Origin of the sequence: Pseudomonas sp. PDM31 (assembly GCF_019218965.1) — a bacterium.
Lineage (GTDB): Bacteria > Pseudomonadota > Gammaproteobacteria > Pseudomonadales > Pseudomonadaceae > Aquipseudomonas.
Genome location: NZ_JAHUWS010000008.1, coordinates 230,686 through 288,356, shown reverse-complemented (window position 1 = coordinate 288,356; position 57,671 = coordinate 230,686). Strand labels below are relative to the sequence as shown.

Genomic DNA, 57,671 nt, shown 5'->3' with positions numbered 1-57,671 from the left:
ACCCACCCTGCAAGTCACCAGCAAGGATGTGTTCTATTGCTGCCTGCCGCTGTACCACGGCGCCGCGGCCACCTCGGTGACGTCTACTGCGCTGCGCGCCGGTGCCGCCATCGTGGTGCGCCGCAAGTTCAGCGTACGGGAGTTCTGGAACGATGTGGCGCGACACCAGATCAGCATCTTCCAGTACATCGGCGAGATCTGCCGCTACCTGCTCAATCAGCCAGTTCGAGCGGGCGAGCGCGAGCACAGTCTGCGCTGCATGCTCGGCGCCGGGCTGTCGCCGGACTCCTGGCAACGCTGGCTGGAGCGCTTCGGCCCGATCAGGGTGTTCGAGGGCTGGGGCGCCACCGAAGCCAATTCGGCACTGATCAACGTCGACAACTATTTTGGTTCCTGCGGACGCGTGCCGGACTGGAACAAGACCAACCTGAGGTTAGTGCGTTACGACATCGAAAACGATTGCCATCCACGGGACGAAAACGGTTTCTATCAAGTCTGCAAAGTAGGTGAGGTTGGCGAGGCCATGGGCTTTATCGTCAATAACCCTGAGATCGGTGGCGGACGCTTCGAGGGTTACACCTCTGCCGAGGCGACCGAGAGCAAAATCCGCCGTAATGTGTTTCGCGAGGGCGATGCCTATTGGAGCTCCGGCGACTTGCTGCGCGAGGATGCCGACGGTTACTGCTATTTCGTCGACCGCATCGGCGATACCTATCGCTGGAAGAGCGAGAACGTTTCGACCCTGGAAGTGGCGCACGCCCTGGGCGATCTGGTGGGCCTGGAACTGATCAATATCTATGGCGTCCAGGTGCCCGGCCAAGAAGGCCGGGCCGGCATGGCCGCGGTATTGATGCAGGCCGACCAGCCGTTTGATCCGGCCGCCCTGTACGCCTTGACCGAAGCGCGCCTGCCACGCTATGCCGCGCCGGTGTTCGTGCGGGTTACCCAGTCGGCAGACCTGACCGCCAGCTACAAGCTGCGCAAGGTCGACCTGCAGCGTCAGGGCTACTGCCCGACTCGTTGCAGCGATCCACTGTTCATCCGCGACGAACAGGCCCGCAGCTATGTGCCTTATTCGCCGGAGGCATTGACGCGGGCCGGCCTGACGCCATTTGCGGTGGCCGAGCATGGCTGATCTGGACGCCAACGGTCACCAATTGCGCGACGGCCTGCGGTACCCGTGGCCGCAGGCGCCCGATTCCGGACAGGTGCGCGAAGTGGCACCGGGGGTGTGGTGGCTGCGCATGCCGCTGCCATTTCGCCTGGACCACATCAACCTCTATCTGCTGCGCCACACCGATGGCTGGGTCGTTGTGGACACCGGCATGAACACCGAGCAGACCCGCGAAGTCTGGGACCGTGTGCTGAGTGAAGTGTGCGACGGGCTGCCGCTGCTGGCGGTGGTCTGCACCCACTTTCATTCCGACCATGCCGGGGTCGCCGCGTGGCTTTCGCAGCGTTTTCATTGCCCGGTGTACATGACCGTCAGCGAGTTCCAGTCGTTGCACGTCAGGTTTCCCGCCGATCAGCCACCGGGCTGGGACTTTCTCGATTTCTACCGCAAGGCCGGGGTCAGCGACGAGCAGAGTACCGAGATGTTCGCGGTGATGAGCAACGCCCACTTCCTGCCAGCGCCACTGCACCATTTCCGGCGTTTGCACGAAGGCAGCTGCCTGCACATCGGTGGCCGCACCTGGCAGGTGGTGATCGGTCGCGGCCACTCGCCGGAGCATGCCTGTCTGTACGCCGCCGATAACGGCTTGCTGATCTCCGGCGACCAGGTGCTGCCGCGCATCACTTCCACCGTCGGAGTGCATGCCACGGAGCCGTTGGCAAACCCGCTGCGTGACTGGCTCGATTCTATCGAGCACTTGCGCAGCTTGCCCGACAGCGTGCTGGTGTTGCCGGCACATGAGCGGCCGTTCTTCAATTTGCATCAGCGCCTGGACCAGCTGGAGGCCCACCACAAAGGGCATCTGGCTTTAATGCTGGCCAACTGTGACGAGCCGCGCACCGTGCTCGAGCTCATGGCCCTGTTGTTTCCCAAACTGTCGGGTCGTTTCGACGAACTGATGGCGCTGGGCGAAACGTTGGCCCATGCCAACTACCTGGTGGCCGAAGGGTCGCTGGAGCGGGAAGAGGACCGGGGGCGATATCGCTACCGGCGTGCTGTAAGGGGAGCGTGCGGTGTAACGCCGCTCAAGGTGTTTTGAGCGAATGGCACGGCAGCAGTGTTGAACATTCCAGGCAGCCAACCGGTTGTCATTGAGGAGAATCAGTGTGATCAACAAAAACAACAATAACTTTACGGTCATCGGTTCGGGCGCATTTCAGCTCACCAGCCTGGCGGCAGCCATTGCGCTGGTGTCCACACCCGTTTGGGCAGGTGAGACGTTCGAGTTCGACAACGGCGCGACCATCGACTGGTCGGTGACCACCAGCTACGGCATCGGTGTACGCACTGGCAGTCAAAGCGATCGCTTGCTGACTATCAACGCCGACGATGCCAACCGCAACTTCGACAGTGGCAGCCTGACCACCAATCGCGTGGGCGCGCTGGCGGAAATGATCCTGCGCAAGGACAACTACGGCGCCGTGGTGCGCGGCAGTACCTTCTACGATGACGTCTATCACAGAGAAAACGATAACGATTCGCCCGCTACCGTGAACAAAAGCGGCAGCAACGACGAGTTCACCAGTGACACCCGCTACTACAGCGGCGGTCGCAGCAAAATGCTGGATGCCTATGTGTTCAGCGGCTGGCGCTTTGACAACGACACCATGCTCGACGTCAAGGCCGGGCGACACATCGAATCCTGGGGCGAGAGTCTGTTCTACCCGGGTGTGAACGGCGTACAAAACCCGTCTGACGCGGTAAAAGCGTCCCAGCCGGGTGTCGAGGTCAAGGAAATCCTTTTGCCGGTGGGCCAGTTCTCCGGCTCGTTCCGACTGAACCCCCAGCTGACCTTTGGTGCATACGTGCAATACGAATGGAAGGGCACTGAACTGCCGCCGGTGGGCAGCTACCTGTCAGGCAGCGACGTGGTCGGGCCAGGTCGCGAGTTTATCTACGCCAACGGCCAGAAGATCCTCTACCGCGGCACCGACGAACCGAGCGATGGTGGCCAGTGGGGCGTGCAGGTGCGATTCCGTCCGGTACCGGCCCTCGAGCTGTCGCTGTTTCACGTCAACTACCACGACAAGAACCCGGCCACCGCGCTGGTCGGCTACAACGCTTTGCCAGTAGGCGGTGGCCGCAACGCCTTCGTCAGCAATGGTTACGAGATCAAGTACTTTGAAGACATAAAACTGACCGGTATCAGCGCCTCGACCAAGATCGGCGATACCCAGGTCGGAGCCGAATGGTCGTACCGCGACGGTGCGCCGGTGATGGTCAATACCGGCCTTGGCGCGGTGCCGGCCAAGGGCAAGGGGCAGCAAATGCAACTGTCGGCGATTCGTATCCTGGGGGACCGTCCATGGGCCAGCCAGACCAGCCTGACTGCCGAAATCATCCGCGTGCAGGTTGACAGCGTCGAGTCCACTTCGGCGGCGCCCAACCTGCAAGGCGTAAACCTGCTGCCTTCTCTGGCACCTCTAGTGGCCTCTTCCGATGACTACACCTACAGCACAGCCGCGGGTTACCGCACCAAGTCTTCCAGCGCCTACACCGTGGGCGCATCGTTCAGTTATCCGGGAGTTTTCCAAGGCTGGGATCTGGAAGTCCCCTTCAGCTTCTCCAACGTCTTCAGCGGCTCCACGCCCATGTCAGGAAGCATCTCCGGCGTCGCCGGTGACAGACGCCTGAGCATGGGCACGACCTTCAAGTACCTGGGCAACCTGGAACTCGGGTTGAAATACATCTCCTACCTGGGTGAAGCCGACCCGATCGATCGTCCGTTCGCCGACCGCGACTACGCCACGTTTTCGATGAAATACACCTTCTGATCGACCACTCAAGTTCCGGGTCGCTCTGCTGCGCCCGGACCTTCAACACAACCTTGAAAACGCCGCAGCGTAATGCTTCGGCATGGAGGCACTATGGGGCTCAAAGGGCATGCGGCCATTGTTGGCACCGCACAATACAAACCGGAGAAGTATTCGACCGCACCCAGGATGTTTCACCTTGAACAAGTTGCCGACCTCGCGGCCCAGGCGCTGCGCGATGCCGGGCTCAAGGCCTCGGACCTCGACGGGCTGGTGATCAACGGCCCGCATTTTCATGAAGCGTCGGTGTTCGTACCGGCGATGGCCGCCGAGTACCTGGGCCTGCGCCTGAACTTCGCCGAAGTCGTGGACTTGGGCGGCTGTACCTCGGTCGGCATGGTCTGGCGCGCCGCCGCCGCGATCGAACTGGGGCTGTGCCAGGCGGTCCTGTGCGTGATCCCTGCGCGAATGGCGCCGTTGGGACCTGACGAGGACGCCGGCTGGATGGCCCGCTCCATGCGATTCGGTGGACACAGCACGGCATTCGGCGCACCCGAGGCCGAGTTCGACCTGCCTTACGGGCACATGGGCCAGAACACCGGCTACGCAATGATCGCCCAGCGTTATGCCGCTCAGTACGACTACGACCAGCGGGCGATGGCCAAGATTGCCGTTGACCAGCGCACCAACGCCCTGGCCAACCCGCAAGCGATGTTCCATGGCCAACCGTTGACCATCGAACAGGTGCTGGCCAGCAGAATGGTTGCCGATCCGTTGCACGTCCTGGAAATCGTCATGCCGGTGGCCGGTGGCGCCGCGTTGATCATCGCCAACAAGGAGGTGGCGGCGCGGGCCCGCAAACGTCCGGCGTTCATTACCGGGTTTGGTGAACACCTGGCGTTCAAGTCGCCGTCCTATGCCGAGGACATGCTGCAAACACCCATTGGTCCGGCTTCCCAGCGAGCCTTTGCGATGGCCGGGCTCAAGCCCAAAGACGTCGATGCCGCGCAGATCTACGACTGCTACACCATCACCACCTTGTTGACCCTGGAGGATGCCGGTTTCTGCGGCAAGGGCGAGGGCATGGCCTTCGTTCGCGAACACGACCTGACCTGGCGTGGCGACTTCCCTATGAACACCCATGGCGGGCAATTGAGTTTCGGTCAGTCGGCCTCGGCCGGTGGCATGAGCCAGGTGATCGAGGCGGTGACGCAGATCGCCGGTACCGCCGGTGAACGCCAACTGGGCCGTTGCGACAGCGTCTACGTCTCCGGCACCGGCGGCGTGATGAGCGAGCAGGGCGCATTGATTCTTCAGGGAGCATAAGCACATGTCCAACAACAAACCGATGCCGGTCGCGACGCAAATTTCCGCACCCTTCTGGGAGGGCCTGAAGGCTCGCCGTCTGTTGATCCAGCAATGCAACGCCTGTGCACACTGGAATTTCTACCCACGCCGACATTGCACGGTGTGCCTGGAACATGACCTGGCCTGGCGCGAAGTCGACGGCGCCGCGAGGCTTTACAGCTACACCGTGACGCGTATTGCAACCTTGCCCGACTTCATTGATGAGATGCCGCAGAAACTGGCGGTGGTGGAGTTGGCCGAAGGGGTGCGCATCAACACCAACCTGGTAGGCCTTGAGGAAAACGAAATCCAGATCGGTATGTCCTTGCAGCCGGTGTTTGCCGAAGTCGACGCCAAGGGCAACCGCCTGCTGCGTTTCACCGGGATGGACAAGGATGCGCAGGGCCTTGAACCGCTGCCCGCGCAAGATAGCGAGCCGGCGCCGGCGGCATCGGAGCAACCGCCCGCGCACCAGATCGACCTTAACGATGGGCCGGCCTTGCAGGCACTGGTCAGTGAGCAGTTCAGCGACTGGAGCAACGTGGTGGTAGTCGACCAGGCCCTGATCGACGACTTCGCCCGGTTGTCGGGTGACGATTACTGGATCCATACCGATCCGGAGCGGGCACGCCTGCAGAGTCCGTTCGGCGGCACCATCGCACACGGTGCGCTGGTGCAGGTGCTGCAGTCGCGGATGAAACTGGCGCTGGGCTACGAGATCAGTGGTTTTACCACCCAAATCAACTACGGCTCCGATCGCCTGCGCTTCCCGGCTCCGGTGCCGGCCGGCTCGCGCATCCATTCGCGGGCGCGGGTGAAAAAAGTCGAAATCCTGGCCCGTGGCACCCAACTGACCCTGGAGCTCAACATTCATGTGGTGGGGCAGGATCGGCCGTCGGTGATCAACGACCTGGTGATCCTTTACATGGCCTGATCCCCGTTGAAGATCCCCCTGTAGGAGCCGGCTTGCTGGCGATGGCGTCCGTTCGGTCGACGCATCGGTGTCTGACCTGACGCCATCGCTGGCAAGCCAGCTCCTACAGGGAGGGCGAAGGCAGCCAGTTCGGTTTGCACATGAATACCCCCCATTCCCGCCCCACGTCATTTGCGCCATTGCATAAGCCATTTGGACGATGTGCCCCCCATCCCTTGCGCCGACTATTGCTCCAGAGGCAACGCCCATCTCGATTGCCTCGCATGTTTGGTGCGTGACAAAAACAAGAGGATTGGCCCTATGACTTGCCCTATCCACGTCAACCCCGAACAGGAGCGTTGCTCATGCGTTCGGTGATCGGCTACGCGGTTTGCCTGGTGGTCGCCTTGACCATTGGCTACACTTTTTCCCCCAAATCCCCACCGCAAGCGCAACTGTTGGCCACTCGCCCGGACCGGGTGCAGATCAACGGCCTGCTCAATCTTGGGGCGCGGGTGGTTGCGGTGGGCGAGCGTGGCAGTATCTTGCTCAGTGACGATCAGGGCGTCAGCTGGCAGCCGGCCAATGTCGCCGCGCAACGCAATGCGACCCTGACAGCCGTGGTGGCACTGGACGACAAGCGCTTGCTGGCCGTCGGGCATGACGGCTGGATCCTGCGTTCCCAGGACGCCGGCAGCAGTTGGCAGGAAATTCGTTACGACAGCGATCTGGGCGAACCGCTGCTGGGCATCTGGACCGGCGGTGGCGACAGCGTCATAGCGTTTGGCAGCTTCGGCAAGTTCTATCAATCCCTGGATGGCGGGCAGACCTGGACCCCGCAGTCCCTGGAGATCGACAACGCGCACCTCAACAGCATGGCCGGTGGCAACGATGGCCGCCGCATGCTGGTGGGCGAACAGGGGCTGGTGTTGCGTACCACCGACAGCGGCCGGCACTGGCAGACTTTGCCGGCGTTCTACAGCGGCTCGCTGTTCGGCATCGTGCGCCTGAGCGCAGATAACTGGGTGACCTACGGTATGCGCGGGCATGTGTTCGTCAGTCACGACTTCGGCGACAGCTGGACTCAGATAAAAGTAGGCAGCCAGTTACCGTTGTACGGCCATGTGGTGCTCCCCGATCACTCGGGCCTGGTGATCGTCGGTGCGGGTAGCTCGGTAGTACGCCTGGATGTGAAAGGTGAGTTGGTCGGTGTCGGACGTCTCGCCGGGCTTGGCACATTGACCTCGGCGACGATCGTTGGCTCACGACTTCTGGTGGGTGGCGAGCGCGGGGTATTGCAGGGATCAGGTGGCAGCGTCGCTGCCCTAATGGCCACACAGGCCACCCAGTGAATGAGAGGCGGGCAATGAATCAAGGTAAACACTGGGTGACGCGTTGCGTCGAAACGTGCGCGGACCATCTGATGTCCTGGCGCAAGGGACTGCTGGCACTGTTTGTCCTGGTGACGCTGGGCCTGGGCTACAGCGCCACCCACACGCAACTGGATCCGGGTTTCAACAAACAGATCCCGGTGCGTCATGAATACATGATCAACTTTCTCAAGTTCAGTCGCTACTTCACCGGCGCCAACCGCTTCCTGGTCAGCGTGCGCTGGAAAGGCGAGGGTGACATCTATAACGCCGAGTACCTGGAGACCTTGCGCAAGGTCACCGACGACGTGTTTTTCATTTCCGGGGTAAGCCGCCCCAGCGTGACGTCGCTGTTCACCGCCAATGTGCGCTACATCGAAATTACCGAGGAAGGATTCTTTGGCGACGTGGTGGTGCCACCGCGCTTCAGCGGTACCACCGAAGACCTGGCGCAGGTGCGCAGCAACACGGCGGCCTCCGGTCAGGTCGGTCGCCTGGTGGCCAACGACCTGAAGTCGGCCATGGTCCGCGCCGACCTGCAGGATACTGACCCCAAGACCGGCCAGCCGGTGTCCTATGTCGAGATCGCCAAGCGCCTGGAAGAGATCCGCGGCAAGTACAACAGCCCCAATATCGAAATCAACATTGTCGGCTTCGCCAAGCTGGTCGGCGATGTGGTTGAAGGGTTGAATACTGTGATCGGTTTCTTTGTGGTGGCCTTCGTCATTACAGGGGTGCTGCTGTGGCTGTATTCGCGCTCCCTGCGCTTGACAGTGGTGGCGCTGGTGGTTGCGTTGCTGCCGGTGGTCTGGTTGCTCGGCCTGTTGCCGCTGCTGGGCCTGGGCATCGATCCGATGTCGATCCTGGTACCGTTCCTGATTTTCTCCATCGGCGTGTCCCATGCGGTGCAGATGACCAACGCCTGGAAGCAAGACGTGCTGGCCGGTAGTACCTCGAAGGAAGCGGCACGCTCGGCGTTCTGCAAGATCTTCATCCCCGGTTCCCTGGCCTTGCTGATGAATGCCTTGGGGTTTGCGGTGATCATGCTTATCGACATTCCCATCGTTCACGAACTGGGGGTGACGGCCTGCATCGGCGTGATGTTGATGATCATCACCAACAAGCTGATGCTGCCGGTGATCATTTCCTATCTACGCCTGGAGCCTGCACTCTTGCTTGGGGCGCAATCGCGACCGACGGGCAAGCACCGCCTGTGGTGGCGTCTGTCGGCACTGGCCGAGCCGGGGCCTGCGCTCGGGGTGTTTGTTGTCAGCCTGTTGCTGCTGGCGGCCGGGGCCTACAAGGCTCGTGATCTGGCGGTGGGCGATATCGGCGCAGGCGCGCCGGAGCTGCGGGCCGATTCGCGCTATAACCAGGACAATGGCAAGATCATTGGCAGCTACTCCATCGGGCTCGATGTGATGTCGGTGTTCGTCCAGGTCAAGGGTGTCGAAGAGGGCTGCCTTTCGCCTGCGGTGATGCGTGCGGTGGAAGCCTTCGATTTCCGCATGCGCACGGTCACCGGTGTGCAGTCGATCCAGAGTGTTGCGGACATGGGCAAGCGGGTGATTGCCGGCAACAACGAAGGCAATCCGCGCTGGGCGGCGATACCGGGATCACCCCGTGGCTTGAGCCAGGGCGCGCGGGCCTATATGCCGGATGATGGCTTGGTCACCGACGGCTGCCAGCAGATGCAGATCCTGGTGTTCCTGACAGACCATGAAGGCAGCACTGTCAGCCATGCGATCGCCGAAGCCAGGCGGATCATCGCTGAAGTCAGCTCGCCGCAAGTCGAATTCCTTCTGGCCGGTGGCAACGTCGGCGTGATGGCGGCCTCCAACGAGGCGGTCAAGCGCGCCGAAGTGATCATGCTCGGGGCACTATTCGGATCGGTGGCATTGTTTTGCTGGCTGACTTTCTTGTCGATCCGCGCGGTGCTGTGCATTCTGGTACCGCTGGCAATTGTCGCGATCCTCTGTAACGCACTAATGACCATGCTCGGGATCGGCCTGAAGGTTGCGACCTTGCCGGTGATGGCGCTGGGGGTAGGGGTGGGCGTCGACTATGGCATTTACCTGTACGAACGTATTCAGCACGAGATGCTGCGCGGGTCCAATCTGCGCGAGGCGTTCTACCAGGCCATGTGCCAACGGGGGACGGCTGCGGTATTCACGGCCGTGACCATGTCCATTGGCGTCTGCACCTGGGCGTTCGCACCGCTTAAGTTTCAGGCCGACATGGGTGTGCTGCTGTCGTTCATGTTCCTGGTCAACGTGCTGGGGGCGATTTTCCTTCTGCCGGCGCTGGCCGCCTGGTTCAATCGCGGGCGACCGCTGGTTGGTGATCGGATACGAACGCCGGCACCAGCTCAAGGGCAGTTTCGCCTGAAAAACAGCCCGGCGGCACGTGATATCGGGAGCGAAAAATAAACCTGCCGGGCCTATTGTGGAGTCTGCGGGCGCTAGGGAAACTGGCAGGCAAGTAGCAGTCGAAAGGGGGGGAGCCCAGGGCTCCCCCAGCCGAAATTATAAAAATAACAAGGGAAGGACCCAGTCCTTACCCGAGCGAGATAAGACTATGCAAAATGGTGACTTGACCCATGAAGCCCTGGCCAGCCTTGGCCTCGACCTCACGCGCTACAACCAGTTGGTGGGCGAGATCTATGAAGGCGCCCTCGATCCGAAACTGATGGCTCACGCCCTCAGAAGCTTTCTAAAGCTCTACGATGCCAACTACGTCACCTTGATTTTGCGGGTGCCGGATCAACCTGATACCGGCGTCATGATCATCGTCGGCGACATCGAAGGTGCCGGTGATGTCTGCTACATGACCTACCCGCAAACCAATTCGCCTTTTTCCAACCAGCCGCTGGACCATGTGTTCACCGTGGACGACCTCATGAGCCCCACGCAATGGGAGCAGAACGGGTACTACAAGATGTTTTGCGAACCCTTTGACGTGTACCACCTGATGTGTGCCGATATTTCCACCCCGGACGGCGGAAAGCTGCGCTTTCGCATGACTCGCCCCAAACGGGGCTCCAACTTCTCTGCCCACGACCGGGCGGTGTGCGCCAGTTTCCTGCCTCACCTGCGACGTGCTTCGCAACTGCATAACCTGCGAGACCGCAGCGAATCGCTTAGCGAGTTGTACTCCCAGGCCATCAGCCGGTTATCGGTCGCGACCCTGGTGCTCGACGAAAGCGGCAGCGTGTTGCAAATCAATCCGGTGGCCCAGGAAATCCTCGCCCGTTCCGATGGCCTGAAACTGGTGGGTGGGCGCCTGGAGGCTACGTATCCCAGCGACAACCGTGAACTGCAACGCCTGATTCGTGGCGCGTTCTGCCCGGATGCGCCGAAAAGCGCCGAGGCCATGTCGGTGACGCGCCCCTCGGGACTGGTCAACCTTGGCGTGGTGGTCGAGTCGATTCCGTCTCTGGACTGGGCCGAGGAGAAGGGCCAGCCAGCGGCGCTGGTGTACATCCGCGATGCGTCGAGCAAGTCCCTGGCCAGCGAAGTGGTGACCAAGCAACTGTTCAACCTGACCAAGGCCGAAACCGCCCTGGCCATGGAACTGGCCAACGGCTTGTCCCTTGAGGAAGCTGCCGAGGTTTTGAGTATCCGGCGCAATACTGCGCGGGCGCACTTGCGCTCGATCTTCTCCAAGACCGGCGTGCGGCGCCAGACCGAACTGGTGCGCATCATGCTCAACAGCGTGGTGGCCCTGGGCAAGCCCCAACTGGCGTTGAAAATGACCGAGAAAATCAAGGTGCCGCCACTTCAACTGGCCGTGCCGATCTATCGTCAGGCCTGATCCTGCAAACCCGCCACCGGGCCATCCTGCCCTGTGGCGCGGTCATTGATGCAGCGCATTTTTTAGTCCGCACGGACGATGCCGTCCCGTGATCGCCCTGTCGATACTGGGCGGACCAATCACGGAGAACCACCATGCCAATTACAGCCATCACCGGCAGTGCCTCGGGAATCGGGGCCGCCGTATCCGCCGCCATGCGCGCTGCCGGGCATCAGGTTATCGGTATCGATCGCAGCAACGCCGAAGTGATCGCCGACCTGTCCACCCCCCTGGGGCGTGACGCGGCCATCTCGCAAGTGCTTGAACTCAGTGGCGGTGTCCTTGACGGGTTGATCTGCTGCGCCGGGGTCGGTGTCACCGCGCCAAGCAGCGGCCTGATCCTTGCGGTCAATTACTTTGGCGTCAGCCAGTTGCTCGACGGCCTGCAGGGGGCTTTGGCCAAGGGCCAGCAACCGGCGGCGCTGGTGATCGGTTCGGTGGCGGCCACTCATTCGGGGCCAGAGGGCCAAGCGCAGATCGAAGCGATGATCGCCGGCGATGAGGCCCGGGCGCTGCAATTGGCCAACAGCCTCGGCCAGCCGCACGTCGCCTATGCCGCTTCCAAATACGCCATCAGCCAACATACCCGCAGCCTGGCCGTGAGCTGGGGCAAGCAGGGCATGCGGGTGAACGTGGTGGCGCCGGGCGCGGTCGAAACTCCGTTGCACCAGGCTTCGCTGGACGATGCACGTTTTGGCAAGTCGACACGTGAGTTCGTTGCGCCACTGGGTCGCGCCGGGCAACCTGCGGAAATCGCAGCTGTGGTCGCTTTCCTGCAATCGCCGCAGGCTTCGTTTATCCACGGCAGCGTGTTGTTCGTTGATGGCGGCATGGATGCGATGGTCCGTGCCTCGCGCTTCTAAAAAGGAACTTCCATGAACAAAGTGGCATTCATCACCGGCGCCAGCCGGGGTATCGGCCGCGAGGCGGCGCTGGCGTTTGCCCGCGCCGGTTTCGACCTGGCGATCAGCGCCCGAACCCTCAACGAAGGTGAACAACATGAGCACGCCCTGCGCGACGCCGCCGGGGCGCCGCTGGCCGGCAGCCTCAACGGTACTGCTCAGTCTTTGCGCGAGCTTGGTTGCCGGGTACTCGTGGTGCCGATGGACCTGCTCGACAGCGCTTCGGCCCTGGCCGCCTGTCAGGCGGTACAGACCGAGTACGGACGCATCGACGTGCTGATCAACAACGCGATCTACCAAGGCAGCGACCTCAACTCCGGGTTCATGGACCTGCAAGCGCAGACCCTTGAGCGGATGTTCCAGGGTTACATCCTTACCCCGTTCCTGTTGACCCGTGCAGTGGCCGAACACATGGTGACGCGCGGCGGCGGGGTGGTGATCAACGTCACCTCCGGCGCCGGTGAGAGCGACCCGCCGGTGGCGGCGGGCAAGGGTGGCTGGGGATATGCCTATGGCGCGGGCAAGGCGGCAGTGTCGAGGTTGTCCGGGGTGCTGAGTACAGAGCTTGGCGAAGCTGGCGTGCGCGCTTACACCCTCAATCCAGGTGTAGTCACCACCGAAGCGCTCAAGGCTACCATCGGTGACAAAGGGCTGATTGCCCTGCGCGCCGGCAGTGCGCCACCCCATGTACCGGCGGCTGTAATGCTGTGGCTGGCCACCGCCGAACAAGCACCGGCGTTTCAACGCCGCACCATCGCTGCACAACCGTTTGCGCTGGAACACGGCATCGTCGCCGATTGGCGTTGACGAAAGCAGTGTGTCAGTCGCCATAGATGATGACTGGCATGGCCTCTTCGCGGGCAAGCCCGCTCCCACAGGTCCCGTGTTGTACACAGATTTTGTGTACGACGCGAAAACTGTGGGAGCGGGCAAGCCCGCGAAGGCGTCAGAACTGGCGACGAGATCTTTACGCCTGCCGCCGCTGCCGGGCCAGGGTCATGGCGGTGTCTTCGATCATGTCTTCCTGGCCGCCGACCATGCCGCGGCGCCCCATTTCAACGAGGATTTCCCGGGCCGACACGCCGTATTTCTTCTCGGCGCGCTTGGCGAACAGCAGGAACGAACCGTAGACCCCGGCGTAACCCATGGTCAGGGCATCGCGGTCGCTGCGGATCGGGAAGTCCATGATCGGCACCACCAGGTCTTCGGCCACGTCCTGGATACCGAACACGCTCACACCGGTGTCGATGCCCATGCGGTCACACACCGCCACCAGCACCTCCATCGGTGTGTTGCCCGCGCCGGCACCGAGGCCTGCGCAGGCGGCGTCTATGCGGTTGGCCCCGGCGGCAATCGCGGCGATGGAGTTGGAGACGCCCATCGACAGATTGTGGTGGCCATGGAAGCCGATCTCGGTCTCAGGCTTGAGGGCCGCGCGCATCGCCGCCACCCGGGCACTGACGTCATGGGGCAACAGGTAACCCGCCGAGTCGGTCAGGTAGATGCAGTTGGCGCCGTAGCTTTCCATCAGCAAACCTTGCTTGACCAGGCCTTCCGGGCTGTTCATATGGGCCATCATCAGGAAACCGACGGTGTCCATGCCCAAGCCGCGGGCGTGGGAAATGTGCTGTTCGCTGACGTCAGCCTCGGTGCAATGGGTAGCCACGCGAATGGTGTTGACCCCCAGCTCATAGGCCATTTTCAGATGATCGACGGTGCCGATACCCGGCAGCAACAGGGCCGAGACTTTGGCCTTTTTCATCAGCGGGATCACCGCCGACAGATACTCCTCGTCGGTGTGGGCCGGGAAACCGTAATTCACCGAACTGCCGCCCAGGCCGTCGCCGTGGGTCACTTCGATCAGCGGCACGCCCGCCGCGTCGAGGCCGCAGGCGATGTCTTTCATCTGTTGCAGGCTGATCTGGTGGCGCTTGGGGTGCATGCCGTCACGCAGGCACATGTCGTGAACGGTGATGCTTTTGCCGCGAAGATCCATGGTCGGCTCCTTATGCGTGGGCGGTTTGGGCGGTGGCTTGCAGCACCAGTTCGCCCTTGAGGATTTCCTCGGCGAACATCTCGGCGGTGCGCGCGGCGGCGGCAGTCATGATGTCGAGGTTGCCGGCGTACTTGGGCAGGTAGTCGCCCAGGCCTTCGACTTCCATGAAGATCGACACCCGATTGCCGTCGAACACCGGGCCGTTGACCAGCTTGTAGCCGGGCACGTAACGCTGCACTTGTTTGATCATTGCTTCGATGGCCGCGGTGATTGCCGGCTGGTCGGGCTCGCTTTCGGTCAGGCAATGCACGGTGTCGCGCATGATCAGCGGTGGTTCGGCCGGGTTGATGATAATGATCGCCTTGCCTTTCTTCGCGCCGCCGACTTTTTCCACCGCGCTGGAAGTGGTGCGGGTGAACTCGTCGATGTTTTTCCGCGTGCCGGGGCCAACCGATTTCGATGCGGCGGTGGCGATGATTTCGGCGTATTCCACCGGCTGCACGCTGGACACAGCGGCCACCAAAGGAATGGTGGCCTGGCCGCCGCAGGTGACCATGTTGACGTTCATCACGCCCAGGCCCAATTGTGCCTTAAGGTTGACCGGTGGCACGCAGTACGGGCCGATGGCCGCCGGGGTCAGGTCGATCATCAACACGCCCAGGGCATTGAGCTTGCGCGAGTTCTGCGCGTGCACATAGGCAGAGGTGGCGTCGAAGGCGATCTGGATCTGGTCTTCGACGACATGGGGCAGCAGGCCGTCGACGCCGTCGGCAGTGGTCTTCAGGCCCAGCTCGCGGGCCCGTGACAGGCCTTCGGAAGTGGCATCGATGCCGACCATCCACACCGGTTCCAACACCTCGCTGCGCATCAGTTTGTACAGCAGATCGGTGCCGATGTTGCCCGGCCCGATCAGCGCGCATTTGATCTTTTTGCTCATTGTTTTTTGGCTCCTGGGGAGGGAAGGGCGATTCACGGGACAAAGCGCAGGCTGGTTTCGCCCAGCCCGCTCATGGACAGGCTGATGCGGTCGCCGGCGACCACTGGCACCAGCGGTGCCAGGGCACCGGAAAGGATGATTTCGCCACGGCGGAACGGGATGCCCAGCTCGCCCAGGGTATTGGCCAGCCAGGCCACTGCCGCGCAGGGATGACCTTGCACCGCCGAGCCCAGGCCCGAGCCTGCCGGCTGGCCGTTTTTGAGCATTTGCATGTGCACGGCGGCCAGGTCCAGCGAGCGCGGGTCGATCCGTTTGCTGCCGAGGGCGAACACGCCGCAGGAGGCGTTGTCTGCCACGGTGTCCTGGATGCGGATCTGCCAGTCGTGGATCCGCGAATCGACAATCTCGAAGCACGGCACCACCCATTGGCTGGCGGCTAGCACGTCCTCGGCGCTGACGCCCGAGCCGTGCAAGTCTTCGCCGAGGATAAAGGCGATTTCGCCTTCGGCCCGTGGCTGGATCAGGTTGTAGCGGGCCAGGCTGACATCGCTGCCATCCTCGACCTGCATCGCGTCGGTGAGGAAACCGAAGTCCGGTTGGTGGACATCGAGCATTTCCTGCACGGCGCGGCTGGTGACTCCGATTTTCTTGCCGACCACCTGCTCGCCGAGGGCTTCGCGGCGTTGCAGAAAATGCAGGGAAATCCGGTAGGCCTGCTCCAGGGTGATCTGCGGATAGCGCCGGGTCAGGGGCGCCAGGGTCTGGCGGTTGCGCAGGGCGTTGAACAGTTCGTCACCGAGGGCGTTGATCAAATGGGCGTCCATGGCGAGGGCTCCAGATGGATGGGAGAAAAAAAGAGCCCGCCCCAACGTCATCAGGGGGCAGGCCCAAAGGAGTCTGTCAGCCGGGCCAGACCGACGAATCGGCACCGCCATCGACATCGATGATCTTGCCGGTCACCCAGGCCGAAGCGGGGCTTGCCAGGTACAGCGCAGCGGCAGCAATGTCTTGGGGGCTACCCAGGCATTTGAGCGGAGTGGTGTTTTCCATGATCTCGCGCATGGCAGCAGGCATCACGCCGCTCAGCGCTTCAGTAAGAGTGGGGCCTGGGGCGACGGCGTTAACCCGGATCTGCGGCGCAAAGTCCTGGGCCAGCAGGCGGGTCAGGTGGCTGAGGGCGGCCTTGGCCGAGCCGTAAGCGCTGAAATGGCGTTGGGCATAGCGTGCAGCCACCGAGCTGATGTTGATGATGTTGCCGCCACCGGCCTCGCGCATCAGCGGCACGCACAACTGGCAGAAGGCGTAGCTGGTGGCGACGTTGAAGGTCAGCACCTGGGCAAATTGCTCGGGTGTCATCGTCAGCGGATCGTTGGGCCCGCCGCCACCGACATTGTTGACCAGATGAGTGATCCGGCCCATTTGCTCAACGCTTTGACGCACCAGTGCGTGGCGTTGTTCGGCATCGTTGACGTCACAGGCGATGGCCAAGGCGCGCCGGCCCAAGCCACGCACCTCTTCGGCCACTGCCTCTACCTCGTCCAGCGAACGCGCCGAACACACCACATCGGCGCCTGCTTCTGCATACGCCAGGGCAATTGCCCGACCGATACCCCGACCGCTGCCGGTGACGATGGCGACGCTGCCATGCATCTGGAAACGCTGCAAAATACTCATGGCCCTTGCTCCGTGGGGTCGACTTTGGATGCGTTTACTATGGCTGCGGTGATCGAGTGGGGCATCGTCTCAACGGACTAGCGGGGTTGTGTGTACATATCCGTTTCTTCGGTAACGGCCACTTATGGTTCGCCCTTACGACGAGTCACTTGGAAGAGCCCGTAGGAGCGAGCCTGCTCGCGATGGACTTCCAGACAACGCGGTCATTCAGACAGGGCGCGTTATCGTTGGCGACCATCGCGAGCAAGCATCGCTCCTACAGGAGAACGTGTTCACCAGGAACAGGTCGGCTGTCAGGCCCCCTCGCTTTTTCCCAAATAAACACTAGCAGGATCGATAACCCCCCCTAGTCCGCTTTGACGATGAATGATTGTTCGCTCGATCCGATGATCCGTCCCAACTCGCGCAGTGGCGCAGTGAGATCGGGAGAATTGAGTGATGCACAGCATGCGAGAAAAGACCCAGGACGAACGTGATCTGCTGGAACGTGCACGTAGCCTGGTGCCGGCACTCAAGGCACGCACGGCACAGGCCGACAAGGACTTGAAAGTTCCGGTGGAGAGCGTCGTCCAATTACAGTCCGCCGGGCTGCTGCGGGCGCTGCAGCCTCGGGCGTTCGGTGGCTACGAAGTGGACCCGCGAACCTTTTTCGAAATCCAGACCATCCTCGCCGAGGGTTGCATGTCCACGGCCTGGATCTACGGAGTGATGGGGGTCCACCCCTGGCAGCTGGCGCGTTATCCGATCGAAGCGCAGCGCGAAGTCTGGGCTGACGATAATGACGCGCTGATCTGCTCGACCTACATGCCGGCAGCCAGGGTCACGGTAGTCGAAGGCGGTTACCGCATCAGCGGTCGCTGGGGTTTCTCCAGCGGCAGCGAGCACTGCCAGTGGGTGTTTCTGGGCGGCATCCTGCCAGCCGATGGCGAACTCGCCGCCGAGCACGGCACCTTCCTCTTGCCGCGCAGCGACTATCAGATCGAACGCAACTGGGACGTGCTGGGCCTGCGCGGCACCGGCAGCCACGACATCGTGGTCGAGGATATTTTCGTCCCGGCTCATCGCGTGCAACGCACCAATAACTGGACCCTCGAAGCGACCCCCGGGCGCCTGATCAACACCAACCCAATCTACGCGATCCCCTTTGCCCAGGTGTTCTCTCGCGCCGTGTCGACCTCGGCCATCGGCGCCCTGCAGGGTGCGATCAATGAGTTTCGCGATAACGCCGCCAAGCACATCGGCAAGCACGGCGCACGTACCGCTGACGATCCTGTGGCGCAAACCGCGGTTGCCGAAGCGATGGTCACCGTCGACAGCCTGCGTCTGGTACTGGAACGCAACTACGAGCATCTGATGAGTCTGGCCCGTGCCGGCGAATATCCGGATACCGAGACCCGTCTGTTGTATCGCTATCAGTCCGCCTACGTGACCAACATCTGTGCCGAACGGGCCAACGACCTGTTACGCAGCATGGCCGCCTCGGGGTTGTACAACACCAACCCGGTGGCGCGATTGTTTCGCGACCTGCACCAGGCGCGCGGGCACATCGCCAACAACTACCTGGCCTACGGCCGCAGCTACGGCGCGGTGATGCTCGGCCTGCCCAACCCGGACCCTTACGTCTGAAGCCATGGCGCCTGTATCAAAACCCCTGGGTTACACCTGTCCGTGATGCACGGTCAGGTGGTCATGAGTACCTGACCTATGAATAATTATCTGGCCCTGCGCGTGGCGCGAGTGATCGAGGAAACCGCCGATGCGCGGTCCCTGGTCTTCGACGTGCCGGAGCATCTGGGCGAACGCTTCCACTATCAACCCGGCCAGTTCCTGACCTTGCGCGTGCCCTTCGAGGATGGGTGGCTGCCCCGTTGTTATTCACTGTCCAGCACGCCGTTACTGGACGAACCGTTGCGGGTCACGGTCAAGCGTGTGCATGAAGGGCGCGCCTCGAACTGGCTGTGCGACGAGTTGCAGGCCGGCCAGAGCCTTGAGGTGTTGCCACCGGCCGGGGTGTTTGTGCCGCGCAGCCTCGAGGGTGACTTGCTGCTGTTCGGCGGTGGCAGTGGCGTGACCCCGGTGCTGTCGATACTGCGTTCGGCATTGCTTGCCGGAACTGGCCGGGTCCTTCTGATCTATGCCAACCGGGATGAGTCCTCGGTGATTTTCAAGGATGAACTCAAGACCTTGGCCAGCGCTCATCCGCAACGCCTGCAAATCGTGCATTGGCTCGACTCGGTGCAGGGCATCCCCAGCGTCGGGCAACTGGCGGAGCTTGCGCGGCCTTTTATCGATGCCCAGGCGTTCATATGTGGTCCGGGCCCGTTCATGGACGCGGCCGTCAGTGCGCTCAAGGGGCTGGGCATGCCGGATCGCCGAGTCCACGTCGAGCGCTTCGTCTCCTTGCCCGGTGAAGGCGAACTGCCTCCTGCGACCAGCAGCGAGGCGGCCGTGGCCGCGCAGTTGGCGGTGCGGCTGGATGGCGAGGACCACCAACTGGCCTGCGACAGCGGCGAGACCGTACTGGCTGCCATGGAGCGTGCTGGCCTGACCCCACCCAGCGCCTGCCGTGTCGGTGGCTGCGCCTCGTGCATGTGCACCCTGGAAAGCGGTGAGGTCGAGTTGCTGCACAACGATGCACTGGATGCGGGGGACTTGGCTGAAGGCTGGATCCTGGCCTGTCAGGCCGTGCCCACGAGCGCGCAACTGCGTATCCGCTTTCCCGATTGATGAGCCCGAGCCCACAATGAATCAGAGCCTGAACTTTGCCGCGCCCCTGAGCGCGACCCCCGCCACCCTGGCCCAGTTGGTCTTCAGCAGTGCCGAACGTTTTGCCGGGCGCACGGCCATCGAGGACAACGGCCAGCGCATCGACTACGCGCAGTTGCCCGAGCGCGTCATGGGCTTTGCCCGAGGCCTGATGGCCTTGGGAATCCAGGCCGGTGACCGGGTAGGCATCTGGGCGCCGAACAGTGCCGAATGGATTCTCGCCGCGCTGGGCATTCAGTGTGCCGGCGCGGTGCTGGTGCCGATCAACACGCGCATGAAGGGCCTTGAGGCCGCCGATGTGCTGGAACGCAGCGGCTGTCGGCTGTTGTTTGTCCAGCAGCGTTTTCTCGAAGTCGACTACCCGGCGCTGCTCGCGCCCCATCGGCCGGCTAGCCTTGAACACCTGGTGATACTTGATGGCAAAACGCCCGGAATGTCGTCGGACCTGCCCCTTGCCCAATTTCTGCTCGGCGCTGCGACCATCGATGCCGACAGTGCCAGGCGGCGGGCAATGGCGATCGGCCCCGAAGCCATGTGCGACCTTTTGTTCACCTCCGGTACTACCGGCAAACCAAAGGGCGTCATGAGCGGGCATGGCCAGAACCTGCGGGCCTTCAGCGAATACGTCAAGGTCATTGGCCTGATGCCGCAAGACCGTTACTTGATCGTCAACCCGTTCTTCCATGCCTTTGGCTACAAAGCCGGCTGGCTGACTTGCCTGATCGGCGGGGCGACTATCCTGCCCCATGCGGTGTTCGATGCCGAACAGGTATTCCAGCGCATCGCCCGCGAGCGCATCAGCGTCCTGCCCGGTGCGCCGACCCTTTACCTCTCTCTGCTGGCCCATCCGCTGCTCAAGCAAACTGACCTGTCGAGTCTGCGCATCGCGGTAACCGGTTCGGCGAGCATTCCGCCGAGCCTGATCGAGCGCATGCGTAGTGAGTTGGGATTTGCCGTGGTGACCACTGCCTACGGCCTGACCGAGTGCGGTGGGCTGGCGACGATCTGCGATCCACAAGACTCGGCGCAAGTGATTGCCGGTACCAGCGGGCGGCCGATCGCCGGCACCGAAGTGAGCATACGCGACCCGCACAACCAGGCGCTGGGCGCAGGGCAGACCGGCGAGATCTGCCTGCGCGGTTTCCACATCATGCAGGGCTATTTCCAGAACCCCGAAGCGACCCGCGAAGCCATCGACGCTGACGGCTGGCTGCACACAGGTGATGTCGGGCGGCTGGATCAGGAAGGCAACCTGATCATTACCGACCGCCTGAAGGACATGTTCATTGTCGGTGGTTTCAACTGCTACCCGGCGGAAATTGAAGCGGCGCTGATCAGACACCCGGCGATTGCTCAGGTGGCGGTGATCGGCATCGCTGATGAACGCATGGGCGAGGTCGGCTGTGCCTGCGTGGTACTGCATGAAGGTAACGAGCTTGACCAGGCGCAACTGATCGCCTGGAGCCGAGAGCAGATGGCCAATTACAAGGTGCCGCGCCAGGTTCGTTTTTTTCGTGCTTTGCCACTCAACCCGTCGAGCAAGGTAGCGAAGAACGAACTGCGCGCGATGGTCACCAGCGGCGCTCCGACATGAGCTGCGCTCATCTCACCAAACGGACGATGTGCGCCACGGCGGTTTTTTTCATGCTGAGGCGGCACAAGTAAAAACAACAAAAAAGGAGAGGAGCATGTTTACCCGAAATCTGATTGCGCACCGCCCGGGGAGTCTGTTTGAGGGTCGCTGCCTGTTGGCAACGGTCATCACCTTCATCAGTGCCGCGGCCAGTGCTGCGCCGAGCATCGAACTGGGGGAAGACACCACCCTGGATTCGTCGCTGACGGTCAATTACACCGCGTCCATGCGTACCGCCAAACAGGCCAGTCAATACCTCAACGACCCGAACAACGACGACGGCACCCGCAACTTCAAGCGCGGCTCGTTGATCAACAACCGCCTGAGCCTGTTTGGCGAGTTGCAACTCAGGCACGACAACCTCGGTGCGGTGTTGCGCGGCAGTCAGTTCTACGACGACGTTTACAACCAGAAAAACGCCAATGACTCGCCGCAGACGGTGAACAAGACCGGCCACAACGACGGCTTCAGCGACGAAACCCGACGCCTTAGCGGCAGCATGGCGCGACTGCTCGATGCGTATGTGTATGGCAATTTCGATGTCGGCGAGACCCAGTACCTGTCGCTCAAGGCCGGCCGGCATCTGGTGGCCTGGGGCGAGAGCCTGTTCTGGGCCAACATCAGCCAGGGGCAGGCCCCGGTGGATGCCACCAAATTCAACGTGCCGGGTACGGAGGCCAAGGACTCGTATCTGCCGGTGGGGCAGGTGTCCGGGTCGTGGTCTCTCAATGAGGATCTTGCGCTGGTCGGCTACTACCAGTACGAGTGGGAAAAGACCGATCTCAACCCCGTGGGTGACTACTTCGGAAGCGACACCTTCGGTCCCGGTGCCGAGTTCTTTCGTCTGGGCGTCGGGCAGATCGGCAGTCTGCCCAACGGCCTGGCGGTCGGTTATGCCGGTGAAAAAGACGCCAGCGACAGTGGGCAATGGGGGCTGGGTGTGCGCTACCGGGTCACCGAGAACACGGAAGTGGGGCTGTTCCATTATCGCTATAACGAACGCGTCGGTTCGTTGTTCTTCGACTTCACCGGTACCACCCAATACTCGTCGCTCAAGGGCATCGGTCATGACGGCACCGCGCCGTCCTATCGCCTGGGCTACTTCGAAGACGTCGAGCTGACCGGGATCAGCTTCAGCTCCAAGGTTGGCGACTCGGTGCAGTACGCCGGTGACCTGAGCTATCGCGACGGTGCCTCGGTGTACCTGAACAATGGAGCGCCGACCACCGGGCAGATCTGGCAAGGCAACCTCAACGCCATGTACATCCTGGGGCCAAGCCTGCTCGCCCAGCAGACCACTTTCATGGGCGAAGTGGTGCATCAACACATCGACGGAGTCGACAGCCTGACCATCACCGGCGGCGGAGTCGGCGTGGACGGCACGTTCGACAAGTTCGAGTCGAAAACCCAGACCCGAGGCTCAAGCCTGCTTGGTGTTGGCGTCTACATGGACTACCCATCCATCGCCAACGGCCTGGACTTGAGCACCAAGCTGGTCTGGACGCAGAACATCGACGGCAGCGCCTACCAGGGCCTGGGTCGTGACGAGAAACGCCTGACCGTGGGTGGCGACTTCAAATACCTGGGCAACTTCCAGGTCGGCATGACCTATATCGCCTACCTGAGCTCGCCAGACGTTGCCCAGGGTCGCTTGCTGGCCGACCGCGATTACCTGTCACTCAACGCCAAGTACACCTTTTGATGATCAAGGCTGCGTCGCGATGTGGCGACGCAGCCCTTAATTTTCAGCCTGATAAGAATAAAGAGAGGCCTGTCATGAATCCTCGTCCAACCCCGTCAGCGTTCAGCGCTATTGCGATTGGCCCACTGACCCTGAAAAACCGCTTTATAAAGGCCGCGACCAACGAAGGCATGAGTGCAGGGGGGGTACCTTCCAAGCAACTGGTCAAGCTGCATTCGGCCCTGGTCGCGGGCGGCACTGCTCTAACCACCGTGGCTTATTGCGCTGTGAGTAGCGATGGTCGCACCCTGCCCAATCAATTAATCCTCGCCCCATCCAGCGTGCCGCACTTCAAGGCGCTGACCGACGCCGTGCACCAGTGCGGTGGACTGGCCAGCGCGCAGATCACCCACGGCGGTTGCTTTACCTTTATTCGCGAGCGCTCGACCAAGCGTCCGCTTTCGGCCAGCGGTGGCTTTAACAAGATTGGCCTGATGAGCGGGATGTTCCTCAAGCAGGCGATGAACGAAGCCGACATGCAACAAGTGGTGCGCGATTTCGCCCAAGGCGCGCGTTTGGCACGTCAGGCTGGCTTCGATGCGGTGGAAATCCACATGGGCCACGGCTACTTGCTGAGCCAGTTCATTTCGCCGATGTACAACAAGCGCCGCGACCAGTACGGCGGCAGCCTGGAAAATCGCCTGCGGTTTCCGCGCCGGGTACTGCGCGCCGTGCTGGAAGCGGTCGGCACGGAAATGGCGGTGATCTGCAAGTACAGCATTACCGAAGGCGTGCGCGCCGGTAACAGCGCCGAAGACGGAGCGCAGATCGCCCGCATGCTGGAAGAAGAGGGCGCGCATCTGCTGGTACTCAGCGCCGGGATGAACGCCGAATCGATCACCACTATGTTTGGTTCTTCGTTCCCAAAGGAAAACCGCGTGCAGCAGAAGAACAAGATCATCGCCCTGGCGATGGCTATCCAGCGTCGCAAAGAGCCGACCGTGGAGTTCCGTGAACTGTATCTGCTCGAACATGCGCGCAAGGTGCGGGAGGCGGTAAAAATGCCGCTGGCTTACCTGGGCGGTGCCAAGAGCCTGGCGAGTATCGAAAAGATCATGGCCGAGGGCTTTGACCTGGTTGCCATGGGGCGGGTGTTGCTGGCTGAAAATGACTACGTCAACAAACTCGCCAGCGGCGCCAGTCGAGACTCTATCTGCACCGCCTGCAACCGCTGTGTGGCCATGATGTACACCCCCGGCGGCACCTCCTGCGTACTGGGCCAGCCCGGTGATGCCGTGTTGAACAGCCAGAAGGCGGCGGAGTGACAGATACACCTGCACTTGGTTCGCCTGTAGGAGCCGGCTTGCTGGCGATGCGGTGGTGAAGCTGACGCCGTCATCGCTGGCAAGCCTCGCTCACCGCTTCGCCCGGATCAACCGTGCTGCAGGAACTCGATGCAACTGCGGTTGAACAGTTCTCGGTGTTCCACCTGGACCCAATGGCCGCAGCGGTTGAGGACGATAAAGCGGGCATTCGGCGCTCCGTCGATGATGCGCTGGGCGCCGCTGATCGGGTTGAAGTGATCGTTGTTTCCCCAGAAACCGAGGATCGGGCACTCGATCTCACCCAGGCGTGATTCCATGTTCTGCACCATCATCGTGCTGAACAGATTCTTCGGTTGGGTCACTGCCACCGCCACGCGCTCTTGCAGCAGGCTTTCAGGCAGGATCGAAGCATCGAACAACTGCAGGCTCATCATGCTGCGCATCTGCTCCATGCCAATGGGGCCTGCGCTGAACAGAGAGATCATGCGCACGATGCCTTCCATCTTGAAGTAGGTTTCCCGCTCCTCGACACCGCCCGGTGCCAGCAGGATCAGGCTCTGCGGCAGTTGCGGCAAGCGCAAGGCCAGACCCAGGGCAATCGCGCCGCCCAGTGAGTTACCCAGCAGCGTGCATCGCCGCACACCGATAGCCTCGAGGAACGCTGCCACGCAGTCGACGAAGAAATCCAGGTTGTACTGCACATCCTCGGGTTTGTCCGAGCGACCGAAACCCGGAAGGTCGAGCACGATGTTGCGATAGCCCGCGGCGACCAGTTGCGGATAGTTGCCCTTGAAGTTGCTGAAACCACTGGCGCCGGGCCCACTGCCGTGCAGCCACAGCACCACGGGGCCTGCGCCCTCATCCAGATAGTGCAGGTGCAGGCCGTTGGGCAGGCTGGCGTATTGGCCTACGGGCAGGGGCAGATCTACGGGTTGGTTCATGGAGTTCTCCATTGATGGTCGATTCATGAAGCACAGCCGCGCCAGCCGCTGCAACGCAATGAAGGGGAATACAGCGCCTGGCGTGGTGCGCGCCTTGCGAATGCTGGGCGCTGATCGGGTTATCCACATCGTCCGTTCAGACCACGCGGCGATAGTCCCATCGGACGATGTGGCCCCGGGTGCTTGCCGCTAATCATGCAGGGGACGGCGCCACTGCAAGGGCAGCGGGCCGCAGCGTATTTGCACACTAGGAGATTGCTATGAAGTTACTCAACAAAGTGGCTTTTGTGACAGGCGCCGGGCAGGGCATGGGTCAGGCCATCGTGCGTGGCTTTGTCGCCGAAGGCGCCAGCGTGGTGGCTGTCGACCTGAATCAGACGTCCCTGGCCGAAAGCCTGGCAGACCTCGGTGACAAGGTCCTGGCCCTGTCCTGCAACGTCGGTGACAGCGCCTCCGTGGCCGATGCCATGGGCCAGGCCGAGCAACACTTCGGCGGCCTCGACATCCTGGTCAACAACGCTGGCGTGGGCGGGCTGGACAGCTTCCTCGAAACCCCGGACGAGAGCTGGGCGCGAGTGATCGGCGTCAACCTGAGCGGCACGTTCCTGTGCTGCCGTGAGGGCGCAAAACTGATGGTCAAGGGTGGTCGCAAGGGCGCGATCATCAACCTCTCCAGCACCGCCGCGCTGACCGGTGACGGTCCAAGCCACTACTGCGCCTCGAAAGCCGGAGTGATGGGCCTGACCCGTTCGATCGCCCGTGAACTGGCGGCCAGCGGCATCCGCGTCAACACCTTGGTGCCAGGGCCGACCAACACGCCGATGATGGCCGGCATCCCTGATGAATACATGCAGGCTCTGCTGAAAAACGTGCCCCTGGGGCGCATGTGCGAGACCGACGAGATCGCCAAAGTCGCGGTGTTCCTGGCCAGCGAAGACGCCAGTTTCATGACCGGGCAGAACATCGCCGTCAACGGCGGCATGGCCTTTATCTGATCAGGGAGTCACCCATGAGCAAGCGTTTACAAGGAAAAATCGCCTTCGTTACCGGCGCCGGTTCCGGCATCGGCGAAGCCACTGCACTGCGATTCGCCGAAGAGGGTGCGACGGTGGTGCTGTGCGGGCGCCGCATCGAGCCGCTGCAAGGCGTGCTGGAAAAAATCCGTGCCCAAGGTGGCCAGGCCGAGATCGCCGTGGCCGATGTCAGCGATGAGCATGCCTACGTCGGTGCGTTGCAAGCCACGGCTCAGCGCCACGGTCGCCTGGATATTCTGGTCAACAACGCGATGGCCTACACTTGGGGTGGCATCGACACCATGACCACCGCCGACTGGCACGCCAACTTCACCACCACCGTCGACGGCACCTTCTGGGGCACCCGCACGGCGATGCAGTTGATGAAGGAGCAGGGGGGCGGTTCGATCGTCAACATCGCTTCGATCTGTGGCCTGTTCGGAACCGCGTGGATGGCTGGTTACTCGGCGGCCAAGGCCGCGGTGATCAATTTCAGCCGGGCGGCGGCCAGTGAAGGTGCGCCCAATAATATTCGTTGCAACGTGATCATCCCGGGCGTGGTCGACACCCCGGCCACAGCCGGCATGCTGGGCGACGCCAAGACTCGCGGCAACACCGAAAAAGTGATCCCGATGAAACGGGTCGGCCTGCCGGTGGAGTTGGCCAACGCCATCCTGTTCCTGGCCAGCGACGAGGCTTCGTATGTCACCGGTGCCAGCCTGGCCGTGGACGGCGGACGCGGTTCGGACCTGTACACGGTGCTCGACTGATGGGCCTGGAATCCGCCGCGCTGCTTGAGCGCATAGACCGCCTGGAGTCGTTGGACGCTATCCGCCAACTGGCAGGCAAGTACGCCCTGGCTCTGGACATGCGTGACATGGATGCAATGGCCAACTGCTTTGCCCCGGACGTGCGCGTGGGCCGCGACAAGAGCGGTCGTGCGCACCTCAAGATGTGGCTGGACGAAACCATGCGCAAGCAGTTCCACGGCACTTCCCATCACCTGGGGCAGCACATCATCGAGTTCAGCGATGCCGATCACGCCACAGGTGTGGTCTATTCCAAGAACGAGCATGAAACCGGTCCCGAATGGGTGATCATGCAGATGCTGTACTGGGACGACTACGAGCGGATCGACGGGCGCTGGTGCTTCCGTCGCCGCTTGCCGTGCTACTGGTACGCGACCGACCTGAACAAGCCACCGATTGGCGGCCTGAAAATGCGTTGGCCAGGGCGTGAGCCGTACGCCGGCACCTTCCATGAGTTGTTTCCGTCGTGGGATGCGTTCTGGGCGCAACGTCCGGACAAGGACGCTTTGCCGCAGATCGCCGAACCGGCACCACTGGAAGGCTTCCTCAACACCCTGCGCCGTGGGGCGCACGACCCGAAAATACGGGTGCGCTGAACAATCAGGGCGGCCCGTGCAGGTGCCGCCCTTTTTTTCTTGCGTGACGGCATACCCCCTTGAGAGCGAGCCGCCTCGCTCCCTCAGGTTTGTAGAACTGTTCAGATCATGCGTTTACCCGTGCTTCGCGCGGCATGCCCAGCGCCCGTTCGGCAATCACGTTGCGCTGGATTTCATTGCTGCCGCCGTAAATGGTATCGGAGCGGGTGAACAGAAACAGCGACTGCAGGCGGCTGAGCTGGTAGGGCGCGGCGTCGAGGATTTCCCCGGCATCGCCCAGCACATCCATAGCCAGTTTGCCCAGATCGCTGTGCCAGGTGGACCAGGCCAGTTTGTAGATCATCGCTTCACGACTCAGGCTGCCGTCTTGCGGACCTGAAAGCATGCGCAGTGAGTTGTAGCGCAACACCTTGAGACCGGCCCAGGCCTGGGCGATGCGCTGGCGCAATAGCGGGTCGCGGGCAGTGCCGTTGGCGCGGGCGATGCGGATGATTTCGTCGAGTTCGTTGTGGAACTGCATCTGCTGGCCCAGCGTCGATACGCCGCGCTCGAACCCCAACAGGGCCATGGCAATCTTCCAGCCATCGCCCGGTTGACCGATCAGGTTGTCGGCATGGGTAACAGTTTGGTCGAAGAACACCTCGTTGAATTCACTGGTACCGGTCAATTGCTGGATCGGTTGCACGCGGATGCTGTCCTGGGCCATCGGCACCAGCAGGAACGACAAACCATGATGGCCCTGGCTGCCAGGTTCGGTGCGCGCCAGCACGAAACACCAGTCGGCCTCGTGGGCCAGGGAGGTCCAGACCTTTTGCCCGCTGATCAACCAGTGCTCGCCCGTGGTATCCAGCTTCGCCCGGGTCTGCACGTTGGCCAGGTCCGAGCCTGCACCCGGCTCCGAGTAGCCCTGGCACCAGAACTGGCTGCCGTCGAGGATGCCGGGCAACATGCGTTGCTGTTGGGCCGCAGTGCCGAAGGCAGCGAGTGTCGGGCCGACCAGGCCTTCGCCGATATGGCCCATGCGCCCGGGGCCACCGGCGCGGGCATATTCCTCGTGGAAGATTACCTGCTGGCTGATCGACAGTCCGCGTCCGCCGTGTTCCTTCGGCCAGCCAACGCCGATCCAGCCACCGCCGGCAAGCCGGCGTTCCCAGGCTTTACGCTCTTCAGGGAAACTGTGCTCATCCCCCGGGCCGCCGCGAAAGCGCAACGGCGCAAACTCGCCGCTCAGGTGTTCGGCCAGCCACTGGGCGACCTCCTCGCGAAACACTTCATCTGCACCACCGAAACCGATTTTCATGCTTTCTCTCCCAAAAGGTGCGCGGCCAGACGCTCGCGGTGCAGCGCCGGGCTACCCAACAGATGCTCACCAGCGCGGGCTCGTTTGAAGTACAGGTGTGGGTCGTATTCCCAGGTAAAACCGACGCCGCCATGCAGCTGGATCGACTCGGCCGCGCAATGGAAAAACGCTTCGCTGGCATGGATTTTCGCGGTCGCGGCGGCTTGCTCAAGTTCGCAGGTCACAGCGGCATCGCCATTCGGGTCGAGGCGTTCCTGAGCCACGCAGGCGGCGTAGTAAGCCGCCGACCGGGCGCACTCGACTTGCAGCATCATGTCGGCACAACGGTGTTTGATCGCCTGAAAACTGGCAATAGTGCGTTTGAATTGTCGGCGTTCGGCAATGTACGCCAGGGTCAGGTCCAAGGCCTGTTGCGCGCCGCCCGTTTGCTCGGCAGCAAGCCCGATGGCGGCGATCAGCAGGGTGTCGCGCAGCACCGCCCAGCCTTGCTCGGGGCCGCAAAGCAACTGTGCCTCGCCGACCGACACCCGATGCAGTTCAATGCGTGCCAGGCGACGGGTCTGGTCAAGAGTAGCCAGGGGCGTGCGGATCACACCCGGCGAATCGCCAGGCAAGACGAACAGGCTGATGCCATGTTCGCCCTGTGAACCAGGGGCACGGGCGGCGACGATCAGCAGGTCGGCCGAGGCACCATCGATGACTTGTGTGTACTGACCCTCTAGGGTCCAACCTCCCGGGCACGGCTCGGCCACGGCTTGAACACTGCATGCCTCGAGTCCTGGAACGCTGGCAAAGGCTAGGGTGGCGCGGGTTTCGCCGGCGGCAATCGCCCCCAGCCAATGCTCTTGCACGCTCTCGTTGTGCCCCAGCAAGAGGGCCGGCGTGGCGAGGCACGCCGTGGCGAATAGTGGCGAGCCCAGCAGGTAGCGACCGCTTTGCTCCAGCAGGATCGCAAGTTCGACAAAACCCAGGCCCATGCCGCCAAAGCGCTCGGGCACCATCAACGCGGGCCAATACAGCTCCTGGCCGATCCGCCGCCAAACCTCGGGGTCATGCGCATCCGGGCGGTTCATAGCGGCGCGCACGGCATGCGAGTCGCTGGCCTGAGCGAGAAAACGCTCGGCGCTGTCGCGAATCATCAGGTGCTCTTCGGTAAAAGCGAACTCCATGGGGGCGGTCTCTGCAAGGCGGAAGGATGCGCGAGTCTGGGGCGGTGGTGGTGGTGTTCGAATCACTAAAACGGACTAGGAAGGACGCACCATCGTTCTCCTGAAGGGGCTTAGTCTCAACGGACGATGAAGCGCAAGATGGCGCTTAGCACAATGCCTGCCACGTAAGCCATCCAGCCAACGAGGACCAAGGCATGATCGACATTCGCGGTTTGAGCTATTTCGTCTCGCAGATCGAAAACCTCAGCCATTGGCAGCGTTATGCCGAAGACGTGCTGGGCATGCAGGTACAGCAAGCGCCAAGTGGTGGTTTGTACGTGAAAATGGACGAGCGTCCCTTTCGCATGCTGATCGTCGAAGGCCGCGAGGCGCGTTTTCTGGCTTGCGGTTGGGAGCTGGCCAACGAGCCGGCGTTCCAGGCCGCACTTGAGCACTTGAGCGCTGCCGGCATCGAATGGCAGCCGGGCTCTGCCGACGAGATCGAGCAGCGTGGCGTACAGGCGCTGGTCAAGGTCACCGATCCATCGGGCAACTGCCATGAACTGAGCTGGGGCCATCGCTCCGACTGCCTGCCGTTCATCTCGCCTCAAGGCGTGCCGCGCTTCATTACCGGCGACATGGGCCTGGGCCACGCGGTGCTGCCGGCACCGAATTTCGACGCCACCCTGGCGTTCGCCAAGGATGTGCTGGGCTTCAAGCTGTCGGACATTTTCAACTTCCGTCCCGACCCGTCGGCCCCGCCGATCCGCATTCACTTCCTGCATTGCCAGAATGCGCGCCACCACAGCCTGGCCCTGGCCGAGTACCCGGTGCCCTCAGGTTGTGTGCACGTGATGGTCGAGGTCGACTCGATGACCGAAGTCGGCCGTGCCCATGACCGTCTGCGCGCCCATGACGTGCGCCTGTCGGCCACCCTCGGCCAGCACCTCAATGACCGCATGACCAGTTTCTACATGAAGACGCCGTCCGGTTTCGATCTCGAGTACGGCTTTGGTGGGTTGCAAGTCGACTGGGCTGAACATTCAGCGTTCGAATTCACCCGCGTGAGCATTTGGGGGCACGACTTTTCGGTCGGCCAACAGTAAGGAGTGATCAAAATGAACAAACAACTGACAGCGGCCGATGCGGTCGCTCAATTGCGCGATGGCATGACCATCGGTTTCGGTGGTTGGGGCCCGCGGCGCAAGCCGATGGCCATCGTGCGCGAGATCCTGCGTTCACCGGTCAAGGACTTGACCGTGGTCGCGTACGGCGGTCCGGAAGTGGGCATGTTGTGCGCCGCCGGTAAGGTCAAAAAGCTGGTGTTCGGCTTCGCCACTCTCGATGCCATTCCGCTGGAACCTTACTACCGCAAGGCTCGCGAAGCCGGCGAGCTGGAGCTGATGGAGCTGGACGAAGGCATGTTCCAATGGGGCCTGCGCGCGGCCGGCATGCGCTTGCCGTTCCTGCCGACCCGTTGTGGCCTGGCCACTGATGTGACGCGCCTGAATCCAGAGCTCAAGACAATCCAGTCGCCCTACGCCGATGGCGAGGTGTTGCTGGCCATGCCGGCGCTGAATCTCGACGTGGCGTTCGTGCATGCCAACGTCGCCGACCGCCTGGGCAACTGCCTGTTGACCGGGCCGGACCCGTATTTCGACCACCTGTTCGCCCGTGCCGCCAAGCAGTGCTTTGTCTCCTGCGAGCGCCTCGAAGAGCGCCTGGAATTGAACGCAGATCAAGCCCGCTTCAATACCTTCGAGCGTTACCTGGTGAGCGGAGTGGTGCATGCGCCGTTCGGTGCGCATCCGACACTTTGCGCCCCCGATTATGGCTGGGACCTCAAGCACCTGAAAAGCTATGTCGCCAGCAGCCAGGCGGAAAACGGCTGGCAAGACTATGTGCAGACCTTCGTCACCGGTGGCGAACAGACCTATCAGGCACAGAACGGCGGTGCCGAATCCATGGGCGCCTTGCCCCTTCCCCTGTTCTGAGGAGTAGCGACTATGTCTGCAACCTGTGATTTCACTCTCGCTGAACTGATGATTGTTGCCGCCTCCGAAGCCTGGCGTGGCAATGGTGAACTGATTGCCTCGGGCCTGGGCGTGATCCCGCGCCTGGGTGCCAGCCTGGCCAAACTGACCCACAGCCCGGAACTGCTGATGACCGACAGCGAGGCATTCCTGGTCGAAGAGCCGATCCCGCTGGGCCCGCGTGGCGACTACGTGCCGCGCTACTCGGGCTACATGTCGTTCGAGCGCGTCTTCGAATGCGTATGGGGTGGGCGCCGTCACGCGATGATCGGCCCGACCCAGATCGACCGTTGGGGCCAGACCAACCTATCCTGCGTCGGCGATTATCAAAAGCCCAAGACTGCGATCCTTGGCGTGCGTGGCTTGCCCGGCAACAGCATCAATCACCTCAACTCATTCTTCGTGCCCAGCCATAACACCCGGGTTTTCGTCAGCGGTGAAGTGGACATGGTCAGCGGTGTCGGCTTCAAGGCCGAGCGTTGGCCCGAAGGTGCGCGCCGCGACTTGATGGACATCCATTGCGTGGTCAGCGACCTGTGCGTCATGGATTTCAATGGCCCGGAACGTGCGGTGCAGGTGCGCTCTTTGCACCCAGGGGTGAGTTTCGAGCAGGTCCAGGAAAACACCGGCTTCCCGTTGCTCAAGTTCGCGCATTTGCAAGAAACCGTGCATCCCACCCCTGAGCAGTTGGCCCTGATCCGTCGACTCGACCCCCACGATTACCGCGCCACGGCGATCAAGGGCAACCCCCCCGGTATCCGTACGGTTTGAGACAAGGAGGCGAGCATGCACAGCAGCGACAGTGAATTCATCGTCCGCCAGGACAACGCCGTCTATGAGACGGACACCCCGGTGCTGTACAGCGTGGCCGAGGGTATCGCCACGCTGACGCTGAACCGGCCGACCTTCAACAATGCGCAAAACTCGCAGATGACCTACGCCCTGGATGCCTGCTTTCGCCAGGCGGTGAACGACGACAGCGTCAAGGTCATCGTCCTGCGGGGCAACGGCAAGCACTTCTCGGCGGGACATGATATCGGTACCCCCGGGCGCGACATCGACAAGCCGTTCGAGCGCGCGCACCTGTGGTGGGATCACACCAACAAACCCGGTGGCGAGCAGTTGTATGCCCGCGAGCAGGAGGTGTACCTGGGCATGTGCCGGCGCTGGCGTGAACTGCCCAAGCCGACCATTGCCATGGTCCATGGCGCGTGTATCGCAGGTGGTCTGATGTTGGCCTGGGTCTGCGATCTGATCGTCGCCAGCGACGACGCGTTCTTTCAGGATCCGGTGGTGCGCATGGGTATTCCAGGGGTGGAGTACTTTGCCCACCCCTATGAAATGAATCCGCGCATCGCCAAGGAATTCCTCTTCACCGGTGATCGAATGAGCGCCAACCGGGCCTGGCAAGTGGGTATGGTCAACCGCCTGGTGACCCGTGAAGAACTGGAGTCGGCCACCTATGCCCTGGCTGCCGGCATTGCCCGCCAGCCGCGCATGGGCCTGGCCCTGACCAAGCAGGCGATCAATCACGTCGAGGACCTGCAAGGCAAGCGCACCGCAATGGATGCAGTGTTCGCCTGGCACCACTTTGCCCATGCCCATAACGAGCTGTTGTCCGGCGACAAACTGGGCGGCTTCGATGCCAAGGGCATGGCCCGGGCCAACAAGCAGGCCGAGGACAACAGCCAATGAACCGCTGGCTGGATACTCCGCTGACCGAGGCCCTTGGTTGCCGTTATCCGATAGTGCAAACCGCCATGGGCTGGGTCGCCGACGCCAACCTGGTGATCGCCACGACCCAGGCCGGGGGCTTCGGTTTCCTGGCCGGGGCGACCATCGCGGCTGATGAACTGGAAGGCGAAATCCGCAAGGTGATCGACGCCACCGGCACCAGCAACTTCGGGCTCAATTTCCATATGTTCCAGGACAACGCCGCGCAGTGCGTCGACCTGGCGATCAAGTATCGCCTGCGCGCCGTGAGTTACGGGCGCGGCCCGGACAAGCAGACCATCGCGCGCTTCAAGGCGGCCAAGGTGCTGTGCATTCCCACCGTCGGCGCCTTGAAGCATGCACTCAAAGCGGTGGAACTGGGTGCCGACCTGATCACTATCCAGGGCGGCGAGGGCGGCGGCCATACCGGCGGCGTGCCAAGTTCCATCCTGCTGCCCCAGGTACTGTCGGCGGTCAAGGTGCCGGTGATCGCCGCTGGTGGTTTCGCCACAGGCCGTGGCCTGGCCTCGGTGCTGGCCGCCGGTGGCGCTGGCATCGCCATGGGCACGCGGTTTCTCATGACCCGCGAATCGCCGACCCCGGCCGCGACCCTTGAACGCTACTTGAAAGTCAACGATCCGCAGCAGGTTCGCGTAACCACGGCGGTGGATGGCATGCGCCACCGCATGATCGAAAACCGCTTCATCAATCACCTGGAGCAGGCAGGCCCCTTCGGTCGCCTGCGTATTGCCCTGGGTAGCGCGTGGCAGTGGAAACAGCAGACCGGCATGAGCCTGGGGCACATGGCTGCAGTCTTCCTCAGCGCGTTGCGTGAAGACCCGTCGCAGCTGTCGCAAGTGGTGATGGCAGCTAACCAGCCGGTGCTGTTGCAGCGCTCGATGGTCGATGGCGCCCCGGACGAGGGCATCCTGCCCAGTGGCCAGGTCGCAGCCGCTATCGGCGAGTTGCTCAGTTGCCGCGAAGTCATCGAAGGCATCGCCAGCGAGGCCCAGCAGTGCCTGGACGCGCTCCTTGCGCGCAGCCAGACACACACCTCGAACCAACCCGCCAGTATTGGAGAGCCCCTGTGAACCAGGCATTTACCACACAACTCAATCAGGGGATCGCCGAGCTGGTGATTGCCAAGCCCCCGGTCAATGCCCTCGACAGTCAGCAATGGCACGCCCTGGCGCGGGAAATCGAAGCCCTCGGGGCCAACCCCGAGGTACGGGTGATCGTCATCCGCGCCGAAGGCCGCGGCTTTTGCGCCGGGGTGGACATCAAGGAGCTGGACCAATATCCCGAGCGGATAGTCGAGGTCAATGCCGGTAACTACGCCACTTTCAAGGCCGTGCACCGCAACCCGGTGCCTGTGATTGTCGCGGTCCATGGCTTCGTCCTGGGCGGTGGCATCGGCATCACCGGGGCGGCGGACATCGTCCTCGCCTCCGACTGCGCGACCTTCGCCTTGCCGGAAGTCGACCGCGGCGCCATGGGCGGAGGTGCGCATCTGCAGCGCCTGTTCCCGGTGCAAAAAGTCCGATACCTGTTCTTTACCGGCGACAGCATCGGCGCTCCAGAAGCGCTGCAATACGGCTTTATCGAGCGCGTCGTCAGCAAGGACCAGTTGCGCGAAACCGCCCTGGGCATCGCGGCGAAAATCGCCGAGAAGAGCCCGGCGATGATCCGCATCGCCAAGGAAGCCTTGAACGGCATCGAAGACGGCAACCTGGAAGATAAATACCGCTGGGAACAGGGCTTCACCATGCAGGCCTACAGCAGCCCGGACTCTGCGGAAACGCGCCGGGCCTTCGTCGAAAAACGCGACGCCAAGTTCTGAGATAACGCCATGGACCTGACTTATACCCCCAAGCAAAACGCCTTCCGCGCCGAAGTCCGTGCCTGGCTGGCGGCCAACCTGCCACGCGAGCCCCTGGCGAGCTATGACACTCGCGAAGGCTTTGAACAGCACCGCGCCTGGGAGGCCAAGCTGTTCGAGAGCCGCTGGTCGATGGTGATGTGGCCGGCCGAACTCGGCGGTCGCGGTAGCGACCTGATCGAGTGGCTGATCTTCGAGGAAGAGTATTACGGTGCTGGCGCACCGATGCGCGTCAACCAGAACGGCCAGTTGCTGCTGGGGCCAACGCTGATGGAATTTGGCACCCCGGAGCAGAAAAAGCGTTTCCTGCCACGCATGGCCGCCAGCCTGGACATGTGGGCGCAAGGTTGGTCGGAGCCCAACGCCGGCTCCGACATGGCGGCGATCACCAGCAAGGCGCTGCTCGACGGCGATCATTACGTGATCAATGGGCAGAAAACCTGGTCGACCCGGGCGATCTACGCCGACTGGCTGTTCGGCCTGTTCCGCAGCGAGCCAGGATCGGCTCGTCACCACGGCCTGTCGTTCATCATGGTGCCGCTGGACACGCCGGGGGTGAGCATTCGCCCGATCAAGGCGCTCAATGGCAAAGATGCTTTTGCCGAAGTGTTTTTCGACGATGTGCGAGTGCCGGTGGCCAACCGCATCGGCGAGCAAGGACAGGGATGGCACGTGGCAATGGCCACCGCCGGTTTCGAGCGCGGGCTGCTGTTGCGTTCCCCGGCGCGTTTCCAGGCCACGGCCCGCAAGCTGGTCGAACTGTATAAGGCGAACCGCGCGAGCGCCGACCGCGACCCGGGTCTGCGCGAGGCGGTACTGGAGACCTGGATGGGCGCCGAGGCCTACGCGCTGTCGGCCTATTACACCGTCGGGCGTTTGAGCCGAGGCGAGCAGGTCGGCGCCGAGTCGAGCATCAACAAAATCATCTGGTCGGAGCTGGACCTGAAGATGCACGAGACCGCCATGCGCATTCTCGGCACGCGTGGAGAACTGCTGGACAAGGGCGCGCAGGCGGGTGATGCGGCGGGTTGGCTGGAGGGCTTTCTGTTCGCCCAATCCGGCCCGATCTACGCCGGCACCAACGAAATCCAGCGCAACATCATTGCCGAGCGGATGCTCGGCTTGCCGAAATAAGGGGCCGCCCATGGACTTCACTTTTAACGATGACCAGTTGGCGTTCCGCGAAGCCATCAGTCGTTTCCTGATGACCGAAGCCGCACCGGAAATGCTCAGGGAAATCTGGGAGACCGATGCCGGGCGCTCTCGGGACTTGCGCAACAAGATCGCTGATCAGGGCCTGACCGCTTTGTCGGTGCCCGAGGCTGAAGGTGGCCTTGGCATGGACGATGTAACCTGGGCGCTGATGACCCAGGATCTGGGTTACTACGCCATTCCTGATTCCTTGGCCGACACCGCCTATGTCGCCAGTGGCTTGCTCGCCGCTCTGCCCGCGGGGCATCCCGCCCGCGCCGATCTGTTGCCACGGATCGCCGATGGCAGTTTGCGCATGGCAATCAGTCATCCTGTCAATGCCTTGGTCAGCGACGCGCAACTGGCCGAAGTGTTGATACTCACCGACGGCGACGACATCCACGTGGTGCCGCGAACCGAAGTGGACGTGGAAAACCACCCGAGCATCGATGCTTCGCGACGTCTGGGCCGGGTGAGCTGGACTCCGTCCGCGGCGACCTGCGTGGCCAGTGGCGAGCAGGGTCGGGCTTTGCAGGAACGCCTGTTGGACCGTGGCGCGCTGTCGGTGGCCGGGCAACTGTTAGGGCTGGCGCAGCGCATGCTGGACCTGTCGGTGGACTACGTGGCCCAACGCAAACAGTTCGGCAAACCGATCGGCAGTTTCCAGGCGGTCAAACATCACCTGGCCGACGTGGCCCGTTACATCGAACAGGCCAAGCCGGTGCTGTACCGCGCCGCCCATGCCTTGGCTCGGGGGGACGTCAACGCTGGCGTCTGGGTTTCCCAAGCGCGTCTGGCGGCGAATGAGGCGAGCTGGATTGCCGCGCGCAAAGGCATCCAGGTGCACGGTGCGATGGGGTACACCTGGGAAGTGGATCTGCAAATGTTCATGAAGCGAGCCTGGGCCCTCGATGCGTCCTGGGGGGACCGCGGCTTCCACAAAACCCGTGTCAGCGACTACCTGTTCGCCGACGCCACCGGCCTGGGGCCGGGGCATACTTTCGAGGAATGAGTCATGGCACAGGCCTACATTGTTGATGCACTGCGCAGCCCTACCGGCAAACGCAAGGGAGGGCTGAGCGAGATCCACGCGATTGACCTGGGCGCCCATGTGCTCAAGGCGCTGGTGGAGCGCAATGCGATCCCTGCGGAAGATTATGACGACGTGATATTCGGTTGCGTCGACACCATCGGTTCCCAGGCCGGCGATATCGCGCGCACCAGTTGGCTAGCCGCCGGTTTACCCCTGACGGTGCCCGGCACCACAGTCGATCGCCAGTGCGGGTCGTCGCAACAGGCGCTGCACTTCGCCGCGCAGGCGGTGATGAGCGGCACCCAGGATGTGGTTGCGGTGGGCGGGGTACAGACCATGACCCAGATCCCGATTTCCTCGGCAATGCTCGCCGGCCAGCCGCTGGGTTTTGCTGACCCGTTCTCGGGCAGCGTCGGCTGGCGCGCGCGGTTTGGCCAGCAGCCAGTGAACCAGTTCTACGCGGCACAACGGATTGCCGATCACTGGCAGATCAGCCGCGAGCAAATGGAAGCGTTTGCTTTGCAAAGCCACGAACGCGCTTTGGCGGCCATCGCCAGTGGCCGCTTTGCCCGGGAAATCGTCAGCTGCCAGGGCCTGGCGGTGGACGAAACCCCGCGCCACAGCAGCTTGGCGAAGATGGCCGAATTGCAACCGGTGGACCCGCAATTTCCCTCGATCACCGCGGCCGTTTCCAGCCAGACCTGCGACGCCTCGGCGGCGTTGCTGGTGGTGTCCGAGGCGGCGCTCAAGCGCTACGACCTGACGCCACGGGCACGGATTCATCAGTTGACGGTGCTCGGTGACGATCCGATCTGGCACCTCACCGCCCCGATTGCGGCTACCCGCCGGGCCTTGGCCAAAAGCGGCCTGAGCATGGCCGACATCGACCGCGTGGAGATCAACGAAGCCTTTGCCTCGGTGGTCATGGCCTGGGCCAAGGAGCTGGATTACGACCCTGCGCGCACTAACGTCAATGGCGGTGCGATTGCCCTCGGCCATCCGTTGGGCGCGACCGGCGCACGACTGATGACCACGCTGCTCAACGAACTGGAATGCAGCGGTGGCCGCTATGGCTTGCAAACCATGTGTGAAGGCGGCGGCCAGGCCAACGTGACCATCATCGAACGCTTGTAATTTTTTTTGCGGCCGCCGCTTCCGGCGCGCGGCCAGCTATTTATCAAGGAGTCAAACATGGCTATCTGTGCAGACCGCACCGTGATCATCACCGGGGCCGGCGGTGGCCTCGGTCGCGCCTACGCCCTGGCGTTCGCCGCCCAAGGGGCCAATGTCGTGGTCAACGATATTCGCGCCGAGGCTGCAGAAGACGTGGCGGGGGAGATCCGCGTCAACGGTGGGCAGGCGATTGCCAACAGTGACGACATCACCACCCTGGCCACTGCGCAGGGTATTGTCGATGCGGCATTGGCAGCGTTCGGTGAAGTGCATGTGCTGATCAACAACGCCGGGGTGTTGCGCGACCGCATGTTTATCAGCCTCAGTGAAGAAGACTGGGACATGGTCATGCGCGTCCACCTCAAGGGTCACTACTGCCTGGCCAATATCCTTGGTCGTCGCTGGCGCGATCTGGCCAAGGCCGGTACGCCGGTCGACGCGCGGATCATCAACACCAGCTCCGGCGCCGGCCTGCAGGGCTCGGTGGGGCAGTCCAATTATTCGGCGGCAAAGGGCGGTATCGCCTCCCTGACCCTGGTGCAAGCAGCGGAATTGGCCCGCTACGGCGTTACTGCCAACGCGCTGGCACCGGCCGCACGCACTTCGATGACCGAGAGCGCCATGCCCGACGTGGTGAAAAAACCCGATGACGGCAGCTTCGACGCCTGGGCAGCGGAGAACGTCGCGCCGCTGGTCGTGTGGCTGGGTAGCCCTGCATCGGCGCACATCAGCGGCCAGATCTTCGAAAGCCAGGGCGGGCGAATCTCCCTCGGTGACGGCTGGCGCACCGGGGTCACTCGCGACAAAGGCGCGTTGTGGCAGGTCGATGAAATCGGCGCGGCAGTGGACGCCATTCTCGCCGAAGCGCCAAAGGCGCAGAAAGTCTGGGGGAGTTGAGCCCCCCCTGTTGGTGCGAACCTGCTCGACATGGACGTTAGCGATAACGCGTGTTTGTGGATAAACGCGTCGTCTTCAGGTCTATCGCGAGAAGGCTCGCTCCTGCAACAGTCAATTTTTTTTGCAGCATCCTGCCGCCGCCATACCCCATTTTGACGATGCGCCCGCAACGCCCTCTCCGTACAAATGCAGCGTATTGATTTCTTCGGAGGTAGACGCTGTGAAACAAGCCCCCCCTTATGTTCCCGGTCATCAATTGCTGGCTGGAAAATCAGTGTTGATTACCGCTGCTGCCGGTGCCGGTATCGGTTATTCGGCGGCCCGCCGCAGTGCCGAGGAAGGCTGTCGGGCACTGATGATTTCTGATGTGCATGCGCGGCGGCTGGAGGAGGCAGTGGAGCGTCTCAAGGCCGAGACTGGCTTGCAGGCGATTTATGGCCAGGTGTGCAATGTGACTATCGAAGACGAAGTCCAGGCCTTGGTGGCTGCTGCCGAAGAGGCCCTGGGCGGGGTCGATGTGTTGATCAACAACGCCGGCCTGGGTGGCCAGAAGCGCGTTATGGATATGAGCGACGAAGAGTGGTTGCGGGTGCTGGATGTGACCTTGACCGGCACCTTCCGCATGACCCGGGCGATGTTGCCGCACATGCAGCGTCGTGGCGCCGGGGCCATCGTCAACAACGCCTCGGTGCTCGGTTGGCGGGCACAGAAAGAGCAAGCTCACTATGCCGCCGCCAAGGCAGGGGTGATGGCGTTCACCCGTTGCAGTGCCCTGGAAGCCGCCGAGTTCGGCGTGCGCATCAATGCCGTGTCGCCATCGATTGCCCTGCACGATTTCCTCAAGAAAGCCTCCAGCGAAGAGCTGCTAGCGAGCCTGGCCGGGCGCGAGGCGTTCGGTCGCGCCGCCGAGGTCTGGGAAGTGGCCAACGTAATGATGTTCCTGGCCAGCGACTACGCCTCCTACATGGTTGGCGAAGTGCTGTCCGTCAGTTCCCAGCAAGCTTGAGGATTGCCACATGAGTCACGTTTTCAGTAGTGCCCAGGCGTTGCTTGCGGCCGAGGGCCTGGACCTGGGCCACACCGAATGGCTGACCATTGACCAGCACCGCATCGATCTGTTTGCCCAAGCCACCAGTGATCACCAGTGGATTCATGTCGACCCGGTACGCGCCGCCAGCGGTCCTTTTGGTGCCTGCATTGCCCACGGTTACCTGACGCAGTCCCTGGCCAATCTGTTCATGCCGCAGTTGATGAACATCGAAAACATGGCCATGGGCGTCAACTATGGCAGCGACCGGGTGCGCTTCCCGGCACCGGTCAAGGTCGATTCGCGGGTGCGCGGCAGTGGCCGGATCATCCGCGCCGAAACTCTGGGCGACGCCGTGCAACTGGTCGTGCGCATGACCATGGAAGTCGAGGGCCAGGCGCGCCCGGGCTGCGTGATCGACACCATCAGCCGCTACACCTTCAACCCTATTTCCGAGTGAGTTGCCCATGGACCAGAATGAAGTTGTCATTGTCGCCACCGCCCGTACCGCGCTGGCCAAGTCGTTTCGCGGATCGTTCAACGATACCGAAGCCCCGGTGCTGGGCGGCCATGTTGTGCGCGCAGTGGTCGAGCGCGCTGGTATCGAGCCTGCTGACGTCGAGGATGTGATCATGGGCGCAGCGGTCCAGCAGGGCACCCAGGCCTATAACATCGGACGGCTCTGTGCCTACACCGGCGGTTTGCCGGACAGCGTGCCGGGCATGGCCCTGGACAGGATGTGTGCCTCGGGACTGATGAGTATCGGCGTCGCGGCCAAGGGCATCATGACCGGCGAGATGAGCATCGCCATCGGCGGCGGTGTGGAGTCGCTATCGCTGACCCAGACCAAACACAAAAACAGCTTTCGCGCGCAATCCGAAGCCGTTCTGCAGGTGATGCCCAGCGCCTACATCCCCATGATCGAAACCGCCGAGATCGTCTCGCGCCGCTACGGCATCAGCCGCGCCGCCCAGGATGAATACTCGCTGCAAAGCCAGCTGCGCACCGCTGCCGCCCAGCGCGACGGTCTGTTCGACGAGGAAATCGTCGGCCTGAGCGTGGACAAATTGTTGTTCGCCGCCGATGGTCAGCCCAATGGCCATGAACGCGTGCAGGTCTTGCGTGACGAGTGCAACCGGCCCAATACGCGCCTGGAAGACCTCGCGGGATTGAAGCCGGTGTGGAAGGACGGCAAATGGATCGAGCAGGGCGAGTTCGTCACCGCCGGCAACGCCTCGCAGTTCTCCGACGGTGCCGCGGCCAGTCTGCTGATGAGTCGAGCCGAGGCCAAGCGTCGCGGGTTGACGCCACTGGGCATCTACCGCGGCATTGCCGTGGGCGGTTGCGCGCCTGAGGAAATGGGCATCGGCCCGGTAATCGCCATTCCCAAACTGCTCAAGCGCTTTGGCCTGGGGGTGGCGGATATCGGTCTGTGGGAGATCAACGAGGCCTTTGCCAGCCAGGTCTTGCATTGCCGCGACGCGCTGCAGATCCCGGCCGAACGCCTGAACGTCAATGGCGGGGCGATTGCCATCGGGCACCCCTTCGGTATGTCCGGCGCGCGGATGGTTGGTCACGCCTTGCTCGAAGGTCGTCGGCGCGGCGTGCGTTATGTAGTGATCGCCATGTGCATCGGTGGCGGCATGGGCGCCGCCGGCCTTTTCGAGCTGCCGTGAGACGAGCGGGGCGCCGCCTCTGTTTCGATTCAATCCATGGGGGCCCGCCGGTCGGGCCCGCTGCTGGGGAATGGTTATGCAAAGTTGTATGCCCAATGCACAGGTCCTGGCGCAAATGGGCCTGGAGCTGGCCGAATACGAACGGATCATCGGCAACATCTACGAAGCGGCGATGAACACCCGCTGCCTGAGCGACTCGCTGCGCGAGATCCGCGGCTTGTTCAAGGCCAATTTCGTGACTCTGATCCTGCGGGTCCAGGATGAGCCGCTGCTGTCACCGATGGTCGTCGCCGGTGATATCGAACTGGGGCAGGGCGGGATCAACCATTACGCCTACTACGCCAAATCCACCCTGTTCGATGGCTTGCCCACCGACACCGTGTTCACCATCGATGAGCTGGTCAGCGATGCCGAATGGGCCAGTTCGGCGTTTTACCTGCTGTACTGCCAACCCTACGATTGTTACCACATGCTCGGTGCCGATATCCGCATGCCGGATGGCGGCACGGTGCGTTTCCGGATCAATCGGCCCCGGGGTCAACCAGCTTTCGGTGACACCGAGCGGGCCATGTGTGCCATGTTGCTGCCGCACCTGCGCCGGACCTTGCACATGTATTCGTTGCTCGACCGCAGCGAGTCCCTCGGCAGTCTGTATTCGCAGACGATCAGCCGCCTCGCGGTGGCGACTATCGTGCTCGATGAAAACGGCAGCGTGGTGCAACTCAACCCCGTGGCACGGGACATTCTCGCCAGTCAGGACGGCCTCAAGGTGGTGGGCGGGCGGCTGGAAGCGACCTACCCAAGTGACAATCGCGAGTTGACGCGCCTGGTACGCAACGCCTTCCAGCGTGCCAGGCAGGGCACCGCCAAGGGCGTGCAGTTGGCCGAGGCGACGTCGATTTCCCGTCCTTCAGGGCAGGTCAGCCTGGGGGTTGTGGTGGAGTTGATTCCCTCCCGGGATCTGCTCGAAGGCACCGGCAAGCCGACGGTGGTGGTGTATGTGCGCGATGCGGTGAGCAAGTCGCTGGTGAGCACGGTGCTGACGTCGCAACTGTATAACCTGACCCCGGCGGAAACCGCGCTGGCCCTGGAATTGGCCAACGGCTTGTCGCTGGAGGAAGCCTCGGAACTGCTTAACATCCGGCGTAATACCGCGCGTGCGCACCTGCGTTCGATTTTTTCCAAGACCGGCGTGCGGCGTCAGACCGAGCTGGTGCGGATCATGCTCAACAGCGTGGTGGCGCTGGGTGCGCCGCAGCAGGACGGGGCCCGGCTGTGAGGCGTGGCTGCGGTAAAATGCGTTAGTCCGTGCGGACGATGCTGCCGGCTTCCTGGCCTGTCGATACTGGGCAACCGTTGTCGAATCCAAGGAGAATAAAAATGACCGGCAGTAATCAGGCCTCTGGCTGGGCCATGACCTTGTTGTTGGGATGCTGTGCCGTGGGCACGGTGAATGCCGCACCAGAGGACATCCCGCGCCTGGGCAACGACTTGACGTGCCTGGGTGCGGAAAAGGCCGGCAATGCCGACGGCAGCATTCCGGCCTTCAGCGGCAAGTGGCTGGGTGCACCACCCCACGTTGATTTCAAGGGCACAGGCAACCATCCGGTGGATCCGTACCCGGACGAAAAACCGCTGTTTGTGATCACCGCGCAGAACATCGCGAAACACGACGCCTACCTGTCCGATGGCCAGAAAGCCCTGTTCAAGCTGTACCCAGGCACCTACAAAATGCCGGTCTATCCCTCGCATCGGGATTTCCGTTACAACGACGCGGTTTGCCAGGCCACTCGCGAGAACGCCAGCGTGGCACGTCTGGTGGATGATGGCGAAGGGGTGGTCGGCAAAACCGGCGGTACACCGTTCCCGGTACCGCGCAGCGGCCTGGAGCTGTTGAAGAACGCCTCGACTTTTACCTTGCGCGCCTGGACCGAGGAATATGTCTCCGATAACGCCTATGTGCTCAAGGACGGCAACATCAACTGGGGCCGCGTGCATTCGCGCAACCTGGCACCGTCGCTGGAGCCTGGCAAGATTGGCGAAACCATCGGCAACTCGTCGTTCTATCTAAATGAAACCCTGCTGCCACAACGGGACAAGGGTGAGATCAATACAGGCACTGAGTTCTGGAACGACAAGACCGAACCGCGCCAGGCCTGGCGTTACGATCCGGGCACCCGTCGCGTGCGCCAGTCGCCAGGCTATGGTTTCGACATGTCGTTCCCCGGCAGCGGAGGCTCGATCACCGTGGACGAAGTGCGCCTGTTCAACGGTTCCGGCCAGCGCTACGACTGGAAGATCGTCGGCAAGCGCGAGATGTACATACCCTACAACACCTATCGCTTGCATGCAGGCAATCTCAAGTACGCCGACCTGCTGACCCCCGGCCACATCAACCCCGAGGCCATGCGTTATGAGCGCCATCGGGTCTGGGAACTGGAAGGCACACTCAAGCCGGGCTATCGCCACTTGTATGGCAAACGCAAGTTGTATGTCGACGAAGACACCTGGTTCCCGATGCTCGCCGATAACTACGACAACCGGGGCGAGCTGTGGCGCACCTCGATGGTCAACTACTTCTACGCCTACGAAAGTCAGCGTCAGCAGGCGGGTGTGGGCCTGTACTACGACCTCAATGCCGGCAGCTACCTGGCGTTCAACCTGATCAATGAGCAGCGCAACGGTTACCTGTTGAACAAACCCGGCTTCAGCCCCCGCGACTTTGGCCCCGAGGCCGCGCGGCGTTTCGGCCAGTAACCGGCAAGTACGGCGCCCGTTGTGCCATGGGCGCCGATTGAGAGTAGGTCGCATTTGATCTAGTCCAATTGAACGATGATCTGCTTGCGCGACTGCTTAATGATGTTCGCCATGGGATCACCCTGTATTTCTTGGGGGCATTGCCTGCCCCCAAGGCTGCATTCGAGGAACAATAACAATGACCAAACTCGCTGAAATCAACATCGAGAACGCCCAGCGTACCCACCGTTACGCGCGCGGCTGGCACTGCCTGGGCAATGCGAGCGATTACCGTGATGGCAAGCCGCATACCCTGGAAGTCTTCGGCACCCGCCTGGTGGCTTTTGCCGACAGCCAGGGCAACATCAGCATTCTGGATGCCTATTGCCCGCACATGGGCGCCGACCTGTCTCAGGGCACCATCGAGAACGACAGGCTGGTGTGCCCGTTCCACCACTGGAAGTACGACACCGGTGGCAAATGCGTGGAGATCCCTTACTGCAAGCGCATTCCACCCAAGGCCAAGACCCGCAGTTGGTTGACCTGCGAGGAAAACAATCTGCTGTTCGTCTGGAACAACCCGGAGGGCCGTGCGCCAAAAGAGGGTGTGGTCATTCCACACCTGCCGGAGATGGACGATCCGGACTGGATTCATGACTGGAACATCGACACCATGCACATCGAAACCAACCCACGGGAGTTGGTCGATAACCTGGTGGATGCCCAGCACTTCGGGCCGGTGCACGGTACGCCGACCAAGTACTTCGCCAACGTCTTCGAAGGCCATATCGGCCATCAGATTTTCCATGGCGACTCCGAGCGCCTGGGCGGCGACCTGATTGCGCCATCGGCTTACTACGGGCCAGCCACTCACTTCACGCATATCAGTTCGATGTTCGGCGACGCGCGGATCCACGCCATTCTGCTCAACAGCCACGTGCCGGTGACGCCAAACAGTTTCGACCTGCGCTTCGGTTGCATGGTCAAGCGAGTGCCGGGATGGACCGAAGAGCAGAACCAGGAAGTTGCCAGGGCCTATGTCGAAGGTAACCGTGACTCGTTCTACCAGGACGTGGTGATCTGGAAGCACAAAATTCGTATCGACAAGCCGGTATTGGCAGAAACCGATGGCCCGGTGTATCAGCTGCGTGAGTGGTACGAGCAGTTCTTCACCAATGAGGACGACGTGCCTGCGTTCATGGCGCAGCGCCGCGAGTTCATTACGGTGGACGAGCGCTGACAGGGCAACAGGGCGCCTTCGAGAGATCTGCATCGGTCACGCGAAGGCGCCGTTATAAAGGGGACTGCCCACGCAGTTTCGATTCACAGGCCATGAGAGCACTGACAATGAAAATAAAAAGTCATCTCGCCTATTGTGTTCCGTTTTTGATCCTGTTTTTCCTGGTATTTACCGTGTTGGTTTCTGTGCCGCCGGAACCCGCCAGCGTCAAGGCCTGCAAACGTTACGCGAGTTGTGTGGCGATGAGTTCGAGCGTTCCGAACTGGATCAATTTTCGCTAGGGGAACTGACCGAGGCGTCAGGAGATTCAGCGGCCAGTTTCAATCGGTCAGCCTTGCTGATGTATTTAGGCTTTTTCGGTGCCAGTTTGGCGCTGGCCTTTTTGGCCTTGGCCTTGAACAACTGTTGCAGCTTTTTTTGACGGTTCATGTTTTTCCATCTCGCTTGTAAGTGTTTGAATGATATCAGCGTAGCCCTTGCCTGGCCTTATCGTCCGGTGAGGCGGGGCTTGTAGGCAATTGTGGCTATTGCAAATTACCCCGCGCACCTGCCGATCAGCTAAACCAGCGTATGGAAGGCCGCTGCTATAAGCCGACACTGGCATCGGGCCCGCCGGAGTGGCGCGAACTGCTGCACATTTCGATCATTAACTTGTCACTTCCGGTCATTGAGTGGCAGCCTCCCGACTCTTAGTCTGTCGAACATGACTGACGGGCGCCGTAGAGCTCCCGCATTTTCCGTGATCGTTCGATGTGGAGTTACCGATGACCGCCGCTCATTACCCGCACCTGCTGGCTCCGCTGGACCTGGGATTCACCACGCTGCGTAACCGCACCCTGATGGGGTCGATGCACACCGGTCTTGAAGAGAAGCCGGGTGGCTTCGAGCGCATGGCGGCGTACTTTGCCGAGCGCGCCCTGGGTGGTGTCGGCTTGATGGTTACCGGTGGTATCGGCCCGAACGAAGAGGGTGGCGTGTATTCCGGTGCGGCCAAGCTGACCACCGAGGAAGAGGCGCTCAAGCACCGCATCGTCACCCGTGCGGTGCACGAGGCAGGCGGCAAGATCTGCATGCAGATCCTTCACGCCGGGCGTTATGCCTACAGCCCGAAGCAGGTTGCGCCAAGTGCGATCCAGGCGCCGATCAACCCGTTCAAGCCAAAAGAGCTGGACGAGGAAGGCATCGAGAAACAGATCAGCGATTTCGTCACCTGTTCGACCCTGGCCCAACAGGCCGAGTACGACGGTGTGGAAATCATGGGTTCCGAAGGTTATTTCATTAACCAGTTCCTTGCGGCGCACACCAACCACCGTACCGACCGTTGGGGCGGCAGCTACGAAAACCGTATGCGCCTGCCGGTGGAAATCGTCCGTCGCGTACGTGAAGCGGTCGGCCCGAATTTCATCATCATTTTCCGCCTGTCGATGCTCGATCTGGTGGAAGGCGGCAGCACCTGGGAAGAAATCGTGCAGTTGGCCAAGGCCATCGAGCAGGCCGGTGCGACCATCATCAACACCGGTATCGGCTGGCACGAAGCGCGGATCCCGACCATCGCCACCAAGGTGCCGCGCGCGGCATTCAGCAAGGTCACGGCCAAGCTGCGGGGTTCGGTGAGCATTCCGTTGATCACCACCAACCGCATCAATACTCCGGAAGTGGCCGAGCAGATTCTCGCCGAGGGCGATGCAGACATGGTTTCCATGGCGCGGCCGTTCCTCGCCGACCCGGATTTCGTCAACAAGGCCGCTGAAGGCCGCGCTGATGAAATCAACACCTGCATCGGCTGCAACCAGGCGTGCCTGGACCACACCTTTGGCGGCAAGCTGACCAGTTGCCTGGTCAACCCGCGTGCCTGCCATGAAACCGAACTCAATTATCTGCCGGTACAGCAGGTGAAGAAAATCGCCGTGGTCGGCGCAGGTCCTGCCGGTCTGTCTGCGGCGACCGTGGCCGCCGAGCGCGGTCACCAGGTCACGCTGTTCGATTCGGCCAGCGAAATTGGTGGTCAGTTCAACATCGCCAAGCGGGTGCCGGGCAAGGAAGAGTTCTTTGAGACCATTCGCTACTTCAACCGCAAATTGCAGACCACTAACGTCGAGGTGTGCCTGAACACCCGCGTGAATGTGGCGCAACTGGTCGAAGGCGGTTACGACGAGATCATTCTGGCCACCGGCATTGCGCCGCGAGTGCCGGCGATTCCAGGCGTGGAGAGTGCCAAGGTGCTGAGCTACCTGGATGTGATCCTGCAGCGCAAGCCAGTGGGCAAGCGTGTTGCGGTGATTGGTGCCGGTGGGATCGGTTTTGACGTGTCGGAGTTCCTGGTTCACCAGGGTGAGGCCACCAGCCAGAACCGCGAGGCTTTCTGGAAAGAGTGGGGCATCGATACGCACCTCGAGGCGCGCGGTGGTGTCGCCGGTATCAAGGCGCAGCCCCATGCACCGGCCCGCGAGGTGTTCCTGCTACAACGCAAGAAATCCAAGGTCGGCGACGGCCTGGGCAAGACCACCGGCTGGATTCACCGTACCGGTCTGAAGAACAAGCAGGTGCAGATGCTCAACAGCGTCGAATACCTGAAGATCGACGAAGACGGCCTGCACATCCGCATCGGCGAAACCGGCGAGCCGCAAGTGCTTGCGGTGGACAATATCGTGATCTGCGCGGGGCAGGATCCGCTGCGTGAATTGCACGACGGTCTGGTCGCGGCGGGGCAGAAGGTGCACCTGATCGGCGGCGCGGATGTCGCGGCAGAGCTGGATGCCAAGCGGGCGATCAATCAAGGTTCGCGGTTGGCGGCAGAGCTTTAATAAAGCGCCTGGTACCCGAGGCTTTCGTTGGAGCGCCGACCTGCCAAGGGCGGTGTTTCGCGGAGGCGGTCTTTGAGCGAGCGGGAGGCTGGTTCTGCAGCGAAAGCCTGTTCTTGCGGCGCAAAGCATCGTAGTTTGCGGGCCATGACTACAAGGACGTTTTGGGGTAAAAGTGGGAGCTTATCGTCTGTTATTGGCCGTTCTAGTGGCCGTTTCTCATATGGGCAAGACGTTCGCTGGGCTGAACCCCGGCGTGGTCGCCGTGATTTCATTCCTGATCATCAGCGGTTTCGTGATGACTTCGCTGATCGAGCGCCACTATAAGGCGCCGGGGAACGTCGGTCTGTTCTACATGGACAGGGCTTTGCGGCTGTATCCGCAGTTCCTGTTCTACTTCGTCATCTCCTGCGTGGTGATCTGTTTCCTGCTGCCAGGTACGCCCCAGGCTGCTGACCTGACGCTCGGGAATATCGCTGCAAGCCTTCCTATTGTGCCCCTTGGCTTCTACATGTTCGGGGCGGCCGGGGTAGAGATCCTGCCACCGGCCTGGTCGCTGGGGCTTGAGATGTGCTTCTACCTGGCGATCCCCTTCCTGATTATCTACAAGCTGCGGGGAGTCGCGTTTGCCCTGTCGGTTGTGGTCTTCATGGCCGCGTATCTTGGCTTGATCAACACCGATCTGTACGGCTACCGACTATTGCCGGGCGTCCTGTTCATGTTTCTGTGCGGCAGCTACCTGTACAAACCACAGGCGAAGGGATTGGCGATAGCGGGCGGTACCGCGGTGGCGGCGGCGCTGATGTTCCTGGCGATCATGGCCGGTGTGGTCGAGCGCCGGCCGTTCAATGCCGAAGTGACTGCCGGCCTGGCGTTGGGTGTGCCCGTCGTGTATTTACTGACGAAACTCAGGTTTCACCGGGTTGACGAGTTCCTCGGGAATATCAGCTACGGGGTGTTCCTGAATCACTTTGTGGTGATGTACTTTCTGCGCGCCTTCTGGCCGGTTGCCTATGATGGGTACATCGTTGCCATCGTGCTGGGCCTGTCGTTGTTACTGAGCGGCGTTTCGTACTACTACGTTGAACGGCCCGCCTTGACGCTTCGTCATGCGCTTCGGGCCAGGGTGAGGTATGGTGTGGCACAATCGCGGGACCGTGAAATAGCGGCATGATGTGAGTGGGGCCTGGAGTTGCGGCTACCTTGCCCGATATCATCACGCCGTTTTATTCAAGGGGCTGCCACCGGATTTTCCCAGACCATCCTCACCTGTGCCCGCCTGTTCCCTTCATTGCCCGCAATCCTGGGTCCGCGCTGGTATTCAACTCAGTCCAACACGCCGATGCTTTCTCCTCCCGCACACTGGCTCCCCCAAGCCTCCCTCGATCCCCTTCATCTAGACTGGCTGAAAAATGCCGGCATCGAAGTCGCGATCTTGCGCCTTGACCAGATCGACCCGCTGATCAGCGGCAACAAATGGTTCAAGCTCATCGAACACCTCAAGGCCGCTGACCGCGTCGGTGCCGCGGGCATCATCAGCCTCGGGGGAGCGCACTCCAACCACCTGCATGCGCTGGCTGCGGCGGGCAAACGCTTCGGCTTTCGCACCGTTGGCCTACTGCGCGGGCATCCTCAGGAAACGGCCACGATCAAGGATTTGCAGGCGTTCGGCATGCAACTGCACTGGCTTGGCTACGCAGGTTACAGAGAGAGACATACCGCGGGTTTCTGGGCGCCATGGCAGGCGCAGTATCCCGACCTGCTTGCCGTTGGCGAAGGTGGCGGTGGGCTGCAGGGCGCCAAGGGCTGCAAGCAGCTCAAGACCATGGTAGACGACCAACTGCAGGACCTGGGCTGGAGCGACCATGACGGCTGGTGGCTGGCCTGCGGCACCGGCACGACCCTGGCCGGGCTGGTATTGGCCGAGGCGGGGAAGCATGCGGTGTTCGGTGCGCTGGCGGTGCCTGACGATCATGGTGTGGCGCAGCAGGTGGAGGCGATCATCGAGGAAGCGGGGCTGAGCGGTTCGGCTTATGAATTGCTCGACGCCAGCCGTGGTGGTTTTGCCAGGGTGGATCCGGAGTTGATCGGGTTCATCCAACAGAGCGAGCAGGCCAGTGGCATTCCCCTCGAACCACTGTACACCGGCAAAGCGCTGCTGGCGCTCAGGCAGCAGGTTGAAGGGGGTAAATTCGCCCCGGGGACTCGGCTGATCTTCATCCATACCGGCGGCTTGCAAGGGCGGCGTGGCTTCGAAACACAAAGCTGAAAGACTGTGGAGATCCAAGTGTGGGAGCGGGCTTGCTCGCGAATGCGGTGTGTCAGGCAAAGTTAATGCGACTGACACACCGCCTTCGCGAGCAAGCCCGCTCCCACATTTGGGTTATCGCTTGTTTCAGGAATCGCGGTTCACCCGCTTGGGCATCATCCGCAGCAGGGTGTTATCGCCCACCACATAATGGTGATACAGCCCGGCCAAGGCATGCAGGCCGATCAGCCAGTAGCCGATGGTACCGCCCAGTTCATGCCATTCCTTGATCTGTCGGGCCAGTTCCTTGTCTTCGGCCACCAGCAGCGGCAGGTCGAAGCCATAGAACATCACCTGGTTGCCCTTGGCACTGGTCACCAGCCAGCCAAGTAGCGGCATGGCGATCATGAAGATGTACAGCGCCCAGTGCATCAGTCTGGCCAGCAGGGTCTGCCATTGGGGCGAGGCCGGAAAGATCTGCGGCGCCGGGCCCAGGCTGCGTGCGAACAAGCGCAACCAGACCAATACAAACACGGTCAGGCCGAGCATGAAGTGCGACTCCACGATCAGCGTGCGGCTGCCACTGCCTTTGGGGAAGAATCCGCGCAGTTCGATACAGGCGTAAACCACCGCCAGCAGGACCAGCATCAACCAGTGCAGCGTGATCGATACGGTGCTGTAGCGCGAGGCTGAGTTTTTCCAGGGCATAGGTTAGTCCTCACAGGTCCGGTTCATAGCTGCCGTTCTTGATTGACGGTTATGCCTTAACTGTAATCCTGTCTGGCGGATTTGCCTTGGGCAAATTGTCCTCGCAATGCTCTGGATCAAGCGATGGGCAAAAAAACGCACCGCGCTCTTTGTAGACGTGGGCCTGCTCCCGATGGAGTGTCAATCACATCGGTGTCGACTGATACTCCATCGGGAGCAGGCTCGCGCCTACAAGAGCGCGGTGCGTTTCTGAAGAATTGGATCAGCTCGCCTGTGGCATCTCGCCATTGGCCAGGCGTTTGTTGATGTCGGCGATCACTTGCGGCAGGTCGGTGATGGTGTCGATCATGTAGTGCGGGCGCGAGCCTTCGAACAGGGTGTGGATGCGCTTGCGTTCACTGTCCAGGGTGTCGCTGGCCAGGGCGCGATAACCTTCATAATCCAGGCCCAGGGCGTTGCCTGAGCAGATCAGCGCCACCGTCCACATGCCGGCACGGCGACCTTCGAGAATGCCCGGTACCGTGTCGTCAATTTTCACGCAGGCGGCGACGTCATCAATGCCCAGGGCGATGACGTTGGCCAGCGCCTGGGCCGGCCATGGGCGGCCGTTTGGCACTTCGTCGGTGGCAACCACGTGATCGGCCACGTAACCGTTGGTGGCAGCCAGCTCGACCACTTTGTCCATGACCTGTTTCGGATAGCCGGAGCACGAACCGATCTTGATCCCTTGCTGGCGCAGGTTGGCGATGGTCTCCAGGGCACCGGGAATCAGTGCCGAATGCTCGGCGATCTTTTCGATCTGCAGCGGCATGAAGCGCTGGTAGATGGCGGTGACGTCATCGTCGGTCGGCGTGCGACCGAACACCTTGCGGTAACGCTCGGCGACCTGTGGCTGGTCGCATAGGGTACGGATGTGATCCCACTTGCCCATGCCCATCGGGCCACGGGCTTCTTCAATAGACACCTGGACGTCGAACTCGGCGAAGGCTTCGACGAAAATCTGGGTCGGGGCGAAGGAGCCGAAGTCGACGACGGTGCCGGCCCAGTCGAGGATGGCGGCCTGGAGTTTGGTTGGGTTGGTGTAGTTCATAGTGATAGATCCTGTGGCAACTGGCGGATAGGGAGCTGCTTTGGGTGGGAGCGGGCTTGCTCGCGAAAGCGGACTGACATTCAAAATTGATGTCGACTGATACACCGCCTTCGCGAGCAAGCCCGCTCCCACAGGGGGATTGCGGTGTTGATCAGATTTCGAGGACTTCCATCTCGCTCAGCACTTGCGCCACCGCCGCCACCGCTTCGCGCATTTGCGCCGGAGTGACATGGCCGATGCAGCCGACGCGGAAGGTTTCGACCTGGGTCAGCTTGCCGGGGTAGAGGATGTAACCCTTGGCCTTGACCCGTTCGTAGAATTCCTTGAACTGATAGCGCGGATCTTTCGGTGCATGGAAGGTGGCAATGATCGGCGCCTGAATGGCGGCCGGCAGGAAGCTGCGCAAGCCGAGTTTGCTCATTTCTTCCATCAGCGCCTGACAGTTGGCGGCGTAACGCCGATGCCGGGCCGGCAAGCCACCTTCTTCGTTGTATTGCAGCAGGGCTTCGTGCAGCGCAGCGACCACATGGGTCGGCGGGGTGAAGCGCCACTGACCGGTCCTGGCCATGTAGCTGTGCTGGTCATGCAGGTCCATCGCCAGGGAATGCGAGTTGCCGGCGGCGCTGGCCAGGGACTCCTTGCGAGCGAAGACAAAACCCATCCCCGGCACGCCCTCCAGGCATTTGCCCGAGGCCGCGATCAGCGCGTCGAACGGCACCTGTTGCGCATCCACCGGCAGTGCGCCGAATGAGCTCATGGCATCGATGATCAGGCGCTTGCCATGGCGCGCAATCACCTGGGCAATTTCCGGCAGCGGGTTGAGGATGCCGGTGCTGGTTTCGCAATGAATCAGCGCGACATGAGTAATGCCTGGGTCGGCTCGCAGCAGGCGATCGACGTCGTTGGCGGTGGTGGGTTCGTCCTCGGCGGTTTCGAAGGTACTGAACGAGCGGCCGAGCACGTCACAGATTTTCGCCAGGCGCTTGCCGTAGGCGCCGTTGATCAATACGAGGATTTTGCCGTCGCGCGGCACCAGGGTGCCGATCGCCGCTTCGACGGCGAAGGTGCCGCTGCCTTGCAGGGGCACGCAGTGGTGGCTGGCGGCGCCGTTGATGATCGCCAGCAGCTGTTCGCAGAGGCTGGCGGTCAGTTGATTGAAGCGGTCATCCCATGAACCCCAGTCCACCATCATTGCCTGGCGGGTGCGGGCCGATGTGGTCAACGGGCCGGGGGTGAGCAGGATAGGTTCGGCAGTACTCATTCTCGTGTCCTCGCAATCGATGGGATGAAGCTACGGGGCTTAAATTGCAATTTGCCGTGCTATCAATCAAATTGTTTATTGTTATGCCAACCATCAGTGAGGCTTATTCATGAACCTTTTTCAGCTGCGCGCCTTCGATGCCGTGGCCCGCGAGGGCAGCTTTACCAGGGCGGCCGCACGCCTGTTCATCAGCCAGCCAGCCGTCACCGGGCACATCAAGGCCCTGGAGGAGCACTACCAGATCACCCTGTTGCGCCGCACCGCGCGACGGGTGGAGTTGACGGAGGAGGGCACCAAACTGGCGGCAATCACCCGGGCGATGTTCGGCCTGGCCGAGGAGGCACAGGTGATGCTGGAGGCCAACCGGCAATTGTTGACCGGGCGCCTGGAAGTGGCCGCGGACGGCCCGCACATGGTCATGCCGATGCTCGCCAGCCTGCGTGCGCGTTATCCGGGGATCACGGTGAACCTGCGCCTGGGCAATGCCCAGGAAACCCTGGCCGCGCTACTGTCCGAACATGCCGACGTGGCGGTGCTGACCGAGGTCGAGCCGCGCAAGGGTTTGCATCTGCAACCCCTGAGCGAGTCACGCATTTGTGCGCTGGTGCCCGAGGGTCATCCGTGGGTTCGGCGGAGCAAAGGCGTACCGCTCAAGGAGCTGGACCAGGTGATCATGGTGTTGCGCGAACCGGGTTCGATCACCCGGCGTACGTTCGATGAAGCCTGCACCGAGGCGAACGTGCATCCTCGGGTGTTGCTGGAGCTGGACAGTCGTGAAGCGGTGACCGAGGCGGTGGCAGCGGAGTTGGGTGTGGGAGTGGTGTCGTCGGTGGAGGTCAGCCACGACCCACGGGTGGCGGCGGTGCCGATCATTGGCGAGGGGTTGCTCAATCGACACATGATGGGGTGCATGGAGCGGCGCAGGGATTTGCGTTTGATTCAGGCGTTTTTCGGGTTGGCGCCTGGCAGGTAGACCGCGGCGCCTGCATTCGCGAGCAAGCCCGCTCCCACTGGGTTTCGTGAACACCACAGATCCCTGTGGGAGCGGGCTTGCTCGCGAAGGGGACTGGCCTGCCTACACCAGACTCTCGCGCACCATCTGCAAAAACGTCGCCACCACCCGCCGTGAGCTTTGCTCGCGCAAGCACACCAGCGTCTCCGTCAGGCGCCGTTCGCAATCGATGATCGGCAACGCGCAGACCCTGGAGTCGGCACCGAACTCGGCCGCAGACACCACGCCAACGCCAATCCCTACCACCACCGCCTCACGCGCTGCTTCCCGGCCTTCGACTTCAATGGCCGGGCGAATGCGAAAACCGGCGCGGGCCATTTCCTCTTCAAGGGTCTGGCGGGTCACCGAGCCAATTTCGCGCAGCACCAGCGGGGTGTCGTCGAGGTCGGCCAGGCAAATGGATTCGCGGTCGGCCCAGGGGTGATTGCGCGAAACGAATGCCACCATCGGGTCGTTGCGCAGGGGCAGCGAGATCAGGCGTTCATCGCTGACATCGCGGCCCAGCAGCGCCAGATCGGCCTGGTAGTTGAACAGGCGAAACAGCGATTCATCGGTATTGCCGGTTTCGATCTTCACGCTGATCCCGGGGTAGCGCTCGCAGAATCGGGCGATCTGCGGCAGCACATGGACCGGCGCATCCACCGCCAGAATCAGGCTGCCGGTCTGCAACGCCTGGGAGTCCTGCAGCAGTTCCTGGGCTTCGGCCTCGATCACAAAAAGCCGCTGGGTGACGCTCAACAGGCGCTCGCCGAGATCGGTCAGACGCACCGAGCGTTTATTGCGATGGAACAACAAAACCCCATAGCGCTCTTCGAGTTTGCGTACCTGGTCGGAGATGGCCGGCTGCGTCAGAAACAGCCGTTCGGCGGCTTTGGTAAAGCTTCCATGCACCGCTACGGCATGGAAGGCTTTGAGCTGGGCGTGGGAAACCGACATGGGGATCTCCAGTAACAAGCTGAGCTTATATTGGAAATACGATAAATCGATTTCACTTATTAATCAGTAATTGTTTTTATCCGCCTCAGCCCCGCTGACTGCTCAGTCGAACAGCGACGGGGCCATGGGTCCGGGCGTGCAACAAGGGACTCATCTGACCGGTATCCGCCACAGGGACAAGGCGATATCGCAGTGCTCAACAATAAAAACACAGGCGTTTTCTACCAATTCTGCCGGCACACTCACACCCTGAGGTCAGAACCACAATGAACAAGCACATCGGCACCATCAAGCGTTGGCGCGTGCAGATCTTCGCGATTACCTGGCTCGCCTACGCCGCTTTCTACTTCACCCGCAAAGCCTTCTCCGTCGCCAAACTCGGCATTGCCGAAGACCCGACGTTCATGCTCGACAAAATGGCCATGGCCAACCTCGATGCCATCTACCTTGCCGCTTACGCCATCGGCCAATTCACCTGGGGCATCCTCGCCGACCGTTTCGGTCCGCGGGTGGTGGTGCTCGGCGGATTACTGATTTCCGCAGTGGCGGCGCTGGTCATGGGCAGCTTCGCAACGGTGCCGATCTTCGCCACCTGCATGCTGATTCAAGGCCTGGCGCAATCGACTGGCTGGTCGGGATTGTGCAAGAACCTTGGGAGTTTCTTTCCCTCCGAGCAGCGTGGGCGAGTCCTGGGCTTGTGGAGCTCCTGCTACGCCTTTGGCGGCCTGGTGGCATCGCCGTTCGCCGGCTGGTGGGCGTACACCCTGATGGGCACCTGGCACGCGGCGTTCATTTCCAGCGCGGCGGTGGTTGGTGTGGTGGCCGTGCTGTTTTTCTTTTTGCAACGCAACAAACCGCAGGACGTAGGCTTGCCCGCGGTGGAGCCG

Annotated in this window: 51 protein-coding genes (2 of these 51 only partly in view); 39 read left to right on the top strand and 12 right to left on the bottom strand. The window is 62.0% G+C overall.

Annotation, left to right across the window (positions count from 1 at the left end):
• The 10 genes from KW839_RS17720 to KW839_RS17675 form a co-directional block, all read left to right on the top strand.
• A protein-coding gene (locus tag KW839_RS17720) for a long-chain-acyl-CoA synthetase (RefSeq protein WP_218425050.1) crosses the window boundary here: on the top strand, positions 1–1,135 show its 3' portion. The gene continues 719 nt to the left of window position 1, outside the view; 1,135 of the gene's 1,854 nt are visible here — the last part of the coding sequence; the start codon falls outside the window, past its left edge; its stop codon occupies positions 1,133–1,135.
• The gene (locus tag KW839_RS17715) at positions 1,128–2,213 is read left to right on the top strand and encodes an MBL fold metallo-hydrolase (RefSeq protein ID WP_060543451.1); all 1,086 of its coding nucleotides are present in this window, start codon (positions 1,128–1,130) and stop codon (positions 2,211–2,213) included. Before KW839_RS17720 ends, KW839_RS17715 begins: the two co-directional genes overlap by 8 nt.
• Before the next feature lie 67 nt (positions 2,214–2,280).
• Complete coding sequence (locus tag KW839_RS17710) at positions 2,281–3,948, top strand: DUF1302 domain-containing protein (protein WP_060543452.1); 1,668 nt, start codon at positions 2,281–2,283, stop codon at positions 3,946–3,948.
• Between the two features lie 93 nt (positions 3,949–4,041).
• Positions 4,042–5,253: a thiolase family protein gene (locus tag KW839_RS17705; protein ID WP_060543453.1), complete on the top strand. Its 1,212-nt coding sequence runs from the start codon at positions 4,042–4,044 to the stop codon at positions 5,251–5,253.
• 4 nt (positions 5,254–5,257) lie between these two features.
• Complete coding sequence (locus KW839_RS17700; RefSeq protein WP_060543454.1) at positions 5,258–6,208, top strand: OB-fold domain-containing protein; 951 nt, start codon at positions 5,258–5,260, stop codon at positions 6,206–6,208.
• A 344-nt stretch (positions 6,209–6,552) separates the two neighbouring features.
• Positions 6,553–7,539 carry a YCF48-related protein gene (locus KW839_RS17695; RefSeq protein ID WP_218425049.1) on the top strand — a complete coding sequence of 329 codons (987 nt, stop codon included), beginning with the start codon at positions 6,553–6,555 and terminating at the stop codon, positions 7,537–7,539.
• Between the two features lie 14 nt (positions 7,540–7,553).
• Positions 7,554–9,986, top strand: a complete 2,433-nt coding sequence (locus KW839_RS17690) for an RND family transporter (protein ID WP_060543456.1) — start codon at positions 7,554–7,556, stop codon at positions 9,984–9,986.
• Between the two features lie 148 nt (positions 9,987–10,134).
• Positions 10,135–11,370, top strand: a complete 1,236-nt coding sequence (locus KW839_RS17685; protein ID WP_060543457.1) for a helix-turn-helix transcriptional regulator — start codon at positions 10,135–10,137, stop codon at positions 11,368–11,370.
• A 134-nt stretch (positions 11,371–11,504) separates the two neighbouring features.
• Positions 11,505–12,272, top strand: coding sequence for an SDR family oxidoreductase (locus KW839_RS17680; protein ID WP_218425048.1), 768 nt, complete (start codon positions 11,505–11,507; stop codon positions 12,270–12,272).
• Positions 12,273–12,284: 12 nt separating this feature from the next.
• Positions 12,285–13,118, top strand: coding sequence for an SDR family NAD(P)-dependent oxidoreductase (locus tag KW839_RS17675; RefSeq protein WP_218425047.1), 834 nt, complete (start codon positions 12,285–12,287; stop codon positions 13,116–13,118).
• 160 nt (positions 13,119–13,278) lie between these two features.
• On the opposite strand, the gene dmpG is transcribed toward KW839_RS17675, so the two are convergent.
• The 4 genes from dmpG to KW839_RS17655 all read right to left on the bottom strand — a co-directional run bounded on the left by dmpG (position 13,279) and on the right by KW839_RS17655 (position 16,918).
• On the bottom strand, positions 13,279–14,307 hold the full coding sequence (gene dmpG / locus KW839_RS17670; protein ID WP_060543460.1) for a 4-hydroxy-2-oxovalerate aldolase: 1,029 nt from the start codon (positions 14,305–14,307) through the stop codon (positions 13,279–13,281).
• A gap of 10 nt (positions 14,308–14,317) precedes the next feature.
• Positions 14,318–15,244, bottom strand: coding sequence for an acetaldehyde dehydrogenase (acetylating) (locus KW839_RS17665; RefSeq protein WP_060543461.1), 927 nt, complete (start codon positions 15,242–15,244; stop codon positions 14,318–14,320).
• 32 nt (positions 15,245–15,276) lie between these two features.
• On the bottom strand, positions 15,277–16,068 hold the full coding sequence (locus tag KW839_RS17660) for a fumarylacetoacetate hydrolase family protein (RefSeq protein WP_060543462.1): 792 nt from the start codon (positions 16,066–16,068) through the stop codon (positions 15,277–15,279).
• 76 nt (positions 16,069–16,144) lie between these two features.
• A complete protein-coding gene (locus KW839_RS17655) occupies positions 16,145–16,918 on the bottom strand; it encodes a glucose 1-dehydrogenase (RefSeq protein ID WP_060543463.1) in 774 nt (257 codons plus the stop codon).
• A gap of 438 nt (positions 16,919–17,356) precedes the next feature.
• On the opposite strand from KW839_RS17655, the gene KW839_RS17650 reads away from it, so the two are divergent.
• The 5 genes from KW839_RS17650 to KW839_RS17630 all read left to right on the top strand — a co-directional run bounded on the left by KW839_RS17650 (position 17,357) and on the right by KW839_RS17630 (position 24,323).
• Positions 17,357–18,544 carry an acyl-CoA dehydrogenase family protein gene (locus tag KW839_RS17650; RefSeq protein WP_218425046.1) on the top strand — a complete coding sequence of 396 codons (1,188 nt, stop codon included), beginning with the start codon at positions 17,357–17,359 and terminating at the stop codon, positions 18,542–18,544.
• 78 nt (positions 18,545–18,622) lie between these two features.
• A complete protein-coding gene (locus KW839_RS17645; RefSeq protein ID WP_060543465.1) occupies positions 18,623–19,645 on the top strand; it encodes a ferredoxin--NADP reductase in 1,023 nt (340 codons plus the stop codon).
• 16 nt (positions 19,646–19,661) lie between these two features.
• The gene (locus KW839_RS17640; protein ID WP_218425045.1) at positions 19,662–21,278 is read left to right on the top strand and encodes a FadD3 family acyl-CoA ligase; all 1,617 of its coding nucleotides are present in this window, start codon (positions 19,662–19,664) and stop codon (positions 21,276–21,278) included.
• Positions 21,279–21,372: 94 nt separating this feature from the next.
• Complete coding sequence (locus KW839_RS17635) at positions 21,373–23,019, top strand: DUF1302 domain-containing protein (RefSeq protein ID WP_060543467.1); 1,647 nt, start codon at positions 21,373–21,375, stop codon at positions 23,017–23,019.
• Positions 23,020–23,093: 74 nt separating this feature from the next.
• Entirely contained in the window at positions 23,094–24,323 is a 1,230-nt protein-coding gene (locus KW839_RS17630; RefSeq protein WP_060543468.1) for an NADH:flavin oxidoreductase, read from the top strand.
• Between the two features lie 107 nt (positions 24,324–24,430).
• Here KW839_RS17630 and KW839_RS17625 read toward each other — a convergent pair whose 3' ends face one another.
• Positions 24,431–25,264, bottom strand: a complete 834-nt coding sequence (locus KW839_RS17625; RefSeq protein ID WP_060543469.1) for an alpha/beta fold hydrolase — start codon at positions 25,262–25,264, stop codon at positions 24,431–24,433.
• Positions 25,265–25,524: 260 nt separating this feature from the next.
• Here KW839_RS17625 and KW839_RS17620 point away from each other — a divergent pair, with 260 nt between their 5' ends.
• The 3 genes from KW839_RS17620 to KW839_RS17610 are packed head-to-tail and all read left to right on the top strand — an operon-like array spanning position 25,525 to position 27,682.
• Positions 25,525–26,259 carry an SDR family NAD(P)-dependent oxidoreductase gene (locus KW839_RS17620; RefSeq protein ID WP_218425044.1) on the top strand — a complete coding sequence of 245 codons (735 nt, stop codon included), beginning with the start codon at positions 25,525–25,527 and terminating at the stop codon, positions 26,257–26,259.
• A 14-nt stretch (positions 26,260–26,273) separates the two neighbouring features.
• Positions 26,274–27,047 carry an SDR family NAD(P)-dependent oxidoreductase gene (locus tag KW839_RS17615; RefSeq protein ID WP_060543471.1) on the top strand — a complete coding sequence of 258 codons (774 nt, stop codon included), beginning with the start codon at positions 26,274–26,276 and terminating at the stop codon, positions 27,045–27,047.
• A 5-nt stretch (positions 27,048–27,052) separates the two neighbouring features.
• The gene (locus KW839_RS17610; RefSeq protein ID WP_218425069.1) at positions 27,053–27,682 is read left to right on the top strand and encodes a nuclear transport factor 2 family protein; all 630 of its coding nucleotides are present in this window, start codon (positions 27,053–27,055) and stop codon (positions 27,680–27,682) included.
• 106 nt (positions 27,683–27,788) lie between these two features.
• Here the strand turns inward: KW839_RS17610 and KW839_RS17605 are convergent, their stop codons facing one another.
• Both KW839_RS17605 and KW839_RS17600 read right to left on the bottom strand, forming a co-directional pair.
• Positions 27,789–28,982: an acyl-CoA dehydrogenase family protein gene (locus tag KW839_RS17605; RefSeq protein ID WP_218425043.1), complete on the bottom strand. Its 1,194-nt coding sequence runs from the start codon at positions 28,980–28,982 to the stop codon at positions 27,789–27,791.
• Positions 28,979–30,151, bottom strand: coding sequence for an acyl-CoA dehydrogenase family protein (locus KW839_RS17600; protein WP_218425042.1), 1,173 nt, complete (start codon positions 30,149–30,151; stop codon positions 28,979–28,981). Before KW839_RS17600 ends, KW839_RS17605 begins: the two co-directional genes overlap by 4 nt.
• 194 nt (positions 30,152–30,345) lie before the next feature.
• On the opposite strand from KW839_RS17600, the gene KW839_RS17595 reads away from it, so the two are divergent.
• The 16 genes from KW839_RS17595 to KW839_RS17520 all read left to right on the top strand — a co-directional run bounded on the left by KW839_RS17595 (position 30,346) and on the right by KW839_RS17520 (position 46,728).
• On the top strand, positions 30,346–31,236 hold the full coding sequence (locus tag KW839_RS17595; RefSeq protein ID WP_060543474.1) for a VOC family protein: 891 nt from the start codon (positions 30,346–30,348) through the stop codon (positions 31,234–31,236).
• A gap of 12 nt (positions 31,237–31,248) precedes the next feature.
• Complete coding sequence (locus KW839_RS17590) at positions 31,249–32,124, top strand: CoA transferase subunit A (protein ID WP_060543475.1); 876 nt, start codon at positions 31,249–31,251, stop codon at positions 32,122–32,124.
• Positions 32,125–32,136: 12 nt separating this feature from the next.
• Positions 32,137–32,934 carry a CoA-transferase subunit beta gene (locus KW839_RS17585; RefSeq protein ID WP_060543476.1) on the top strand — a complete coding sequence of 266 codons (798 nt, stop codon included), beginning with the start codon at positions 32,137–32,139 and terminating at the stop codon, positions 32,932–32,934.
• 15 nt (positions 32,935–32,949) lie between these two features.
• A complete protein-coding gene (locus tag KW839_RS17580) occupies positions 32,950–33,858 on the top strand; it encodes an enoyl-CoA hydratase (protein WP_060543477.1) in 909 nt (302 codons plus the stop codon).
• Entirely contained in the window at positions 33,855–34,967 is a 1,113-nt protein-coding gene (locus KW839_RS17575; protein WP_218425041.1) for a nitronate monooxygenase family protein, read from the top strand. Before KW839_RS17580 ends, KW839_RS17575 begins: the two co-directional genes overlap by 4 nt.
• On the top strand, positions 34,964–35,716 hold the full coding sequence (locus KW839_RS17570; protein WP_060543479.1) for an enoyl-CoA hydratase family protein: 753 nt from the start codon (positions 34,964–34,966) through the stop codon (positions 35,714–35,716). The genes KW839_RS17575 and KW839_RS17570 overlap by 4 nt, the downstream gene beginning before the upstream one ends.
• A 9-nt stretch (positions 35,717–35,725) precedes the next feature.
• Entirely contained in the window at positions 35,726–36,889 is a 1,164-nt protein-coding gene (locus KW839_RS17565) for an acyl-CoA dehydrogenase family protein (RefSeq protein ID WP_218425040.1), read from the top strand.
• Positions 36,890–36,899: 10 nt separating this feature from the next.
• Positions 36,900–37,958: an acyl-CoA dehydrogenase family protein gene (locus tag KW839_RS17560; protein ID WP_060543481.1), complete on the top strand. Its 1,059-nt coding sequence runs from the start codon at positions 36,900–36,902 to the stop codon at positions 37,956–37,958.
• A gap of 3 nt (positions 37,959–37,961) precedes the next feature.
• Entirely contained in the window at positions 37,962–39,113 is a 1,152-nt protein-coding gene (locus KW839_RS17555; RefSeq protein ID WP_060543482.1) for an acetyl-CoA C-acetyltransferase, read from the top strand.
• Positions 39,114–39,170: 57 nt separating this feature from the next.
• Positions 39,171–40,049 carry an SDR family oxidoreductase gene (locus tag KW839_RS17550; protein ID WP_060543483.1) on the top strand — a complete coding sequence of 293 codons (879 nt, stop codon included), beginning with the start codon at positions 39,171–39,173 and terminating at the stop codon, positions 40,047–40,049.
• 220 nt (positions 40,050–40,269) lie between these two features.
• Positions 40,270–41,055 carry an SDR family oxidoreductase gene (locus tag KW839_RS17545; RefSeq protein WP_060543484.1) on the top strand — a complete coding sequence of 262 codons (786 nt, stop codon included), beginning with the start codon at positions 40,270–40,272 and terminating at the stop codon, positions 41,053–41,055.
• A gap of 10 nt (positions 41,056–41,065) precedes the next feature.
• Positions 41,066–41,536 carry a MaoC family dehydratase gene (locus KW839_RS17540; protein WP_060543485.1) on the top strand — a complete coding sequence of 157 codons (471 nt, stop codon included), beginning with the start codon at positions 41,066–41,068 and terminating at the stop codon, positions 41,534–41,536.
• Positions 41,537–41,543: 7 nt separating this feature from the next.
• Positions 41,544–42,752, top strand: a complete 1,209-nt coding sequence (locus KW839_RS17535; protein ID WP_060543486.1) for an acetyl-CoA C-acyltransferase — start codon at positions 41,544–41,546, stop codon at positions 42,750–42,752.
• Positions 42,753–42,828: 76 nt separating this feature from the next.
• Positions 42,829–44,031, top strand: a complete 1,203-nt coding sequence (locus KW839_RS17530) for a helix-turn-helix transcriptional regulator (RefSeq protein ID WP_060543487.1) — start codon at positions 42,829–42,831, stop codon at positions 44,029–44,031.
• A gap of 101 nt (positions 44,032–44,132) precedes the next feature.
• Positions 44,133–45,509 (top strand): DUF1329 domain-containing protein, encoded by a 1,377-nt coding sequence (locus KW839_RS17525; protein ID WP_082457612.1) that lies wholly within the window; start codon positions 44,133–44,135, stop codon positions 45,507–45,509.
• 178 nt (positions 45,510–45,687) lie between these two features.
• Positions 45,688–46,728 carry a Rieske 2Fe-2S domain-containing protein gene (locus KW839_RS17520; protein ID WP_060543488.1) on the top strand — a complete coding sequence of 347 codons (1,041 nt, stop codon included), beginning with the start codon at positions 45,688–45,690 and terminating at the stop codon, positions 46,726–46,728.
• Between the two features lie 267 nt (positions 46,729–46,995).
• Here the strand turns inward: KW839_RS17520 and KW839_RS17515 are convergent, their stop codons facing one another.
• Positions 46,996–47,157, bottom strand: coding sequence for a DUF2986 domain-containing protein (locus KW839_RS17515; RefSeq protein WP_218425039.1), 162 nt, complete (start codon positions 47,155–47,157; stop codon positions 46,996–46,998).
• Between the two features lie 335 nt (positions 47,158–47,492).
• Here KW839_RS17515 and KW839_RS17510 point away from each other — a divergent pair, with 335 nt between their 5' ends.
• The 3 genes from KW839_RS17510 to KW839_RS17500 all read left to right on the top strand — a co-directional run bounded on the left by KW839_RS17510 (position 47,493) and on the right by KW839_RS17500 (position 51,798).
• A complete protein-coding gene (locus tag KW839_RS17510) occupies positions 47,493–49,532 on the top strand; it encodes an NADPH-dependent 2,4-dienoyl-CoA reductase (protein ID WP_218425038.1) in 2,040 nt (679 codons plus the stop codon).
• 172 nt (positions 49,533–49,704) lie between these two features.
• A complete protein-coding gene (locus KW839_RS17505; protein ID WP_218425037.1) occupies positions 49,705–50,703 on the top strand; it encodes an acyltransferase in 999 nt (332 codons plus the stop codon).
• A gap of 168 nt (positions 50,704–50,871) precedes the next feature.
• Positions 50,872–51,798 (top strand): 1-aminocyclopropane-1-carboxylate deaminase/D-cysteine desulfhydrase, encoded by a 927-nt coding sequence (locus KW839_RS17500; protein ID WP_218425036.1) that lies wholly within the window; start codon positions 50,872–50,874, stop codon positions 51,796–51,798.
• Positions 51,799–51,924: 126 nt separating this feature from the next.
• Here the strand turns inward: KW839_RS17500 and KW839_RS17495 are convergent, their stop codons facing one another.
• The 3 genes from KW839_RS17495 to KW839_RS17485 form a co-directional block, all read right to left on the bottom strand.
• Entirely contained in the window at positions 51,925–52,485 is a 561-nt protein-coding gene (locus tag KW839_RS17495) for a cytochrome b (protein ID WP_218425035.1), read from the bottom strand.
• Between the two features lie 262 nt (positions 52,486–52,747).
• Positions 52,748–53,575 (bottom strand): phosphonoacetaldehyde hydrolase, encoded by an 828-nt coding sequence (gene phnX, locus KW839_RS17490; RefSeq protein ID WP_218425034.1) that lies wholly within the window; start codon positions 53,573–53,575, stop codon positions 52,748–52,750.
• Positions 53,576–53,726: 151 nt separating this feature from the next.
• Positions 53,727–54,836 (bottom strand): 2-aminoethylphosphonate--pyruvate transaminase, encoded by a 1,110-nt coding sequence (locus tag KW839_RS17485; RefSeq protein ID WP_060543494.1) that lies wholly within the window; start codon positions 54,834–54,836, stop codon positions 53,727–53,729.
• A 109-nt stretch (positions 54,837–54,945) separates the two neighbouring features.
• Between KW839_RS17485 and KW839_RS17480 the strand changes: the two genes are divergently transcribed.
• A complete protein-coding gene (locus KW839_RS17480) occupies positions 54,946–55,809 on the top strand; it encodes a LysR substrate-binding domain-containing protein (protein ID WP_060543495.1) in 864 nt (287 codons plus the stop codon).
• Between the two features lie 102 nt (positions 55,810–55,911).
• On the opposite strand, the gene KW839_RS17475 is transcribed toward KW839_RS17480, so the two are convergent.
• The gene (locus KW839_RS17475) at positions 55,912–56,784 is read right to left on the bottom strand and encodes a LysR family transcriptional regulator (protein ID WP_218425033.1); all 873 of its coding nucleotides are present in this window, start codon (positions 56,782–56,784) and stop codon (positions 55,912–55,914) included.
• Between the two features lie 266 nt (positions 56,785–57,050).
• On the opposite strand from KW839_RS17475, the gene KW839_RS17470 reads away from it, so the two are divergent.
• Positions 57,051–57,671 carry the beginning of an MFS transporter gene (locus KW839_RS17470; protein WP_218425032.1) on the top strand. It continues 705 nt past the right edge of the window, so only the first 621 of its 1,326 coding nucleotides appear in the window; it begins with the start codon at positions 57,051–57,053; its stop codon lies beyond the right edge, outside the window.

Excerpts from the sequence above, each read along its gene's own strand:
- KW839_RS17715 (WP_060543451.1), top strand. The coding sequence starts at position 1,128 with ATGGCTGATCTGGACGCCAACGGTCACCAATTGCGCGACGGCCTGCGG.
- KW839_RS17705 (WP_060543453.1), top strand. The coding sequence starts at position 4,042 with ATGGGGCTCAAAGGGCATGCGGCCATTGTTGGCACCGCACAATACAAA.
- KW839_RS17700 (WP_060543454.1), top strand. The coding sequence starts at position 5,258 with ATGTCCAACAACAAACCGATGCCGGTCGCGACGCAAATTTCCGCACCC.
- KW839_RS17695 (WP_218425049.1), top strand. The coding sequence starts at position 6,553 with ATGCGTTCGGTGATCGGCTACGCGGTTTGCCTGGTGGTCGCCTTGACC.
- KW839_RS17690 (WP_060543456.1), top strand. The coding sequence starts at position 7,554 with ATGAATCAAGGTAAACACTGGGTGACGCGTTGCGTCGAAACGTGCGCG.
- KW839_RS17685 (WP_060543457.1), top strand. The coding sequence starts at position 10,135 with ATGCAAAATGGTGACTTGACCCATGAAGCCCTGGCCAGCCTTGGCCTC.
- KW839_RS17680 (WP_218425048.1), top strand. The coding sequence starts at position 11,505 with ATGCCAATTACAGCCATCACCGGCAGTGCCTCGGGAATCGGGGCCGCC.
- KW839_RS17675 (WP_218425047.1), top strand. The coding sequence starts at position 12,285 with ATGAACAAAGTGGCATTCATCACCGGCGCCAGCCGGGGTATCGGCCGC.
- dmpG (WP_060543460.1), bottom strand. The coding sequence starts at position 14,307 with ATGGATCTTCGCGGCAAAAGCATCACCGTTCACGACATGTGCCTGCGT.
- KW839_RS17665 (WP_060543461.1), bottom strand. The coding sequence starts at position 15,244 with ATGAGCAAAAAGATCAAATGCGCGCTGATCGGGCCGGGCAACATCGGC.
- KW839_RS17660 (WP_060543462.1), bottom strand. The coding sequence starts at position 16,068 with ATGGACGCCCATTTGATCAACGCCCTCGGTGACGAACTGTTCAACGCC.
- KW839_RS17655 (WP_060543463.1), bottom strand. The coding sequence starts at position 16,918 with ATGAGTATTTTGCAGCGTTTCCAGATGCATGGCAGCGTCGCCATCGTC.
- KW839_RS17650 (WP_218425046.1), top strand. The coding sequence starts at position 17,357 with ATGCACAGCATGCGAGAAAAGACCCAGGACGAACGTGATCTGCTGGAA.
- KW839_RS17645 (WP_060543465.1), top strand. The coding sequence starts at position 18,623 with ATGAATAATTATCTGGCCCTGCGCGTGGCGCGAGTGATCGAGGAAACC.
- KW839_RS17640 (WP_218425045.1), top strand. The coding sequence starts at position 19,662 with ATGAATCAGAGCCTGAACTTTGCCGCGCCCCTGAGCGCGACCCCCGCC.
- KW839_RS17635 (WP_060543467.1), top strand. The coding sequence starts at position 21,373 with ATGTTTACCCGAAATCTGATTGCGCACCGCCCGGGGAGTCTGTTTGAG.
- KW839_RS17630 (WP_060543468.1), top strand. The coding sequence starts at position 23,094 with ATGAATCCTCGTCCAACCCCGTCAGCGTTCAGCGCTATTGCGATTGGC.
- KW839_RS17625 (WP_060543469.1), bottom strand. The coding sequence starts at position 25,264 with ATGAACCAACCCGTAGATCTGCCCCTGCCCGTAGGCCAATACGCCAGC.
- KW839_RS17620 (WP_218425044.1), top strand. The coding sequence starts at position 25,525 with ATGAAGTTACTCAACAAAGTGGCTTTTGTGACAGGCGCCGGGCAGGGC.
- KW839_RS17615 (WP_060543471.1), top strand. The coding sequence starts at position 26,274 with ATGAGCAAGCGTTTACAAGGAAAAATCGCCTTCGTTACCGGCGCCGGT.
- KW839_RS17605 (WP_218425043.1), bottom strand. The coding sequence starts at position 28,982 with ATGAAAATCGGTTTCGGTGGTGCAGATGAAGTGTTTCGCGAGGAGGTC.
- KW839_RS17600 (WP_218425042.1), bottom strand. The coding sequence starts at position 30,151 with ATGGAGTTCGCTTTTACCGAAGAGCACCTGATGATTCGCGACAGCGCC.
- KW839_RS17595 (WP_060543474.1), top strand. The coding sequence starts at position 30,346 with ATGATCGACATTCGCGGTTTGAGCTATTTCGTCTCGCAGATCGAAAAC.
- KW839_RS17590 (WP_060543475.1), top strand. The coding sequence starts at position 31,249 with ATGAACAAACAACTGACAGCGGCCGATGCGGTCGCTCAATTGCGCGAT.
- KW839_RS17585 (WP_060543476.1), top strand. The coding sequence starts at position 32,137 with ATGTCTGCAACCTGTGATTTCACTCTCGCTGAACTGATGATTGTTGCC.
- KW839_RS17580 (WP_060543477.1), top strand. The coding sequence starts at position 32,950 with ATGCACAGCAGCGACAGTGAATTCATCGTCCGCCAGGACAACGCCGTC.
- KW839_RS17575 (WP_218425041.1), top strand. The coding sequence starts at position 33,855 with ATGAACCGCTGGCTGGATACTCCGCTGACCGAGGCCCTTGGTTGCCGT.
- KW839_RS17565 (WP_218425040.1), top strand. The coding sequence starts at position 35,726 with ATGGACCTGACTTATACCCCCAAGCAAAACGCCTTCCGCGCCGAAGTC.
- KW839_RS17560 (WP_060543481.1), top strand. The coding sequence starts at position 36,900 with ATGGACTTCACTTTTAACGATGACCAGTTGGCGTTCCGCGAAGCCATC.
- KW839_RS17555 (WP_060543482.1), top strand. The coding sequence starts at position 37,962 with ATGGCACAGGCCTACATTGTTGATGCACTGCGCAGCCCTACCGGCAAA.
- KW839_RS17550 (WP_060543483.1), top strand. The coding sequence starts at position 39,171 with ATGGCTATCTGTGCAGACCGCACCGTGATCATCACCGGGGCCGGCGGT.
- KW839_RS17540 (WP_060543485.1), top strand. The coding sequence starts at position 41,066 with ATGAGTCACGTTTTCAGTAGTGCCCAGGCGTTGCTTGCGGCCGAGGGC.
- KW839_RS17535 (WP_060543486.1), top strand. The coding sequence starts at position 41,544 with ATGGACCAGAATGAAGTTGTCATTGTCGCCACCGCCCGTACCGCGCTG.
- KW839_RS17530 (WP_060543487.1), top strand. The coding sequence starts at position 42,829 with ATGCAAAGTTGTATGCCCAATGCACAGGTCCTGGCGCAAATGGGCCTG.
- KW839_RS17525 (WP_082457612.1), top strand. The coding sequence starts at position 44,133 with ATGACCGGCAGTAATCAGGCCTCTGGCTGGGCCATGACCTTGTTGTTG.
- KW839_RS17520 (WP_060543488.1), top strand. The coding sequence starts at position 45,688 with ATGACCAAACTCGCTGAAATCAACATCGAGAACGCCCAGCGTACCCAC.
- KW839_RS17515 (WP_218425039.1), bottom strand. The coding sequence starts at position 47,157 with ATGAACCGTCAAAAAAAGCTGCAACAGTTGTTCAAGGCCAAGGCCAAA.
- KW839_RS17510 (WP_218425038.1), top strand. The coding sequence starts at position 47,493 with ATGACCGCCGCTCATTACCCGCACCTGCTGGCTCCGCTGGACCTGGGA.
- KW839_RS17500 (WP_218425036.1), top strand. The coding sequence starts at position 50,872 with ATGCTTTCTCCTCCCGCACACTGGCTCCCCCAAGCCTCCCTCGATCCC.
- KW839_RS17495 (WP_218425035.1), bottom strand. The coding sequence starts at position 52,485 with ATGCCCTGGAAAAACTCAGCCTCGCGCTACAGCACCGTATCGATCACG.
- phnX (WP_218425034.1), bottom strand. The coding sequence starts at position 53,575 with ATGAACTACACCAACCCAACCAAACTCCAGGCCGCCATCCTCGACTGG.
- KW839_RS17485 (WP_060543494.1), bottom strand. The coding sequence starts at position 54,836 with ATGAGTACTGCCGAACCTATCCTGCTCACCCCCGGCCCGTTGACCACA.
- KW839_RS17480 (WP_060543495.1), top strand. The coding sequence starts at position 54,946 with ATGAACCTTTTTCAGCTGCGCGCCTTCGATGCCGTGGCCCGCGAGGGC.
- KW839_RS17475 (WP_218425033.1), bottom strand. The coding sequence starts at position 56,784 with ATGTCGGTTTCCCACGCCCAGCTCAAAGCCTTCCATGCCGTAGCGGTG.